Origin of the sequence: Pseudomonas sp. PHC1 (assembly GCF_046487845.1) — a bacterium.
Taxonomy (GTDB): domain Bacteria; phylum Pseudomonadota; class Gammaproteobacteria; order Pseudomonadales; family Pseudomonadaceae; genus Aquipseudomonas; species Aquipseudomonas sputi.
In genome coordinates this window covers 1-55,397 of sequence record NZ_JBJXHJ010000028.1, presented here as the reverse complement: position 1 = coordinate 55,397, position 55,397 = coordinate 1, and the positions used below count along the sequence as shown (strand labels likewise).

Below are 55,397 nucleotides of genomic sequence, written 5' to 3'. Positions count from 1 at the left end.
GATGCAGGCTTTCACCGGGGCGAAACCGCGGGAAGTCATGACGCTCGATCAATGCCACGCGCAGACCGCGTTGTGCGCAACCGATCGCCGCCGCCGACCCCGCCGGACCGCCGCCGACCACCACGACATCAAAGGGTTTCAAGGGCGAGTTGCCACGCAGCATGTTCGTATTTGACGAGTATCGTCTCGGCGCTGACGAACAGTCGTACCTGTTGCCTGACCTGCACATCGCGCCCTCTGAAGTCTTCGTCCGGGATGCTTTCGGTGCCGCGTTCGTACATCAGGAAGCGATAGACCCAGCCGCGCAATACTATGCCGACCTGCTGTTGCGCCGAGTCCAGTTCCGGATCGGGTCGCTGCACTCGGATGAAGGACAGCAACGGCCACGCATGGCGCAGGGACTTGTCGGTTCCCGCACCGAGTACGTTGTAGACGCGATACATCGAGAGCACCCGGTTCTGGTATTCCTGCTGGGTGATTGCGCCGGTCTGCTGCAGGGAAAATCTGTTTTCAAGGGCGACTTGGGTGTAATCGCTGTATTCGTAGGCGCGATAGCGGACGAACGTCCGGCGCTGATCCTGGATCAGTTGTGGGGGGCGCTGGTTGTCCCAGGCGACGGCGCCTGTTCCGGTTTCCGCATCGGTCAACGGGATAATGGTGTGCAGGCTTGAGCGGGGCTCGAATGTGCGAGCGGAATCGGGTGCCAGGCCGGGCCAGAAAGAGCCCAATGCTGCGCAGATTCTGGCGTCCTCGGGAAACGGACTGGCCATTTGGTAACCGACCAGATGGTTGATCCAGTGGCCATCCGGGATTGGCTTGCGAACCCAGCCCACCCCCCATCCCGGGGCGAAAATGCCGGTATCGCCGTCCGGCAATGAGGTGGGACGATCAATGTCGGCCAGATCGGTGCCGGCCGGCGGCGGTAGGCCGGGCTTGCGCGGTAAGCCGACAATCGCGGTGACTCCCCGATCCTCCGGGGAGAACGGTTGATCCGCGAGTGTCAGGTTGGCGCAATAACGCACGTTCGATAACGCCTGCAGGCGGGCATGCCAGATGTTCGGGTCGGTAAAGGCTGGCACTTGCCTTGCCCAGCGCATCAAGCGCCGTGGGTGGCAAAACGGAAAGAAATCCGGGGTGGCAATGATCGAATAGGCAGGAATCGACTGCAGATGCCCCAGCGACGTGCAGTGCGCGCGGATGTAACCGTCGGCCGTGCCGTCCCGATGGTGCAGGGCGCGATATCCGCCTTGCTTCACCAGTTCGGCGACACCCTCGCGGTGGTTCAGATCTTCGATAGTGCCATTGTCGTGCAGCATTGACCGACCATGGATCATGCCCCCCGAGTCCTTGGGCATCGTGAATGACAACAACTGGCCCCGGTAACGGGCCGGCTCGGCAAGCTGCGGTCTGGGCCTTGGCAACAGCAGGCCCGATCCCGATCCGGGTTCCACCTCCAGCATTGCCAGACCATCGGTGATGACAAAGGGCGACTGGGAAATATCCGGTTCTTGCCAGCCGGTGTCGCTGTGACGCAGATGGATGTGGCGAATTTTTTCATTGATATGAAAAGCTTTGAATTTCACCTCCAGATCCAGTCCCGCCAGGCATTCCTTGCCATCGAACAGCTTGTGCATCGGCACCCAGAATTTCAGTGCGGGATCGACGTCCGGCTGAGCATCCATCGGGCCGAACTGTTCGTGATTTCCTTGGCGTTGCACGGCGATATAGGCGCTGTAATGCACCGGCATTATGCGAATGCCGTAGGGGTCGTCCTGAACGAACGGCAAGAAACAGCGCAGCTCGGGGGCATACAGGGCGCTGGTATTGCCCACACGAGCAATTCCGGTGCGCGAGTAACACAGATCGGCGTGCTCACCATGAACCGTGTCGGGGGCGCAACGGTACTCGCTGGCAAACACTGCCACGGCCAGCGGTTCGCCCTGGGCCTTTCGCTGCAAATCCTTGAGCGAGGGCGGACGGACGCCGAAGACGTAGTTCAGAACAGCCCGGATCTCGACAGGGCTTGGATAGGTTTGCAGGGGCTGACCACTTGCATCGCGCGTGACCCTTGGCGACGCCAGCGCATGAAAGAGCAGGCTTTGGGCAGGCCGGGCAGGTTCGATCGCCCGATTGCCGGTCGGGCAAAAGTCTTCAAAACCGGGCAGCGACCGGTCGATACGCAAGGGTTTGAGCAGTTCGTCCTTGAGCGGTACGGCGAGAATGTCCAGACCATGGGCCAGCATCAGCGAGTGCCAGCCGCCGGGTGCCAGTCGTCGACAGGTTTGATTGACAATTTCGAGCAGAGACATGGAGCACCCCGCAACGGCTGAGCGAGGTGTCATCCCACAATAATTCTGCCTGGCCGGCTACTGTCAGATCTGACAGTCGCGACCGCTGGCGCTCAGCTCAATGGCAACTTCAGCTCCGCACACAACCCGCCACCTTCGCGATTGCTCAGCGTCAGCGACCCACCCAGCGCCAGCGCCAGTTGCTGGGCAATCGCCAGCCCCAGCCCGGTGCCGCCGGTGCTGCGGTTGCGCGAGTTTTCCACGCGGTAGAAAGGTTCCATCACCTGGGCCAGCTCTTCTTCGGCGATGCCCGGGCCGCGATCCATGACCTTGATCGAGAGGCCGCTCTTGTCGCGTTGAATCAGCAGCTCGGCCGCTCCCGCGAACTTCAGCGCGTTGTCGGTCAGGTTGACCAGCACCCGGCGCAAGGCATGGGGACGGGTGTCGATGACCGCGTCACTCTTGCCGCTCAACTGCACCTCTTTGCCCATGTCCTGATAGTCGAACACCAGGCTGTCGAGGAACGAATCCAGGTTGGTGCGCCGGCTTTCTTCGGTCGAGCCGTGGATGCTGCGGGCGTAGGCCACGCCTTCGCGCACCAGATGTTCCATCTCGCCGAGGTCGTTCCACAGTTTGTCTTTCTCGGCTGAATCGTCCATGAACTCCGCCCGCAGCTTCATGCGGGTGATCGGGGTTTGCAAGTCATGGGAGATCGCCGCCAGCAGCTGCATGCGTTCTTTCAGGTACGCCGCAATCCGCGCCTGCATCGAGTTGAAGGCGCGGGCAGCATAGGCCACTTCGTTCGGGCCTTTTTCGTCGAGGTTGATCGGGTGGGCGTTGGGGTCGAGGGTTTCCACCGCGTTGGCGAGGCGGGTGAGGGGGCGGATGGCGATGCGCACCGCCAGCCAGGTGCAGGCGAGCATCAGCGCCAGTTGCCCGAGCAACACCACCGGCAGCCACGGCGACAGCGGCACCATCGACGGACGCACATCGATGGTCACCGGGCTGCCGTCGCTCAGGCGCAGGTGACCCTGAAAGTGTTTTTTCGGGCCGGGAATATCGGTGAATGTCAGCGGATAGGCCTCGCCAATTGCGTCGGTAATCGAGGTGACGGCAATCGGCACGTCCTGCGGGTCCAGCGGTGTGCCCGGTTCGCCTTCGCTCAGCAAGTAACCGTAGTTCTTGCGCGCCAGGCGTTTGAGCCACATCGGGCGTTCTTCGGCGGGCAGACGATCAAGAATGGCAATCGAGGTCGAAACGTCGGTCTCGAGGTTGCCGAGCATGGTGTTTTTCGCACTTTCGTAGCGCTCGTAATATTGCGCGCCGAACGACAGCGCCTGAGCGAGGATCAGGCCGATCAGGAAAATCAGCGACAAGCGGGAGGCGAGGGTGCGCGGCCAGCGCAGGGCGACATTCATGCGGGGGCTCCGAGGACTTCGACCGGCAGCGAGAACACATAGCCTTCGCTGCGCACGGTCTTGATGTAGGCCGGTTCGCGGGCGTCATCCAGCAGGCGCTGGCGCAGACGGCTGACCAGCAGATCGATGGAGCGGTCGAACAGATCGGCGTCCCGGCCCTGGGTCAGGTTGAGCAATTGATCGCGGCTCAGCACCCGTTGCGGATGGTCGAGGAACACCCGCAGCAAACGGTATTCCGCGCCGCTCAGGGCGACCATGGTGCCGTCCTTGTCCAGCAGATGCCGAGCGGAGGTGTCGAGCTGCCAGCGACCGAACGCCAACAGCCGACCGCTTTCGGTGACCACCAGGTTGGGTGGCAGCATGCGCGTGCGACGCAGCACGGCGTTGATTCGCGCCAGCAGTTCGCGGGCGGCGAACGGTTTGGTCAGGTAGTCGTCGGCGCCCATTTCCAGACCGAGGATGCGGTCGGTTTCATCGTTGCGCGCGGTGAGCATCAGGATTGGCGTGGCCTTGTGTTTGCCCGAGCGCAACTCGCGGCACAGCAGCAGGCCATCGTCGCCGGGCATCATGATGTCGAGCACGATCAGGTCGACGGTGTTGGCTTCCAGAAAGCTGCGCATCTGCCGGCCATCGGCAACCACTGTGGTGCGCAGGCCGTTCTTCTTCAGGTAATTGCCGACCAGTTCGCGAATCTCGCGATCGTCGTCGACGATCAGGATGTGATCGACATGTTCCATGGGGCCAAACCTCAATCAAAGGGGATTGCCGGGCAGTCTATCGAGCCCGCGCGGACCCGCCTGCCTGCCTTTGTATTGCAGTGTATCCAGCGCTGTGACGGATACATGCCGACGCAAAAAGCGGATTTTTGCAGGGTTTTGTATCGCTGTGTATCCCGGACGCGCGCGGATACGTAGCGATTTATACACGGCATTTGCCGACACATGCGCGATACCTCGCGAGCTTTAAATGAGCTCCATCGAGGCACACACAGAACGCCTCGGCCCAATCAACGATTCAACCATTGAAGCCCCGAGGAAAACGCCATGAACGCCAAGACCCAATCGATTGCTGCCGCTTGCCTGTTTGCCGCTTTGAACATCTGCACTCTGTCGGCCCGCGCCGAAGCCGATGTCACCCCGCAAACCTACGCCTACGGCAGCCACCTGGACATCCAGAAAGTGGTGTCGCTGACACAGGACAACTCGATGACCTGCGGCGTCGTCGACGCCCGCCTGACGTACCTCGACTCGGCCGGCAAGACCCAGGTGCTCGACTACCGCAAATTCGCCGACGGCTGCAACCAGGACAACTGATTACCCATCGCTATTAAAGGAACCTCGCCATGAACAACGTATCGCGCTATCTGACCGCTGTTGCCTTCTCCCTCGCCGGCGTCGCGGCTCACGCCAACGCTGCCGTCGAACAGCACAGCTGTGGCAGCAGCACCTGCTTTCAACTGGCCCCGGTGGCCAAGCCGGGCAACGACGGCCTGATCGCCGCCGACGGTTCCAGCCGCACGCCGCAGGGGCAGAGGGTGGCCGCCGACGGTTCCAGCCGTACGCCGCAAGGCCAGACGCTGGCCGAGAACGGTGCCAGCCGTACGCCGCAAAGCCAATGGCTGGAAAACCAGACGGCTTGAGGATTGAAGGGGGCTGCCCGTAACGGCCGGCCCCCGATCCAGTCAACAGACCACCCCTTATTCAAAAGGTGAACCTCATGTTTCTCATCGCTTTCCTGGGCGGTCTGTTGACTGTCCTCAGTCCGTGCATCCTGCCGGTGGTGCCGTTTCTGTTCGTCGGAGCCGACCGCACCCGTTCTTCGATCCTGCTGACCCTCGGCGGCATGGCCCTGACCTTTGCCCTGATCTCCAGCCTGGCGGTGGTCAGCAGCGAGTGGGTGATCCAGGCCAGCAACACCGGTCGCCACATTGCGCTGGCGGTGATGGTGCTGTTTGCGCTGTCGCTGATTTCCGCGCGCATCGGTGACTGGCTGGCGCGGCCCTTCGTGCGGCTGGGCAATCGCCTCGACCCCGACGCCCGGAAAAAGACCGGCCCCATGGCCTCGATCATGATTGGCGTCGCTACCGGTCTGTTGTGGGCGCCGTGCGCCGGTCCGATCCTCGGCGTGATCCTCACCGGTGCCATGCTGCAAGGCGCCAACGCTCAGACCAGCCTGTTGCTGCTGGCCTACGGTGCGGGCAGTGCGCTGTCGCTGGGGACGCTGATCTTCGCTGGTCGCGGTCTGGTCAATCGGTTGAAACCGTCGATTCCGTTCACTGGCTGGTTCCGCCGGGGGGCGGGCGTTGCGGTGCTGGCGACGGCGGCGGTGATCGCCACCGGTGCCGACAACCTGCTGCTGGCCAATACCTCGTCCCAAGGCGTGGCATCGGTCGAGAAAAGCGTGCTGGAGAACGTGCCGAAAGTGCTGGACTACTTCGTCAGCAAAGTCCGTGCGGACTCGACCGAAGACGAGGCGAGCAAAGGCGCGATGCCGTCGTTGTCCGGCGCGGTGCAATGGCTGAACTCGCCGGAACTGACGGCTGAGTCCCTGCGCGGCAAAGTGGTGCTGGTGGACTTCTGGACGTATGACTGCATCAACTGCCAGCACACCCTGCCGTACGTGAAGGCGTGGGAGAAGAAGTACGGCAAGGACGGCCTGGTGGTGATCGGCGTGCACACCCCGGAATACGGCTACGAGCGGATCATCGACAACGTCAAGGATCAGGTGCACAAGCTCGGCATAACCTACCCGGTGGCCATCGACAACAACTACGCGATCTGGCGCAACTTCGATAACCAGTACTGGCCGGCGCATTACCTGATCGACGCCAAGGGCCAGGTGCGTTACACCCACTTCGGCGAAGGGCGTTACGAGGCTCAGGAGCAGATGATTCAACAGCTGCTCAAAGAGGCCAAGGCACCTGCGGCCTGATCAATAAGAGCGAACGGCCCGGAGTCAACCTTCCCGGGCCGTTTGGCTTTTCCAATATCTGTTTCGGGGCCTTTACAAAATCCCGCCATTCATCGGCCAACGCCCGGTTTTATGGGCTCTCCGGACGATTGGCAGGGACGCCGGACAACGCCCGCGCGATAGTGGGCGAGCGGGGCCAACAACGGCTCTGACATCCATAAAAAGAATGCGAGGTTGCCATGCCGAAGTTCGTGATTGAACGCGAGATTCCAGGAGCCGGAAAGCTATCGGAGCCAGAACTCAAGGCCGTATCGCAAACGTCCTGCAACGTGCTGCGTGAACTCGGGCCAGAGGTGCAGTGGCTGCAGAGTTATGTGACTGCCGACAAGATCTATTGCGTGTACATCGCACCCAACGAGGAGCTGGTACGCGAACACGCCAAGCGTGGGGGATTTCCGGCCAATAGCGTGTCCCGGGTGACGAGCATCATCGACCCGACGACCGCCGATTGACCCCTCTGCCGCGGAGCACCCATTCATGAGTACCCCCATTGATCTCACTGCCCTGAAGGAACGCCAGAAAGTCGCCTGGGCCAGTGGCGACTACGCCGTGATCGGCACCACGTTGCAGATCGTCGGCGAAACCCTCGCCGAAGCCTGCGACTTGCGCTGCGATGAAGAAGTGCTGGACGTTGCCGCCGGCAACGGCAATGCCACGCTGGCGGCGGCACGCCGTGGTTGTCGGGTGACGTCCACCGATTATGTCGCGGCGCTGCTGGAACGCGGCCAGGACCGGGCGCGCGCCGAGCATCTGGACGTGACCTTTCAGGTCGCCGATGCCGAGGCGCTGCCGTTTGCCGATTCCAGTTTCGATGCGGTGCTGTCGACCTTCGGCGTGATGTTCGCCCCGGATCAGGCCAAGGCGGCCAAGGAGTTGGCGCGGGTCTGTCGCCGTGGCGGACGGATCGGCCTGGCCAACTGGACGCCCGAAGGCTTCGTCGGCCAGATGTTCAAGACCCTCGGCCGCTACCTGCCACCGCCACCGGGTGCGCAACCGCCCTCGAACTGGGGCGCGGAAGCCTGGCTGCATTCGAACTTCGATGATCGCCAGTTCCAGGTCCAGGTGACTCGCCGCCACTTCAACTTTCGCTACCGCTCGGCGGCGCATTTCATTGATGTGTTTCGCCACTGGTACGGCCCGGTGCACAAGGCGTTCGCCGCGTTGCCGCCCGAGAGCGGGCAGGCGCTGGAGACAGATCTTGCTTTACTGATCGACGGGTTGAACCGGGCGGGAGTGGAATCGATGGTGGTGCCGAGTGAATATCTGGAGGTCGTCATCACCAAGCGCTGAAACCATTGTGGGAGCGAGCTTGCTCGCTCCCACAGGGATCCCTGCAGAGCTTCTATTTCAGATGCGCACTGTCAAACCACTCCAGCGCCGTGCGCCAGATGCAGATGCCGAGAAAGTACGCTGACGCCAGCAGCCACAAGCCCATCACCAGCGGGTTGATCACCGGGTGGTTCAGCACCAGCGACAGACTGCACAGCAGCCAGATCGCCGTCACGGCAATGTTGATCGGCATGAACCGGCGTACCCGGAACGGGTGCAGGAATTTCATCCGGGTCACGGTCAGCAGCGCCAGGCCAATCACCGTCAGGAAGGTGAGCCATGGCCCCGGATCGATGATGTACAGGCACAGTGCAACCACGTTCCAGGCGGCGGGGAAGCCGACGAAATAGTTGTCCTTGCTCTTCATGTTGACGTTGCAGAAGCAGAACAGCGACGACACCAGAATCAGCGACACGGTCAGCAGCAGGGTGTAGTCGGGCAGGGGAATGTAGCGATAGATGAACAGCGCCGGGATGAACACGTAGGTCAGGTAATCGATCACCAGATCGAGGATCGATCCGTCGAAACTCGGCAGCACCGACTGCACGTTGACCTTGCGCGCCAGCGCCCCGTCGAGGCCGTCGACGATCAGTGCCACGCCCAGCCACATCAGGCAGTGAATCGGCTGGTTTTCCAGCAGGGCCAGGGTGGCCAGGAAGGCGGTGACCACGCCGGTCGCGGTGAAACCATGGGCGCCCCAGGCCTTGAGCCTGGCGATGTGGACGGTCGATATCACGAAGGCGTTCTCCAGAAAGTGCAGCAAGCCGCGTAAACCCTTGGGCAGCAAGGGCGGCGACCAACCGGGTCGGGGTTGCAGCTATCGACCGGTCGGGCCGGGTCAAGGTTCACCCATTCGTGAAGATTAGCTGGCCGGGAAAAAAGTTCTCTGGAGAATCACTCGCCCATGGCCACGTCAGCCCAACGGTGCTGGCACATCGCATCAAGAGGACTATCGTTGCCTGACGCAGTCATACCCTTTGCCTGAGGACGACGTCATGAACACCAGTGATCTGCTCGAACAACTGCTGCGAGGCCAGGCCTCGGCGGGACAACCAGGTGGCGCGTCGGCCGGCGGGGGACTGGGCGGGCTTGGCGGGTTGCTCGGCGGTCTGCTGGGCGGTGGCGGTACCAGCGGCGGCGGTTCTCCTGCCGGAGGACTGGGTGGCCTGGGCGGGCTGCTTGGTGGATTGCTTGGCGGTGGCGGCGCGCTGGGTGGCGGCACGCAGCGTCGCTCCGGCGGCACCCATTACGCGGCGCTGGCCTCGCTGGGCATGATGGCTTTCCAGGCGTATCAGGCGTGGCAACGCAGCCAGGCCTCCACCGCGCCGCAGCAGACCCCGCAAACCGCGGACCTGCTGTCCGGCCCGCAAGTCGAAGAACACAGCCATGCCGTTCTGCGTGCGTTGATCGCCGCGGCCAAGGCGGACGGGCGGATCGACGACTCGGAAAAACACCTGATCAGCAGCGAAATCGGCAAGCACACCGATGACCCGAACCTGCAGCAATGGCTCGACGACGAAGTCGCCAAACCCCTGAATCCCACCGAAGTCGCCCAGGCGGCGCAGAACGATCCGGCCATGGCCGCCGAAATGTACCTGGCCAGCGTGATGCTGGTGGACGATCAGCAGGACGCCGAACGCAATTATCTGGATGAACTGGCGGCGGCGTTGCAGATCGACCCCGAATTGCAGGTTCACCTGGAGCAGCAGGCCAAGGGCACAGCCTGACAGCAAAACCTCACGATCTTCGCCCGCGCCTGTTCAAGTCAGGCGCGTGGCGAAGGCTCCGTCCGTCCGGGCACATTTAACGTCGATTGAATTTTCGGCAGGCGCCGCCTCTCTGCTGCATTAGAGGCGAGTGACTGAGCGTCCTGCCAATCGATCGAGAATATTGCCATGACTGTCCTGACTCACCTGCAAGCGACGCCTGCCCAATCGCACCCCCTCGACTCCCTGGGTGAGTGGCGGCGTATCCATGAAGCACTTTTTTTCGACGAAGATCCGCAGCCGCTGGCGCGGGCCTTCCTGGAACACCAACTGCTGCAAGCTGCGCAGTTGAAGGATGAACTGCCATCGGACCCCGCGCAGTGGCATGCCTGGGTGGCCGAACACTGCGCCGATGTCGCCCGGCAATACGCCGACTACCTGCAACAACGCAAGGCGGGAGGAGCGCGGCAGTTTTTCAGTTGCAAGGCTCATGCGCTGTATTTCCTGCAAGCGGTGGCGCCGACCAAACGGGTCGATGGCGCCTGGCTCTACGGCTTGCTGGGCCAATGGCGCGATCCGCGCTTCAGCAGTCTGATCAGCACTTATCTGGAAGAACTGGGCGAGGGCAACCCGGCGCAGAATCACGTGGTGATCTACCGGCAATTGCTCGCCGAACAGGGCCTCGAGCCCAGCAGTCCACTGCCCGACGAACGCTACCTGCAAGGCGCGCTGCAATTGGCCCTGGGGGCCTGCGGCATGGATTTTCTGCCGGAGGTGATCGGTTACAACCTTGGCTACGAACAGCTGCCCTTGCACCTGTTGATCAGCAGTTACGAGCTCAGTGAACTGGGGATCGATCCGTACTATTTCACCCTGCACGTGACCATCGACAATGCCAGTACCGGCCATGCGCAAAAAGCCGTTCAGGCCGTTCTGGATCTGCTGCCCCTGGAGGCCGACCGCAGCGATTTCCTGCGCCGGGTATCGCTGGGCTATCGGCTCAATGACCTGGGGCAGGGCAGCCGCGCAATCATCGAGGGGTTCGATCTGGAGCTCGAACTGTTGGCGATGCTTGAACGCAAGTGTCCGTTCGCTCAACACATGCACTCCGACTATTGCCGCTTTGAAGGCAAGACCGTCAATCAGTGGCTGGCCGATCCGCAGCAGTTGCCCGGGTTCCTGCAAGCCATGCAGGACAAGGGCTGGATCAAGCGCCACGAAGATCCACAGGGCAGCCGTTTCTGGCAATTGATCGATGGCGATGGTGCGGCGATGTTCGGCGTATTCAGCGCCTATGAAAAGCAACTGGTGCACGACTGGATTGCCGGTGACTGGATTTCGGCGGACAAACCCGTCGCGTTCCGTCGCCGCCCCTCAGGCCCTGCGCCGATCGAGGTGCCCGAACAAGACCCCGATGTGCAGCGCCTGAATGCTGCCCTGCAAGGGCAGGACGCTCACACCCAATTCGCAACATTGATTCCCTGGCTTGCGCCGGCCCGGCACGCGCATCCGGCCGGGCTGCTCGCCACTCGCCATTTCATCCAACTCAAATCCGGCCTGCGTTAAGGAAGTCATCAATGAATCAGGAAGAACAACTGTCCGCCAACGATCGGGTGCTGCTGCAACTGGGGCGGCGCCTGCAGGCCGATGGCTATCGTTTCATCACCCCGACGCCGCTGACCCACCAACGGGTCAACCAGCGCGACGAAGGGCAGGCCGCCGATGGCCTGCGGGAGGTGTTCGGGTGGTCGCGCCCGTTCGAACCGGGCCTTCTGTCTGCCGATGAACAGCGACAATTGCAGGACGCCCACGTGATTGATGCGTTCGACGGGCGCTTGAAGAGCCGGGTGCGCTGGTCGAGCCTGGATGATTTGCTGTTCGTGCATTCGGGGTTTCCCACCGATGCTGCCGATTCGGTGTTCTTCGGCCCGGACACCTATCGTTTCGCTCAACTGATCCACAGCCATTTGCAGCAGAACTTTGCGCCCATTCACCGGGCGGTGGACATCGGTTGTGGCGCCGGCGTCGGCGCGATTCTGATTGGCCGTGCCCGGCGAGACGCGCAAGTGCTGGCGGTGGATATCAACCCCGCTGCGCTGCGCCTGACCACGATCAACGCGGCGCTGGCTGAAGTGGCCAACGTCGAGGTGCGCACCAGTGATGTATTGCAAGGCGTGGACGGTGAGTTCGATCTGATCGTCGCCAACCCGCCTTACATGGCCGATCCGGCCGGGCGAGCTTACCGCCATGGCGGTGGGACGCTGGGGGCGGGGCTGTCGTTACGCATTGTCGAACAGGCGCTCAACCACCTGACGCCCGGCGGCTCGCTGCTGCTGTACACCGGCGTGGCGATGGTCGATGGCCGCGATCCTTTCCTCGACACGGTATTGCCACGGCTGGATGAAAAACGCTTCGGCTGGACCTACCGCGAACTCGATCCCGATGTGTTCGGCGAAGAGTTGTTGAACCCCGGCTATCAGCGCGTCGACCGGATTGCCGTGGTGGCGCTGACGGTGACTCGAACAGGCTGAAACAAGGCAGGTGCAGGATGAGCAGGAATCTCGACGACTACAACCGGATGCGCGACTTCTCGGCGACCTCGGAGCCGGCGGCCGACCACCGTCGGGGCCAGAAGCCCGGCGGTGAGCAGGCGTTGCAATTTTGCATCCAGAAGCATGACGCCTCGCACCTGCATTATGACTTTCGCCTGGAGCTCGACGGCGCGCTCAAGAGCTGGGCGGTGCCCAAGGGGCCGTCGCTGGATCCCAAGGTCAAGCGGCTGGCGGTGCACGTCGAGGATCACCCGCTGGACTACGCGACGTTCGAGGGCAGCATTCCCGAAGGGCACTACGGTGCCGGCGATGTGATCGTGTGGGATCGCGGCGTGTGGATTCCGCGGGAAGACCCAGAGAAAGCCTATGCCAAGGGCAAACTCAAATTCGAACTGCGCGGCGAGAAACTCGCCGGGGTGTGGAATCTGGTGCGCACCCACATGCCGGGCAAGAAAGAGCAATGGTTTCTGATCAAGCATCAGGACAGCGCCGCACGCCCGCAAAGCGATTACGACGTGCTGGTCGCCGAGCCTGACAGCGTGCTCAGCGAGCGCACCATCGTCGACAAACCCCGGCTCAGTGCGAAGCAGGTCAAACCCCTTCAAGGCCCGGCAAAAGCACCGCGCAAGCTGGCCTCGGGCAAACTCACCGGGGCGCACAAGGCCAATATTCCCGCGCAGCTCAAACCGCAACTGGCCACCCTGGTGGAGAGTGCTCCGGAGGGTGATTGGCAATACGAAATCAAGTTCGACGGCTATCGGATCATGGCGCGCATCGATCAGGATGAGGTGCAGTTGTTCACCCGCAATGGCCATGACTGGACGCACAAGTTGCCGAAACAGGCTCAGGCCCTGGCGGCGCTGGGCCTGGAATCGGCGTGGCTGGATGGTGAGATGGTCGTCGCCGATGCGGACGGCGTGCCGGATTTTCAGGCCCTGCAAAACGCGTTCGATTCGGGACGCAGCGAAAACATCGTCTATTACCTGTTCGATCTGCCGTATCTGAACGGTGTCGATCTGCGCGAGGTGCCCGTGGAGGAGCGGCGTGCAGCGCTGGCCACGGTGCTGAAAACCCATCAAGACTCGCTGCTGCGTTTTTCCGAGGCGTTTGATGCAACCCCGCAGGCGTTGCTCAACAGCGCCTGCCAGATGCGCATGGAAGGCCTGATCGGTAAACGCCTTGGCTCGCCTTACGTGTCGCGCCGCAGCAGCGACTGGATCAAGCTCAAGTGCAAGCATCGCCAGGAGTTCGTGATCGTCGGCTATACCGATCCGAAAGGTGCGCGCAGTGCGTTCGGCGCGTTGCTGTTGGGGCTGCATGATCGTGACCGCGGCGAGTTGCGGTACGCGGGCAAGGTCGGCACCGGATTCAATGAATCCACCCTCAAGAGCCTCCTTGCACAGCTCAAGCCGTTGCGGGTCAAGAAGCCGGCGGTGGTCAATCCGCCCACGGGGTTCGAGGCCAAGGGTGTGCACTGGCTCAAACCGAGTCTGCTGGCGGAAGTGGCGTTCGCCGAAATGACCCAGGACGGCTCGGTGCGTCACGCCGTGTTCCATGGCTTGCGCGAGGACAAACCGGCCAAGGACATCACCGAGGAGCGCGCCAAACCCATGAAGACTTCAAAGGCTGAATCGACCGCGCCGTCCCAATCCGGCCTGGCCGACGGCAAAGTGCGGATCACCCATCCCGACCGGGTGATCGACGCCGGCAGTGGCACCACCAAAATGCAGCTGGCCGAGTATTACGCCGGTGTCGCCGAGTGGATTCTGCCGCAACTCAAGGATCGCCCGGTGGCCTTGGTGCGCGCACCCGAGGGTATCGCTGGTGAGCTGTTCTTCCAGAAGAACGCCGAGCACTTGGCGATCCCCGGCATCCGCACGCTCGACAAAGACCTGACCGGCCAGCCGGTGATGCTGATCAACAACGCCGAAGCCTTGATCGGCGCGGTGCAGATGAGCACGGTCGAACTGCACACCTGGAACGCCACCATCACCGATCTGGACAAGCCTGATCGCTTCGTCCTCGATCTCGACCCGGACCCGGCGCTGCCGTGGAAAAGCATGGTCGAAGCCACGGCGCTGACCCTGACCGTGCTCGATGAGCTGGGCCTCAAGGCGTTCCTCAAGACCAGCGGCGGCAAGGGCATTCATCTGGTGGTGCCCCTGATCCGCAAGCATGGCTGGGACGAGGTCAAGGATTTCAGCCACGCCATCGTCACGCACATGGCGAAATTGTTGCCGGAGCGTTTTTCTGCGGTGTCCGGGCCGAAAAACCGTGTGGGGCGGATCTTCATCGATTACCTGCGCAACGGGCTGGGCGCCACTACCATTTGTGCCTACGCGGCGCGTACCCGCGAAGGGTTGCCGGTGTCGGTGCCGCTGTTTCGGGAAGAGGTCGGCGAGATCAAAGGCGCCGATCAATGGAACGTGCGCAACGTTCACGAACGGCTGGCGGAAGTGGGGGATGAACCGTGGGCGGCCATGAGGAAAACCCGGCAGAGCATTACGGCCGAGATGCGCAAGCGGGTGGGCATGAAGAAATGATCAGGTGCCGCGCAGCAAGTCGTGGGCGTTGAGCAGGTCGAAGGCGACTTGCGGATTGTTTTCCAGACCCCGGCGGATGGCGGCCGGGATGGTCTTGCGGGTTTTGCGGCAAAGCCCTGGACGCTCTTCGACTTCGATCTCGATGCCGCCGCGCACGGTCCGCACTTCACCGAACTTCGGTGCGATCAGCACACGAATGCCTAGCTGATCGAACATCTTGCCTTGCAGCCGCTCGAGGTCGGCGAGGTCTTTGAGGTTTTCCAGACGCTCGAGCAGACGCTTTTCCTCCTCGCGGGTCAGCAGCAGGATGCGCACATCCGCGCCGGGCGTATCCAGCAGCGGATCACGCCCGCAGATGCACAGACCCGGCGGGCAAGGGGAGCGAAGCGAGGCGGAAATCGTCATGGCCTCCATCATAGAGGCCGTTCGACGGTTTTGCCCATGGTCATTCGCCAGCCGTCCATCGGCAGGGCGTAACGGTGGCAAATCCGTCAGCCACCATCATCGAACGTGCCGTGGTTACTGCGACAAGCCTTCGTAGTGAACCAGGATGGCATTGGCCAGCTCTTCATCGCTGGCGTTGAGGCCAGGATTGTCCTGACGCACCTGCTGCAGTACCGATTCCAGGTACACACCACGGATTGTTCCGCCACTGGCGACGAATGCCGACAGGTCGTCACGGGCCGGAATCACCATTTTGTGATCCTTGAACGTGGAATACAGCGAGGCGGAAACGCCGGCCGAAGTGGCGACATCCCCCGCATCCACGCGGGCGAGAGCCGAACCGAAAGGCAGGCACAGCACAAGAGACGAAACCAGTAATAAACGACGCATGACGGTGTTCCTCCAGCAGCGTAAAGCGAAAAGGAAGTACCACATAATGTGAGAGGTGTCGGCGGGCACGGGAGTTCCATAAGTCGGGTCAGGCGGTAGGGGATGGAATGAGAACCGTCGCACAGTGCCGCATTTTTACCGGATGTAACGACACACTCTGCGACGCTCTAACGCGGCGAATTCACGCAAATAGGCTTAACTGAAGCGTTGAAAGGCGCCGTGTGGCGCGACCAGGGAGGAAATCACGGTGTCGATCAAACTGCGTTTGGTGTTGCTGATTGCGACCAGCCTGCTGACGGCGCTGATCGTGAGCCTGGTCAGTTATGTGGGCAATCAGCGGATGGCTTCGGCGGTCAGTGACAACGCGGTGAGCATGAGCGCGCTGCGCAATCACATGGAAGCCGACATGATGCACGACGCCCTGCGCGCCGACGTGTATTCGGCGATGCTGGTCGGGCCGGGCAAGAGCACCAGTTCAGCCGACGAGGTGCGCAGTTCGGTTGACGAGCATGCGGCGCATTTTCGCGAGGTGCTGGGTGAAAACCTCAAGTTGCCGGTAAATCCGACGATCAAGTCCGCGCTCGAGCAGATCAAGCCAAGCCTCGACACCTACATCAGCGCCGGCGAGCAGATCGTCGGTCTTGCACTGGAAGATCCGGACAGCGCCCAGCAGCATCTCGGGACGTTCGGCACGGCGTTCAGCCAGCTCGAAGAACAGATGGCCGCCCTCAGCGAGCTGATCGAAACCAATACCCGGCAGACCAGCGAAGGCACCGAAGCGGCGATCCACAATGCCAATATCGCGCTCGGTATCGTATTGATCGCCAGTCTGTTGTTGCTGTTGGCTCAAGGTCGCTGGGTGATCCTGAGCATCATGGGGCCGCTGAAGTCCGCCAGCCGCATTGCCGAAAGCATCGCCCACGGCAACCTCAGCGAGCCGATCGTCGAACCGTCCGGCAAGGACGAAGCCAGTGCGCTGATCCGCACGCTGGCGACCATGCAACGCGACCTGCGAAACATGATCGGTGTGGTGCGAAGCAACGCCCACGGCGTCAGTGGCATGAGTGAACAATTGAGCCACGGCTGCCATCAGGTGGCTGACAGCAGCCAGCAGCAAAGCACCGCCGCCGGGACCATGGCCGCTGCCGCGAGTCAGATGACCGCCAGCATCGAGGAAATCACCCGTCACGCCGAGCGGGCGTTGAACATGGCCAGCCAGGCCGAGTCACTGGCGAAAAACGGTGGGCAGGTGATCCATCAGGTGGTCAGCGACATGGACGACATTGCCCGATCCGCCCAGCAATCGGCGCAAGTGATCCGTACCCTGGATCAGGAATCCGAAGGCATCTTCAATATCATTCAGGTGATCAAAGGCATCGCCGACCAGACCAACCTGCTGGCGCTCAACGCGGCCATCGAGGCGGCCCGGGCGGGCGAGCAGGGCAGGGGCTTCGCGGTGGTGGCCGATGAGGTGCGCAGCCTGGCAGCACGTACCAGTGCGTCAACTCAGGAAATCGCCGCGATGGTCGCGCGCATCCAGAACAGCACCCGCGAGGCCGTCACCAGCATGGAGGCGGGCGTCGCCCAGGTTGACAAAGGCATGGCGGTCACCGCTGACGTCGAACGCGCCATCCGCGAAATCCTCGACGCCACCCTGAGCACCACGCAACTGGTCAACGACATCACCCGCACCATTGGCGAACAGAGTCAGGCGAGCAACGAGATTGCCCATCAGGTGGAGATGATCGCGGGCATGTCGGAGGGCAACAGCAAGGTGATCGGCGAGACGGCCAACACCACGGACGAGCTGTCGAGCCTGGCGGGGCGGCTGGCGCAGTCGGTGGATCGGTTCAGGTTGTGAGGGTTGTTGGATCGTGCAGTTGATGGGTGCCGGAACCCTATTTGTAACAAGTGAAAGACCGATTTCTGGATTGGCAGCGCTGGTCAAACGGCTGAAAGGCATAAGCCAGAGCCGCTGACGGGGGTCATGTTCGGCCGCTGGCAGCCGATAAGTCCTTGAACGGATAAAGACTATCGAGTCGGGAACAGACGCGCGGGTTTGCCATGACGTGATATTCTTCGCGCCACTTGGTTTGACCTAATTCAGTCTGGCGCGCTTTTCGGCGGGCCGGACAGAACCCCTGTCGCTCAAGTAGCTGAAGCCAATAATGATAAGAAGTCAGTTCAGAAGGGACATATAACTGAGGTCGACACTGCCTGTCGGCCTTGTGTGCCCACCCGTCAAAATTGAAGTGTGCCGGAACCCGCGACGCTGGCCTGAGTGTCGCGAAAAAGGGGACCTCATACGTACAACAGCGGCGGGCGGAAGGCGTTTTATCATAGGTGCAACAGATGTTTAAGAAAGTGAACACAGCCTTGCTGGGGCTGGCTTTGGCGATGGGGATGTCTTCCGCCAATGCCGAGGAAGCAAAGAAAGTCGACGTCCTGCTGATCGGCGGCGGCATCATGAGCACCACCCTGGGTGTGTGGATCAATGAGCTGGAACCGACCTGGTCGATGGAAATGGTCGAGCGCCTTGATGGCGTGGCGCTGGAAAGCTCCAACGGCTGGAATAACGCCGGTACCGGTCACTCCGCACTCGCCGAGTTGAACTACACCCCGGAAGACGACAAGGGCAATGTCACCATCCCTAAAGCCGTCGAGATCAACGAAGCGTTCCAGGTTTCCCGTCAGTTCTGGGCCTGGCAGGTTCGTCAAGGCGTCCTGAAGGACCCTCGTTCGTTCATCAACACCACTCCGCACATGAGCTTCGTGTGGGGCGATGACAACATCAAGTTCCTGAAAAAGCGCTACGAAGCCCTGCAAGCGAGCCCGCTGTTCGCCGGCATGCAGTACTCCGAAGACCCGGCTGTGATCAAGAAGTGGGTCCCGCTGATGATGGAAGGGCGTGACCCGAACCAGAAAATCGCGGCCACCTGGAGCCCGCTGGGCACCGACATGAACTTCGGCGAAATCACCCGCCAGTTCGCCGGTTACCTGCAGACCAAGCCTAACTTCAACTTGAAGCTGTCGAGCGAAGTGCAAGACATCACCAAGAATGCAGATGGCACCTGGCGCGTCAGCTACAAGAACCTGAAAGACGGCACCAAGACTGAAACCGACGCCAAGTTCGTGTTCATCGGCGCCGGCGGCGGTGCCCTGCACCTGCTGCAGAAGTCCGGTATCGAAGAAGCCAGGGAATACGCTGGCTTCCCGGTAGGCGGCTCGTTCCTGGTGACCGATAACCCGGCCATCACCGAACAGCACCTGGCCAAGGCCTACGGCAAAGCTTCGGTTGGCGCGCCTCCGATGTCCGTTCCGCACCTGGACACCCGTGTCCTGGACGGCAAGCGCGTCATCCTGTTTGGCCCGTTCGCGACGTTCAGCACCAAGTTCCTGAAAGAAGGTTCGTACCTGGACCTGCTGACCAGCACCACCACTCACAACATCTGGCCTATGACCAAGGTCGGCATCAAGGAATACCCGCTGGTCGAGTACCTGGCCGGTCAACTGATGCTGTCGGATGAAGACCGTCTGAACGCGCTGAAGGAATACTTCCCGAACGCCAAGGCCGAAGACTGGCGCCTGTGGCAAGCCGGCCAGCGCGTGCAAATCATCAAGCGTGATGAAGCCGCTGGCGGCGTGCTGAAACTGGGCACCGAAATCGTTGCTTCCAAAGACGGCTCCATCGCCGGTCTGCTGGGCGCATCCCCAGGCGCGTCGACCGCTGCACCGATCATGCTGAGCGTGCTGCAGAAAGTCTTCAAAGACAAAGTCGCCAGCCCTGAGTGGCAAGCCAAGCTGCACCAGATCGTTCCAAGCTACGGCACCCAGCTGAACAACGATCCAGCCAAAGTGGCTGAAGAGTGGGCTTACACCGCCAAGATCCTGCAACTGCCAACCCCTCCGGTCATTGGCCAGGTTGCAGCTCCAGCGGCGGACGCCTCGGCTGAAAAAGCCCCGGCGCCGAAAGAAAGCGCTGCACGTGACATGGCTCTGTAATCCAGACGCCTGACACACAAAGCCCACTGAACCGGTGACGGTCAGTGGGCTTTTTTGTGTCCGGAATTCAGGCCTTGGCGGCCGCCAGATAGGCGCCAAGCCGCCGTCCCATCTCTTCACCCAACGCCTGCAACCCGCTGAGCGGCCGCACCATCACCTCGAACTCGACGATCTTGCCCTGTTCATCGAACCGGATCATGTCGATGCCCTTGAGCTCTTTCGCCCCCACTTTGGCGCTGAACTCCAGCACCACATTCAGGCCATCGGCCGTCACCAGTTCACGGTGGTATTTGAAGTCTTCAAACACCTCGAACACGGTATTGAGGATCATCGCGACCACCGGTGCGCCGGGGTAGGGGGTGTGGGCCATGGGCGAGCGGAACACCGCCTTGGGATCGAGCAGCTCGGGCAGAGCCTTGAGGTTGCCGGTGCGGATCATCTCGTGCCAGCGGTTCAGGGATACGGCGGCGTTGGGGTGCAGGTTCAAGTCGGACATGGTTTCACTCCTGTAATTTTTGTTGTTCTTTGCGCGGCGCCCATGACTCTAGATCAAAGCGGCGCAATGGGAACCCTCTGTACCGATCTGAATGTCGACCCATGCGCCAGCCCAATTCATCTGATCCGCTTTTTCCTGTCGAATCTGCATCTGTAACCATCTCAGCCAAGCGCCCAAAATAGCCCTGCCGTTCGGCCATACGCGACGCGCTTCATTCCGGAGCGCCCGGTGCGCCGGACATTCAGTATTCAGGAGGCCTTCATGGCTAAGATGGCGATTTTCCTCGGCGGCTTTCTTGTGTTGACCATCATGATCGGCGTCCTTGCCACGATTTCTCCGGTCTGACGATCCGACATCGAGTTGCGGCATACAGCGCTTTTCGACGTTTTCGGAAGGAACCGGATCAAGGCGCCCCGAACAGCATCGTCCAGTAAACCCCTTCATCACTGCGCGCCTCGCTCGCAAACCCCGCGCCGACCTGGGTGAACATCGGGTTCATCAGGTTGGCGCAGTGTCCGGGGCTGGCCAGCCAGCCGGCCATGGCCTTGCCCGGTGAGCTTTGCCCGGCGGCGATGTTTTCGCCGATCTGCCGGCCACGGTAGCCGGCCGCCCGGGCGCGATCTGCCGGGCCGTCGCCGTCCGGGTCGCGGTGGGCGAAATAGTTGCCGTAGGCCATGGCCTTACTGTGGCCCTGAGCGGCGGCGCCGAGTGCCGGGTTCCAGCGCAGGGGCCGGGCGGCGGCGAAGCGCTGGCGGCCGCACATGCGCGGACGGGCGCGGGCGGCGTTGACCTCGGCGAGCAAGGCCTTGCCGACGCTGCGGTTGTCGCCGATGCGGCTGTCGAGCACCGGCCGGGCCAGCACCACTTGCCATTCATTGCGGGCGCGGCTGATGCCGATGTCGGCGTATTGACCGTCGAGCAATGCGCCGCAGTAATCGTCTTGCAGCCTATCGAACGCCTCTTCGGCATCCTGCGCGCCGACGATCCGGATGCTGCGCACCGCCACGGCGGCATAGCCGGAATCTTTCAAGCGTTCGCGCAATCCACCGCCGTAGCCGTAGCCATAGCCGACCGGCAACGCCAGGTTCGACTTCAGCGTCAGCGGCGCCAGCCGTTGGGCCGGGCGTCGGTCACACCGTTGCGGATGGGCGCGGTAGTCGTTGATGGCGGCCACCAGTTGCCGCTCGGCGCCGGCGTGGGCAGAGGGGGCGAGCAGGGGAGAAAGGATCAACAGGCACAGCGAAACGAAGCGAGACGAACGAACGGCGTGGCGCATGGGACGCAAAGCTCTGAACAAAGACATGGCTGAAGGAAAGTGAACCGCAGAACGCGGCGCGGGTAGGACTGGCCTTTTTGCACTTGGTTCACGAGGCGGCGCCGGGTTTCTACGGCTGCCGACGAAGTGCTCAGCGATTCAATACGTCCTGCATCCATTGCAGATATTGCGGCCGTTCGGAAATCGAATTGTGTGCCGAATCCGCCACCACTCTGAGCGTGGCCACACCGTCGGGAAAACGGTGCAGCAAGCGCTCGGTGCTGGCCCGTGGAATCACCTCGTCATCGCTCGCCGCCAGCAACAGCGTCGGCACACGGATGTGCGTCGCGTACTGGCCGGACTGGAAACGATCCTTGAGCAACCACTGCACCGGCACCCACGGGTACTGCCGGGCGGCGATTTCTTCGAGGCTGTTGTAGGGCGTGACCAGAATCAGCCGTTCCACCGGCCGTTGACTGGCCAGCCGCACCGCAACTCCGGAACCGAGGCTACGCCCCAGCAGCGCAATCTGCGGATGGCTGGCATACACCTGATCGAACAGCGCCAGCGCATCCTCGGCAATCGCCGCTTCGGAGGGCGAGCCGCCGCTGCCGCCAAATCCCCGGTAGTGCAGCAAATACAACGAATAGTCAGGAAACGCCGCGGAAAACTCCGGCAGATTGCGCGAAACGTCCTCGGCATTGCCGCCGAAATAGATCAGCGCTCGGGGCCCGGCGCGCTCGCGCACCGTCACGCGGATCTCGGCGTCGGGCATGGCCAGCGTCATCCGTGTGTCCGGAGAATCCAGACTGGCGGGCTGAGGAAAATAGATCAGCGCCCGCTGAAACACGAACAGCGCCGCGCATAGGATCAGGTACACGGCAACAATCGATGCGACGACTGACAACAGGGTTCTGGACATTCGACTAACGTTAACCGGGCGCGCAGGTTGGCTGTCGCAGTGTAGACCAACGGTTTCGTTGGGCGGCATCAAAACACAAGGTGCAACAGATCCACAGGGCAAGGGCGCCAGCATGAACCACACTGAGGGATATTCCCGCCGCCGGTTGCTGACACTGGCAGCCGGGGTGTCAGCGGTTTTCACCTTTGACCGGGCGCTGGCCGCCATTACGTCGCCGAACGCCACAGGAGCCCAGACCATGCAGACCCGCGCCATCCCTTCGAGCTCCGAGCCACTGCCGCTGGTGGGGTTGGGCACTTACCGCGGTTTCGACGTCGCCCCTGGCGATCCGGTCTACAAGCAATTGCCGGCGGTGCTCGGCGAGTTGTTCAAAAAGGGCGGCACGGTGATCGACAGCTCGCCCATGTACGGCCGCGCCGAGCAAACCACCGGTGAATTGCTGTCGATCCACGAGCCACGCTCACCGGCGTTCCTGGCAACCAAGGTCTGGACCCGAGGCCGCGAGGAGGGCATCGCGCAGATGGAGCAGTCGTTCAGCCTGCTGCGCACCGAACGTATCGACCTGATGCAGATCCACAACCTTCTGGACTGGCAAACCCACCTGCCGACCCTGCGCGACTGGAAAGAGCAGGGCCGCATCCGCTACATCGGCATCACCCACTACACGCCATCGGCCTATGACGAAGTCGAAGCGGTGCTCAAGGCCGAGCCGCTGGATTTCCTGCAAATCAACTACGCCCTGGATGATCGCAGGGTCGAGAAGCGCATCCTGCCGCTGTGCCGCGAACGCGGGGTGGCGGTGATCTGCAACCGGCCGTTCGGCGGCGGCGACCTGCTCGCACGGCTCAAGGGCAAACCGCTGCCGGGCTGGGCGGCGCAAGTCGGGGCCAGAAGCTGGCCGCAACTGGCACTGAAGTTTCTGCTGGCGCATCCGGCGGTGACTTGTGTGATTCCCGGCACCAGCAACCCGTTGTACATGGCCGACAATGCCGGCGCCGGGTTCGGGCTAATGCTGACCGATGCGCAGCGTCAGCAGTTGGTTGCGTTGGTGGGTTAGTCATCGCCCGGGAGTGAGTCGCGCACTCGCCCCCCATGCTAGTGCGCGACCGGTATCAGATCATCGGCGGCAGTGCATCCAGAATCTTGTCCAGGGTAATCGGATACTCCCGCACCCGTGCGCCCGTGGCGTTATAGATCGCATTCGCCACTGCCGCACTCACTCCGCAAATCCCCAGTTCACCGACCCCCTTGGCTTTCATCGGCGATGAGATCGGGTCGGTTTCATCGAGGAAAATCACCTCCTGATGCGGGATGTCGGCATGCACCGGCACTTCGTAGCCGGCCAGGTCATGGTTGACGAAAAAGCCCTGGCGTTTGTCCACCGCGAGCTCTTCCATCAAGGCCGCGCCTACACCCATGGTCATCGCGCCGATCACCTGGCTGCGGGCTGATTTCGGATTGAGAATCCGCCCGGCGGCGCACACCGCGAGCATGCGCCGCACGCGGACTTCGCCGGTGGCGGCATCGACGGCGACTTCGACGAAGTGCGCGCCGAAGGTCGATTGCTGGTACTGCTTGGCGAGGTCGGCGAATTCGATGCTGTCCTCGACTTCGATCGCGGCGTGTTGCGCGGCGTCACGCAGCGGCACGTTCTGGCTGCCCAGCCGCACGTGGCCGTCGACAAACTGCGCTTCACCCGCGTTCATGCCCAGTTTGGTCACGACCGCTTCGCGCAGTTTCATGCACGCCGCGTAGACCCCGGCGGTTGAGCAGTTGGCGCCGAACTGGCCGCCGGAGCCGGCTGACACCGGGAAATTCGAATCGCCGAGTCGCACCACCACATCGTCCAGGCTGACCCCCATCATTTCCGCTGCAGTCTGGCCAATGATGGTGTAGCTGCCGGTGCCAATGTCGGTCATGTCGGTTTCAACGGTGATCTTGCCGTCGCGCTCCAGTCGTACCCGTGCGCCGGACTTCACCAGCAGGTTGTTGCGAATCGCCGCCGCGACGCCCATGCCGATCAGCCAGCGACCTTCGCGACGGCTGCCGGGCGTCGCATTGCGCTTATCCCAGCCAAAACGCTCGGCGCCGGTTTGCAGGCATTCGATCAGACGCCGCTGGGAGAACGGTCGTTCGGTTTTCACCGGATCGACCTGGGTGTCGTTGAGGATGCGGAACTGGATCGGATCGAGTTTGAGTTGTTCGGCCATCTCGTCCATGGCGATTTCCAGTGCCATCAGCCCCGGCGTTTCACCGGGGGCGCGCATGGCGTTGCCCTCCGGCAGATCCAGCGGTGCCAGGCGCATGGTCACCAAACGATTTTCTGCGGCGTAGAGCAACTGACTCGGCTGCGCAGCAACCTCGACCTTGCCGTCGGCGAGGTTGCCCGACCAGCCTTCATGGGCGATGGCGGTAAGTTTGCCGTCAACCGTGGCGCCCATGCGAATCCGCTGAATGGTGGCGGGACGGTGGGTGGTGTTGTTGGCGATCTGCGGACGGGCGAGGGCGACCTTCACTGGACGGTTCGCCAGCCGTGCACCCAGAGCGGCGAGGATCGCGTCGGCGCGAATGAACAGCTTGCCGCCGAAACCGCCGCCAATGTACGGCGAGATCAGCCGCACGTTTTCCTTGGGCAGGCCGAGGGTGGCGGCGATGTCGCCGACGCTCCAGGCGATCATCTGGTTGGAGGTCCAGAGCGTCACGTGATCGCCTTTCCACGCGGCGAGTGTCGCGTGGGGCTCCATCATCGCGTGGGACTGATCCGGCGTGGTGTAGGTCTGGTCGAACTGCACGGGCGCGGCGGCGAAGGCGGTGGCGAAATCGCCGTGCTTGACGTCCGGCAGATCGTCTTTTGGCTCCACGCCCTGGTCGCGCACGCTGGCCAGATCAAATTGACCTGTGTCTTGCGCGTATTCGACGTTGACCAATTGCGCAGCGGCCCGTGCCTGTTCGAACGTCTCGGCGACCACCAGCGCCACGGCCTGGTGATAGTGCTGCACTTGCGGCCCGGCCAGCAGGTGCGCAGCGTTGTATTGGCCTTTGCCGAGCTTGCCGACATTGGCGGCGGTGACGATGGTCAGCACGCCCGGCGCGGCGCGGGCGGCCTCCAGATCGATGCGGGTGATGCGCCCCTTGGCAATGGCCGAACCGACCATCACGCCATAGGCCTGATTCTTCACCGCTTCATGTTGCTCGTAGGCATAAGGCGCCTGGCCGCTGGTTTTCAGCGGGCCTTCGATGCGGTCGGTGGGCTTGCCGATGACGTTCAACTGGTCAATCGGGTTGGTCGTGGCGGGCGTGTCGAATTTCATGCTTCGTCCCTCGCTTGGGCCAGCACCGAGGCAATCGTGCGCTCGACCAATGTCACTTTGAACTGGTTGTCAGCAGTGGGCGTGGCGCCGTCGAGCAGGCGCGCGCTGACGGCCTTCGCGCCTTGCGGCAGCAGCGCTTCCGCCGCTTCGACCCGCCAGGGTTTCGGCGCGATGCCACCGACGGCGATGCGGCCGCTGCCATCCTTCTGCAGGATCAGGCCGACGGAGACCAGCGCGAAGGCGTAAGACGAGCGGTCGCGCACCTTGTGATAGACATGGGTGCCGCCCACCGGTGCCGGCAGGGTGACGGCGGTCATCAGCTCGCCCGGCGTCAGACAGGTTTCGACATTCGGCGTGGTGCCGGGCAATTGATGGAAATCCGCCATGGCGATGCGTCGAGTGCTGCCGTCGGCCTTGATCGTTTCGACCTGGGCATCCAGCGCCCGCATCGCAATTGCCATGTCACTCGGATGGGTCGCAATGCAGGCGTCGCTGACGCCGATGATGCCGAGTTGCCGACTGACACCGCCAATCGCCGCGCAACCACTGCCGGGATTGCGTTTATTGCAAGCCTGATTCGTGTCGTAGAAATACGGGCAGCGCGTGCGCTGGAGCAGATTGCCGGCGGTGGTTGCCATGTTGCGCAACTGGCCCGAGGCACCGGCGAGCAAGGCGCGGGACAGTAGCGCGTAGTCTTTGCGGACGCGGTTGTCAGCGGCCAGGTCGGTGTTGCGCACCCGTGCGCCGATGCGCAGGCCGCCATCGTCGGTCGCTTCGATCTGGTCGAGGCCCAAGTGATTGATGTCAATCAGGTGCTGCGGCGTTTCGATGTCGAGCTTCATCAAGTCCAGCAGGTTGGTACCGCCAGCGATGAAGCGCGCACCTTCGAGTTGTGCGGCTTGAGCGGCGGCTGCGGCAGGGGAGTCGGCGCGGCTGTAATTGAACGCTCTCATGCTGGCACCTGCGCGACTTCGCTGATGGCTTCGATGATGTTCGAGTAGGCCCCGCAGCGGCAGATGTTGCCGCTCATGCGTTCCTGCAATTCGCTGGCGATCAGTTGCGGCGCTTCGGTAAGGCTGGCGCTGGCGTGGCTGGGGATGCCGTCGCGGATTTCCTGAAGCACCGCCACCGCCGAGCAGATCTGCCCCGGCGTGCAGTAGCCGCATTGATAGCCGTCATGCTTGATGAACGCGGCCTGCATCGGGTGCAGGTGGTCTGGCATGCCGAGGCCTTCGATGGTGGTGACGTTGGCGCCGTCCTGCATCACCGCCAGGGTCAGGCATGAATTGATTCGCCGACCGTCGACAATCACCGTGCAGGCGCCGCACTGGCCGTGGTCACAGCCCTTTTTGCTGCCGGTCAGGTGCAGGTGTTCGCGCAGCGCATCGAGCAGGGTGGTGCGGGTGTCCATCTCCAGCGTCTGCGGTTTGCCGTTGACTTCAATGGTCACTTTGGCCATGGCCGGTTGCTCCAGGCTGGCCGCGTAGGCCTTGAGGCTGATGAAAGGGGGCATCGCGAACGCGGTTGCGGTCACGGCACCGAGAATCAGGAAACGGCGTCGGGATATCGCCAACGGCGGATGGTCGTTCATGGCTGGGCTTCCTCTTGTCAGGTCGGCAGGTCGCAAATGACTCGCTCGGGCACGCCGGCGTGGTCGCCAGTCTCGTACTGTTCTAGGAGTGACCGCAGGGGGGAGGAAAAGGTTTTGTCGGATTTCGCCCTGTTGTCGTCCCGGACAGAGCCATCAGTCGGCCACTGGAGGGACGGGCCGAACGCGAAAGAAAGGGCGATGAACGGTCATTGGTGGCCAGTGAATCAAAGCCTGTTTCCCCGGTCGTATCTGCGGCAGCGCGCACCGTGCCTCTTCGCTGCGGGCTGCGCTGACCATTTCCGTCGTCAAGACCTTGGTTTTAGGGAAATTCTGAATGATGCGTGCAACAAGCCTGCTGCTGACCGTTTCCGCCGCTGTACTGCTGGGCGGCTGTGTGGCGGATTTCGATGATGACCATCGCCATGGCCGGCATTATGACCGCGACCATGGCCGTTACTACGATCATGACCGACGCTGGGACGACCGCGACTACGACCGCCGCGACGGGCGTCGTTATCATCGCGACCGGGATGATGACTGATTGAAACGAAGAGGGCGTTCCCTTGCGGGAACGCCCTCTGGCATTAAAAATGAGCGCTCGCCCGGACGCTGGATCGCGCAGGCACGGAGGCCTCGATGTCCAGCAAATGGGTGGCGAGAATGTCGCTCAGAAAACGGAACTGATCGTTGAGGCCGACCACTTCATTGCTGAAATGATTGCTGGCGGCAGGCATCAACAGCGCTTCGAAGGCTTCGTCGAACACCAGCGCCCGGGTCTTGCGCGACACGGGATGCTGATCGTAGTAGTTGCTGCCGAAGACCGGGAAACTCACGGCGAGGGTGACAGTACTGATCATGATGTGAACTCCTCGTGGTGTGTGTTTCGGATGGGTCAATCGTGCCTTTGGCGAGCGGTCGGCGGAAGGCAATCGTCGCAATGGTGAATATCGACGGGATTGATGGTTGGACCGGCGCAGCCCTGACCAGCGGATAGACGGTGCACTGCGCGCACCGTTACCTCATGCGCGACCAGCGCTGCGCTTTTTGGCTCAGGGTGTGCCGTTTCTGCCGAATGCACGGAAGCCCGGACGCGAGTTCAAGCGGTCGTAGTACGCACTGACTGCCGGCAAGTCCGGGTGCGGCAGGGGGGTCTCGAACCAACGGTTCACTGACAGCCCGATCGGTATGTCCGCCAGCGAAAACGCGTCGCCGCTGACGTAGGCGCCTGTCCTCTGGAGCTGTTGCTCAAGGATTGCCATGTGCGCTGCCCATTGATGAACACCTTGCTGTAAAGCATCGGTGTCTTGATGGGCTGCACTCTTGCGCACCAGTGACATGAATGCATAACCCCAGGACTTGTTAAGGTCGGTAGCCTGCCAGTCGATCCATTGGTCGATTCGCGCCCGATGTCGGGGGGACGAGGGGTAAAGGTGCAACGCGTTGTCGCGGTTTGCCAGGTAGCGAATGATCGTATTCGACTCCCACAGTACAAAACCCTCATCGTTGATCACCGGCACCATTGCGTTGGGATTCAATGCGATGAATTCGGGGGTGTGCGTATCCCGGAAACCTGATCCCCAGTCTTCACGTTCAATGGCAATCTTTAGCTCTGCGCAGGTCCAGAGTACCTTGCGGACATTGATCGATGACGCCTTGCCCAATACCTTTAGCATTTTATCTCCCTGTCGTGAGCGATCTGGCTGAGGCCGTATGATGCCACTGGCCATAAGGTTAAACGAGTGCGGCGGTTAAAATCCGGATTGTTTAAATATATCGGTTGTCGGGATTGCACGGTGTGCTTATAACGTTAACCAGCGTCTGACCGTGATAGCGGGTTTCCTTGAGGAAGTTAGTGTTGAGGCCAGGAGTGGTGGCTGTTTTTTGATGTTTGTTTAATGTTTTGTTCCCTGCCCGAATGGGCGGGTGTACATCATTGAGGCAAACGGTTTAAATTTTGGTTTCGTGTATTCGTTAAAGTTGCAAGTGAGGCGGTACTTATTATTGCCGTCAATGGTGTTTATTGCAGGAGTGGTATTGATGCAGATCCCTATTTTTCAAGTGGATGCCTTTGCTTCTCGACCTTTTGATGGAAACCCCGCAGCGGTTTGCCCATTGAACGAATGGTTGCCGGACGAAAAGTTATATGCGATCGCTGCTGAAAATAACCTGTCGGAAACAGCATTCTTCGTTAAACAGGGTGATCTCTATGAGTTGAGGTGGTTCACGCCTCAGGTAGAAGTTGACTTGTGCGGTCATGCCACATTGGCGGCGGCGTGGGTCATCTTTAACAGGCTTGGAGACGACGCCAGAGTGTTACGGTTTTCGACGCGCAGCGGCGAACTTCGAGTGCGGCGTGACGGTGCGGGATTGACGATGGATTTTCCGGCGAAGGTGCCGGTGAGTTGCGAGCCTCCGCCCGCGTTATTGCCAGCGCTTGGCTTGACCACGGCGGACGTTCTGGCCACTGACGACTATATTGTCGTGGTTTCAGATGAGGCAGTTGTCGAGCGGCTGTCCCCGGACTTCGCCGCACTCAAGGGGCTGCCCAAGCGGGGTGTCGTGGTGACCGCCGCAAGTCAGTCGTTTGATTTTGTTTCGCGTTGGTTCGGTCCGAATGTAGGAGTAAACGAAGACCCTGTCACCGGTTCGGCTCACACCTCTCTCGCGCCTTACTGGGCGCACGCGCTGGATAAACAGGTGCTGAGCGCGCAACAGGGGGGAACTCGCAAGGGGCAGTTGCGCTGCGAGTTGGCTGGAGATCGGGTGTTGATCAGCGGTGAGTCAGTGCTCTACATGGTCGGAGAAATAACCGTTTAGCGCTGATGCGCGATATGCCGCCGGAAAGTGCCGTGGGCGCAGATGCCGGCGGCCTGACGATTTCTCTGCGCTGTATTCGATATCGAGTGGACAGACTCAATGGAGCATTCCCAAGGCATAAGCTTTCATGGCGGCCTCCACCTTATTGCTGGAATGCAGCTTGCGCATGGCGTTGACCAGATGAAACTTCACGGTCCGTTCGTCTATGGACAATATCAGCCCGGTCTCGCAATAGGTTTTACCCGTCGCCGACCATTTCAACGTTTCTACCTCCCTGGCTGTCAATGAAGCACCCACTTCCGGAATGTATTCACTCGCAATGAAATTGAGCATGGTGGAATGCGCCAGATGCGTGATCCAGGTGAGCTTGCCTTCTTTTTCATTCAGCTCCAGCAGTGATACAGGAGTCGCGGACCTGACCATCGAGAGCATGCCGATGGTGTCATGTTTGGCGCGTGAAGGCGTACACCAGCCATGGGAAAGTTGATAGTGCCTGGCGTCCTCCCAGAAATGTGGATCGTCCTTGAAGGTGTCAGCCGACCAGCACAGGGGGCGATTCTGAGTCAGACCATGCTTGACGGTGGGGTCTACGCTGAAATAGTTTTCCCTCTTGTATGCGTCTTCCCATTGGGGAGAGTAGTTGGAAGATAAGTGAAATTTCGGGCTGGAAATGGGTAGGGGGAAGCGTATGCCGAAAGAAAATTGATCAAACTCGAAGGAGCGAACAACGGAATCAAGCAGCGTGAGCAATCCTTCCTTGGATGTAACGTTCATGAACAGAGATAAATAGTGCTCGCGCCAATCAGTCATCTTGCGTGCCAGAGTTTTAAGTGTGAAGGGGAGTGTCCAGGTGTTGGGTTGTTGATGCCGTGATGCGGATAAATCCATCAAGGCAATAAAAAAACTATAAGTAATCAGGGTGATTCACATGCAGTCGTTAGCGCCCGATCAATTGATACGTCTGTCCTATGCCGAATTGAGTAGTGTGACTTTTCAGCCCTCGCTTACCTGGGTCGACACCTGTTTGACCGCCGAACTAAAAGAAATCGGACTGCCAGTGGCATGTGCCGGCTACAGTGAATGGGAATCTCACGACTTTGCACCAAAACTGAGCATTGGTTGGGCTTGGTTTAAAGCCAGTTTTTCCGGAAAAGTTTTTATAGCACCTGGCGGGATCAGCTGCAACATTATGTTACGTTCGACACGCGGTTATGATCTCGGTGCACACACCACTCAAGAAATGATTCTTCTATGGTTATCCGGCCAACCTCTGGAGCGAACTTTGCCCGAGAGTTTGACCCGCGAATACAGTGTGTGACCGGTAAAGGTGCAACCATGAATTTATTGGTGCAACCTATTGGATTAAGTTAATTCAGCGACCTATTCATGAAGTGAAATAAGAGGGCTGTCCCTAATTGGGATGAAAAGGTGCAACCCGCTGGCTCTGCGGTGCTCGCTGACTGCTCTATCCCGGCGCGCCTGGCATGCTGGCCGTGGCGGGTTAGATGTGCTCGCCAGTCCGGTCTTCAATGACCCGCATCAATATTCCTTTTCGAACTCGGTTTAAGATGGCGACTGTCATGCCCGCCCCAATCGATAGCGAACGCGGGCGCTGGCTGGGACGGCGGATCGGCTGTCTCGCCGTAAAGGTCGTTGTCGATTCCATGTCAGGCCCAGGCTGAACCCGTACGCCGGGAAGCTGCCCTTTTGGGCAGCTATTTTGTTCCGCACCCATGACTTCTAATTCAGGTAACTGGATTGGAAGCTGGTGCGGAATGTTAAATATAATAAATGGCAAATCTCAGCAACTTACTCCTGAGCTTATTTCTGGGCTCGGTCTCTTCCGCTATAAAATCTTTGTCGAAAAAATGGCGTGGCCTCTGCAATGCGAGCCCGGTCTTGAATATGACGAATTTGATCGTGAAGACACTCACTATGTAATTGCGCAGGACGGCAAGGGCCAAGTCTTTGGTTGCGCAAGATTGTTGTCGACCATGAGCGATTATTTGCTTGAGCAAGTTTTCCCGGAGTTGATGGGCGATATCCCACTTCCCAAATCACCCGATATCTGGGAACTTTCCCGTTTTGCCGTCGAGTCAGAAAGTTCCGAAACTTCGAGCGCAGGCCATTGGCTGGATACGTGCCGGCTGATGAAGCAGATTGTCGTGCTCGCCCATAAGCATAACGTCAAACGTCTGATCGCCTTTTCTGCGCTGGGTAACGAACGCTTGCTCAGGCGGATGGGAGTGGATGTTCATCGCGTATCTTCTGCGCAACTGATCGACGGCAAACCAGTATTGGCCTTCTGGATCGAAGTTAACGAAAAAACGATCAGCGCCTTGTCGGTTTATTAGGGCGTGAGCAGAGTGGTTACAAAACAAATGCTGAGGAATTCACCATGATTGTTTATCTGATAGGTGTGGCGTTGGCGGTGCTTGTGCTGGAACAAATTATTCCAGGATGGAAGTTGCCGAAAGTCAGCACCTGGTTTTTTCGATCCGTGACACTCAATGTTGTGCAGGTCGCCGTGGCGTTACTTGCTGGTGTTTCGTGGAACAAGTGGATGCAGGGCCATAGCCTGTTTCATCTTTCTGAAAGTTACAGCCCGTTGCTGGCAGGGTTTATTGCCTACTTTATCAATACATTCGTAACTTACTGGTGGCATCGTTGGCGTCACGCGAATAATTTCCTGTGGCGCCTTTTTCATCAAATGCATCACGCCCCACAGCGCATTGAAGTGTTTACCTCATTTTATAAGCATCCTACCGAGATGGTATTCAACTCGATGCTGGGTAGCGCTGTAGCCTACGTGTTGCTGGGCATTAGCGTGGAAGCCGGTGCGTTCTATGTGATGTTTGCTGCGTTGGGCGAAATGTTCTATCACTCCAACCTTCGTACACCGTACTGGCTGGGGTACTTTTTCCAGAGGCCCGAGATGCATCATGTTCATCACCAGCGTGATCGTCATGAATGCAACTATAGTGACTTCCCAATTTGGGACATGTTGTTCGGGACTTTTGAAAACCCCAAAGAAAATCTCCATCCCCAAGGATTTTCCGATAATAAAGAAAACCGGTTTGTCGACATTTTGCTATTCAAGGACGTCCACGAAGTACCTGTGAGTATGCGTGAGTCTATTCCTCAAACTATCGAGTCCGTTGCAAAGCGTGGGTGAGCGATATGTTTCTTGATATTGATTCGAGATTGAGTCGAGATCTGCTCAAGTGCATCAACTCGGGCATTCCGCATGACGCGCTGAATGTGCCGAAAGACCCGGAGTCGCTGATCGGAAAAATCGAAGATCTGCGCAGTCAGTATGTCGCGTTGCGCAAATCATTTGGTAACAAGACGCTTCCGGTCAGTAATTATCTGTTTTACATGATGCTCAAGGATAAGTATTCCGAGTTTGATTTCGAGTTGCGTAACAGCAGGGCGCGGGTCGTGACCAATATTCATGTGTTCAAATCCAAAGGGCGTATCCCTTCGATTGCCTCTTTGTTGCTTTCGGATAGTCACGTGGCGAAATCCACGCTTGAACTTAAATATGCGGCGGTGGAACACATTGGGTTATATGGCGCTGCACTGTCCCGGTTTGTGGTCGATGGCGGGTTGATGACACCGACAAGGCCGGCGGTTGAAGGGGCGGTTGCGCAGATCCATCGCTGTAAAACGACCGGCGAGCCTTTGACTGTCGTCAGTGCGGTATGCCCCGATTATTCGTATGACCTCACAGCTGACGGCAAACCTCGATACACCTTTACGCATGTGGGTGATCAGCCAGGTTTGGCGGGCACCAAATTGATCAACACCGATGAAGCCTTGACTGCCTTTTCGGCGGCGGCAGGCGTAACGGTGGAGCATCAGTTATTCGGTGGTGAGTTCGAATATATATCGTTCAACAGGAATGCCGGTTCATCCAGTGCGCGAGAGGTGTTTCTCGATAAGGTCAATCGGCAGTTGCAGACCATTGGCAATCAGTTGACGGCCCCTGCATCCGTTGGTTCTTTCTTCGAACTGTGTGGCACCGAGCAGGGCTGGCATGACCAGCATGCAGACATTCTGCAGCGGTTGCGCGCAGGCGACTATGGTCAGAGCGGTCTGAACCATGAACAGATGAAAGAGATATTCGAAGCCAGGCGCCCGCTGTATTCCAAGTGGTTTACGGGTCAGAGCGACGAATCAATCTGGAATAACTTCCTGTCGCAAGCTGCCGAGTATGCGCTGATGGGGAAAATATTTATCGACAGTTACAACAACTTTGTGGTCCTGGCTGTTGATCATTACAAGATGGAGCCGTTTTATTCCTTCTTTGGGCCGGTCGCTGTTTTGTATGTGAAAACGGATTATCTGTAGGCGATAGGAAACTGCCAATATGAAACAGGAACTTTTCAAGACGCGCTATACAAAATACGGTCATGGCTTTGATGTCAGGGCCACTTATGAGCAACTGCCCTTGCAAGGCTTCTGGACGTGGGTGACCGGAAAGTCGAGTAATAAAAATGCTCCGAAAGCCGCCAAGGAAACACTGTTGAAACCGTGGCAGTTGTTTCTTCAGATCAGCTGGGGTTATGCGGTGTTCTTTGCCGCCGTGCTATTGGGTAATGAAATTCTGCAATCGGAGCTCAACTGGGCGGCCAAGGTTGCGTTATCCGTTCCACTCATGTGCATGGTCGTCAACCGTCAGCGTGGGCTGTTGCATACGTTTCACTACACAATTCACGGTGCGGGTATTGCTAACAAGAAGTTGGCAAAGTTTGTCTGCAAGTGGGTGCTGTCAATGCCGATCCTGCACACCCCGTGGAACAATTACATGAAATTGCATGTGGGCGAACACCACAGTGTCAATACGTTTTGCACCGACAAGGATGTTGATCTGCAGTTCATGACCAGCCATGGTTTTTACAAAGGCATGAGCGAAACCGAGTACTGGACAAAGTTGGTGCTCGCGCCATTTCATCCAATGCGCATATATGAGCACATCAAATTTCGACTTGAAGTGTGTTTTGTCAACACTGACAGGCACGAAAAAATCAGTCGTGCGATCTATTGGGCGCTGTTGCTGACGGCTGTTTATCTGTCTGGATATTTCACTTCGTTCGCTCTGTATTACCTGCTGCCGATTTTGTTGATCACGCAGTTTTCTTCGTGGATCCAGCATGTCACTGAACACCTGTGGTTTGCCGAGAATACAGACGGATTACCAAAGTACGTTTTTTACGGGTCGCTGAGTTGGGGGCGCTTCTTTGGTCGTCCATACCCGATCGGCTACACCGGTTGGGCCTTTGCCTGGCGTGTAGTGAAGTGGGGGTTGGGTACGTTGTTTATCGATATACCGCTGCGGGTTTTTTCCTTCATGCAGGACTTGCCCAGCCATGATTTTCATCACCGCAGTCCAGGGGTGAATTTCTGGAGTATCGCGCCCGAGCGAGCGGCAAATGAGGGCCTGGTTTCTCGATTCGGCCCAATGACTGAAACCTGGAGCATGACCGAGAGCTTCCTGATCCTGCGTGATCACTTGTGCCGCAATGAAAGTGATCCGTTCGGGATTGTCACCTGGTACCAGAGCAATAAACAACAACTTGAAACCAGGCCGGCGCGTGAAACCGCCGCCGTCGAAGCCGCTGCCTGATAATCGATTGATAACGAAGGAACGTGAAATGAATATTGTTGAAGTTGCAAAGCGGGAGTTGGCGCAGAAAGGTTCGTTTTATTCGCCTGTCAGCGAGTTTGTTTACAGTCAGCGCGACTGGGACACCATCAATAAAATCCTCGCCAGCCAGGCGCTGCCGTGGGAACGGGTGTTCATTGGTGATGCCGACGAACTCAACGACCTCACGGTCGCTCGATTCATGACTGACGTTGAACGACCCAAACGTGTCAACCAGCCGCTCGCCGATCAAATGATCTCGGTGGTGTGCAACGACAAGCTGATGCAGTTTGTCTCGAACCTGCTCGACGGTGAAGAGTTTTATATCCGGCGGATGCAAGTCAACAAAATGAAAGACGGCTCTTTCATTGGCAAACATCTGGATGTCGACAGTAATCCCGATTATCTGTATTCGATCGTTTTGCAGCTCGGCCAGGGTTTTTCCGGTGGTGAATTCCTTATCTTTAACGAGCAAGGCGAGCAGGTGAATACGATTCACCCCGCGCTGCAATCCATCGTCATCACTGATTGCAAATTTCCGCATCAGGTGGAGTCGGTCACTCAAGGCGAACGGGTTTCACTGGTGTTCTTTGTCAGCAAGTACGCAGAAAAGAATCGCCGGGTTGCGTGAGTCTTCAGGATCGGAATTTTGTCATGAAAACCATAAGTAAAACGTTACTGTTCGGTACGTTGGGTGTCTGCGGAATCGGGCTGGTCGGAGTGATGTATGTGTTGCATAACATCACCCTGTCCAATGTGTTTGCGACCGGCATTCTTAAAGTCAGCCAGGGACTTTCTGAAAAAGGCACCATTGCCTGGGATGCCAACGCCGTTCCCCACATCAAGGCGGCGAATGACCGGGATGCATATTTTTTGCTGGGCTATAGCCACGCCAGGGACCGGCTGTGGCAGATGCAATTCAGCAGAAACTACGCCAATGGCACGCTCTCGGAAACCTTCGGTTCGAAAACCCTGGAGATGGACAAGTTTTCCAGAACGCTGGGCTTCAGCAAGACCGCGGATTCGATCTACAAACAGTTGAATCCGGATACGCGGGATGTGCTGCAGAGCTACAGCGACGGGGTGAATTACTTCATCGATAAGTTCTCTGACCGGCTCCCGGTGGAATTTGCCCTGACCCGTTCTGCACCGCCGAAACACTGGCAACCTTCTGACTCGGTTGCGCTGCACTTGTTGTTTTCATGGACGTTGAGTTCAAACCTGGGCATGCAGTTGCAGCGCCTGTCATTGTCGAAGGATCTGACGGTCGCGCAAATCAACGAAGTGTTCGCTCCTTATCCGGGAAGTGCCGCCGTGAAAACCCGGGACTACGCGGCCCTGTACAGAACGCTTGATGTCACCGATACCGCAATGGCGCTGCTGGACAAGTTACCGCCCTCGAATGTCGAGGGCGTGGGGTCCAACAATTGGGTCATCAGCGGTGAACATACGGCTTCAGGCAAACCGATTCTGGCGAACGACCCGCACCTGCGCCTGACCAATCCTGCGCTGTTTTACCTGGCCTCTATCGAAACGGCGCAATCTTCGTTGGTGGGCGCCACGTATGCCGGCGCGCCGCTGTTTGTGATCGGGCACAACAAGAAAATCGCGTGGGGCTATACCAACACCGGTTCGTCCGTTCAGGACGCCTATCTGGAGAAGGTGAACCCCGACGATACCCGTCTGTACCTCGCTTCCGATTCGACCTGGCAGCCATTTCAAATCGCTGAGGAGACGATCAATGTCAAGGGCGAGGAACCGGTCAGGCTTGCTGTTCGTGCCACCCGACACGGTCCGGTCATCAGTGACATCTACCCGGCTGCGCAACAGGCGCTCAAAGGTAAAAAATCAGTGGTCATCGCGCTGGCCTGGACGGGGCTGGACGCCCGTGACAAAACCTTCGACAGCATTCTGGGGATCAATCGTGCGCAGAACTGGCAGCAGTTTTTAAGCGCTTCTGCGGACTTCGGCTTGCCTCCGCAGAACATGGTCTACGGCGATACCGAAGGCAACATTGGCTATGTTTCGGCGGGGCGGGTGCCGGTGAAGGGGCAGGACAATGACCTCTTGGGGCAGGGCCCCGCGCCAGGTTGGGAAGGCAAATATGACTGGACAGGCTATGTTCCGGAATCGGCGAAGCCCAAACAGTTCAATCCGTCGAGCGGCTATATTGCAACCGCCAACAATCGTATTGTCCCGGATGATTACGCATTCAATTTCGGTCACGACTGGGTGCTGCCTTATCGTTATGATCGAATCATGCAATTGTTGAAGGCGCATGCGCCGCACACGGTGCAAACGTCTGCCGATATTCAGCTGGATCGTTATTCGACCTCGATGTCCGATCTCCTGCCGAAAATGATGGCGCCGCTCGAAAACCTTCCGGCGATCAGCAACGAATTGAATATTCTCAAGGCGTGGAAGTTTGATTCCGACCCCGACTCCGCAGCGCCATTGATTGCAGCGTATTGGGTGAAGAACTTCACGCAGGCGTTGCTGGAACCGAAAATTGGCAAGGAGCTGCTGGCCGCTGGCTGGAATCAGCGTAACTATGACGCGTTTCTCAATCTGCTGTTGAGCAAACAGGCTGACCAGGCATTCTGGTGCGGCGCGGCGGATTGCCAGCGCGTGCTGGAGGCGTCCCTGGTCACTTCGCTGCGTCAGATCAAGGAAAAATACGGTGATCAGGTCAGCCGCTGGCATTGGGGGCAGGCGCATCAGGCGGTATCCGAACACGTCCCTTTGCACAAGAGCCCTGCGGCATGGTTTTTCGACAATCATAATGTCGTGGGCGGTGACAATTTCACGGTCAATGTCGGTCGATACAACTACAGCGACCCGGTGAATCCGTTCAATACAAACATTGCCGCGACGTTCAGAATGGTCGCTGACCTTTCTGATCTTGATAATTCAAGTTACATCCTCTCGTCCTCCAATACCGGCATCAAGTTCAATGGCTATGTCGATATGAACAGGCTTTGGGGGCGGGGTGACTATGTGAAGATTCCGCTATCCCGACAGATGTCTGAAAGTCACGCGCTCAGGTTTTATCCAGATAACAAATTTTAATAAGAGGGTTGATATATGTCGGATGTGAAAAGTAGTGCGGATTGGGATCTGGATTATTCGATGACTGGCCGTAACTTTCCTGAGAGTTTCAAAACCAGGATCGTCGCCGATCTGCAGCAGGGTATGCCGGATTATGATGTGAATCAGTACTTCGGCAACCAGCCCGGAATTTTCGACAATTATGAGCATTTGGCGCTGGCGATTGACTCGACGACGGAGAAAGTCGTCGGAATCATTGGAGCAAAGAGTATTCCCTTTGGCGCTTCATCGTTTCTGTACCTGTGGACGGCGATGATTGCCGATGAATGTCGCGGTTCCTCGCTGTTCAAAAAGCTCAACCAGTTTTTTCTGAAGAACGTCATACAGCAGATCGGCTTACCTGAACTGATAGTGGCCAAGACTTATAATCCGGTGGTCTACAACATGTTCCGGGTCATGTCTTCGAGGGTGCCGTCGGCACGGCTTTATCCGGACTTGCGACAGGATACTCAGCCATCGGATATGTCGGCGCTGGCGGTCGAGATTGTTCAGGCCCTGTCCAAGGACCTGGTGCTGGACATCAATACGGGGGTTATTCCTGGTGGGCAGAGTTCAGTCGCGCCAAACTTTTTTCCGAAAATGGACATGTCCAGTGATGACGTGACGAATGCCCACTTCATCAAGCATGTCGGGTACTCGGATCAGGTGTTGTGCCTGGTTCTGCTACAGCCGAACTCCGAAGTCTTCATCCAAGACAAAATCATTCGCTGACATGCGCGTCACTCACCTTTCACTCTTGCTCTCGGCACTGCCAGCCGCCATTTTTTATGGCGCGCTGGCGGCAGTTGCCAATTACGGGCACGGTATCCGGGTCGTCACGCAGGCTGCGATTGTCCAGGCGCTGGTCAGTTACGCCTCGACGCTTGTTGCCCTGTCGCTGATGTTCAGGCTGGCGAGTCTGCTGAGTGGCTACAGTGCTGTGATCCGTCGCAGTATCGCGCCGTTAACGATTGTCAGTGTGTTCAGTTTGGTCTCGATCATCATCCACCTGACGGCAGACACGCCCAATGTGCTGTTGACGGTTGCGCCTTCATTCTTCATCGGTTGGGTGTATTTCACGGTCGTCTATTGGCGCACGGACTCCTGCCGGACGTTAACCGACATCGGTGATCCGCTGTAGGCACCTATACTGCACATTGCACGTCGGAGAACACCCGGCCCAGTGTTCGGCAGTGTTATGGGACATCGTTATCGTGAGCCCGCGCTCGTTGATTGTCGTCGCGCTTCTTGCGTTGGCGGGGTGCGCCAGTCAGGTTCCTGCCCCGCCAACACCGATCGCGGTTCCTGTTTCCGCCACGACCTGGCGCCAGGTGGACCGGGAGCTGATCAGCGCCTCGCAGCAAGCTACCGAACAGGTCAAGGTGTTCGCCCGCGGTTCAATGGAACATTGGCGCACTCGCGTTTATCAGCAAACCGAAGAGAATTTCATCCCGTGGTTCAGCAGCTACTGGACCCAGGAATGGCTGTCGATGAAGGTCAGTTGGTACACGATCAGCGCGGGGGGCGAGCAGGACGCCTCGGCCAAACGGCTGGCGACGTACCTGCTTGAGCAATATCAGGAAAAGGTCCTGGCGCCGGTTGCAGTGGAAATCGACCCGGATGCGATCCTCGGCCAGTCCACCGCGTTCTACGCGCAACTGATGGCGCAGCAGATGCCGGTCATCGCCCAGCGCCACGGTGTGCCTATCGCCCAACTCAACGGACGGTTGCAGAAAATCCCCGCCATTGCCCTCGGCCCGCCGCCAGCCCGGGACGCGTCGCTCTACCAGATTGTCAGCACTGAACCGTTGAACACGCTACCGGCCTACGCCGCGCTGATTGACAAGATCCACTCCGACGGTGGCTCGAAAGGCGTGGCCTCGACCGATACGGCCATGGCGCCAGTGGCCAGGCGCGCCAGTCAGCGCATGGAGGCGGAGATGGCCCCGCGTGGCGCCGCCAGCGCGGTGGCGGCCGCGGCGGGCAAGCTGGCCGGGGCGCTGATTTCGGTCGGTGTGGCGGGCATCCGCGCGATCATTCAGGCCAACGATCGCCCCGACAGCGAAGCCTTGATCCGCAGCAGCCTGGGCAACACCTTCGACAAGGCCTGGCTGAAACTGCTGCAAAACCCGACCACCGGCGTGATGGCCGGTACCCTGCACATGGCGGCGCAGGTCGAGGGCAATCTGGGTGGGCGGGACGAGCCGTCGGTCGGGTTGGGCGTCAACCGTGTCGAATGGCGGCCGCACGAGTCGACTACTCAGCAGACCGAACCCATCCTGCAAGGAGAATGACCATGGCTTACATCGATGTGTTCGTGGCGCCCGTGCCGAAGGCCAACCGCGAACAGTACAAAAAACACTGCGAAATCGCCGCGAAGCTGTTCAAGGAATATGGCGCGCTGGAGGTGATTCAGGGCTGGGGCGATGACGTGCCGGACGGCAAGCTCACCTCATTCCCGATGGCCGTGAAACTCAAGGAAGGCGAAACCGTATCGGCCGGTTGGCTGGTCTGGCCAGACAAGGCCACCCGCGACGCCGGCATGGCGAAAATGATGGAAGACCCGCGCATGCAGCCGGACGTCAATCCGATGCCGTTCGATGGGCAGCGGATGATCTTTGGTGGCTTCAAAGACATTCTCGAGCCCTGATGCAGCGCTGCCGGATCACTCCGTCGACGGGGTGATCCGGCAGCCTTTGCGGTTGCGGATCTGCTCGTCCGTCGGCCGCTCGCGCACGAATTCGAAACGCGGCTCTCCTTCGCTGTAGTGCACCAGCCAGCCCCATTCCAGTTCACTCTCATCCTGTCCGGGATTCGGTGGCCGGGCCCACCAGGGTTCTTTGCTGAGGATCTCGCGCATGACGTCCTCCGGTTGATGGCAATCGTTGAACTATAAACCCCACACCGAGAGTCGCCAGAAACGGGCGTGTAGAATCCAGGGATCTCGACGAACGAAGGAGCGTGGCCATGACGGACGAAACGCGCGGGGATCAACCGGTCAAGCGGCTGTTCTTCGCCCTGGACTGCCCGCCGACGCAGCGCAAGGCGATTGCCCAGTGGCGCAGCGAACTGGGTTTGCGTACCGGCAAACCGGTGCCGGCGGACAACTTTCACCTGACGCTGCTGTTTCTCGGCGCGGTGCCGTTGGCGCAGATTGGCGAGGTCTGCGAGGCGGCGGCGAAGGTGCGAACACCGGGGGAGGCGCTGAGGATTTCGCTGGATCGCTTGCAAGTCTGGCGCCGTGCCGGGGTGTTGTCGCTGGCGCCGGAGCAGGCACCGCAGGCATTGCTGCGATTGGTGTATGCGCTGGAGCAGGCGATGTTGCCGTTCGGGTTTGAAGAGGCGACGCGGGAGTATCGTCCGCACCTGACGCTGGCCCGCGACTATCGCGCGCCGGAACCGGAATCCGCCACGCCGCCGGCATTCTTCCTGCGGGCCGAACGTTTTGCGCTGTTCGAGTCCCACAAGGGCCGCTACCGCTCGCTGGCCGAATGGCCGCTGATCTGAGCCCACAAAAAAAGGCGCCCGAGGGCGCCTGAATTCACCTGAACCGAGGAAGCCAGGTGAGGCCGTTCAGAGCAGGGGGCAGCGGTGGTAAGGCGCTGCGTGAACGGAAACTTGTAACTCTGATCGTTCCCACGTCGAACCGTCCGCGTGGGAACGATCACACAGAGTTTCAATTATTTGCCGAGTTTTACGCGGGTCCAGCCCCGGGTCATGATCCGTTGCGTGGCAATCGGTTGATCCGGCACCGCATACAGCGTGGCCATCACCGCTTGCGGCGGGTACGAGCCCGGGTCGTTGCGGATCGCTTCGTCCACCAGCGGCGTCGCCGCTTCGTTGGCGTTGCTGTAGCCGATGCTGTTGGTGACTTCGGCGATGATGTCCGGGCGCATCAGGAAGTTCATGAACAGATAGGCGTTCTCGACGTTGGCGGCATCGCGAGGGATGGCAACCATGTCGTAGAAACTGCCGGCACCTTCCTTGGGAATGCTGTAGTCGATCTCGACCTTGTTGCCCGATTCCACCGCGCGGGCCTTGGCCTGCAACACGTCACCCGAATAGCCTACGGCCACGCAAATGTTGCCGTTGGCCAGATCGGAGATGTACTTGGACGAATGGAAGTACGCCACCGACGGCCGGATCTTCATGAACAGCGCTTCGGCTTCGGCGATGTGCTTCACGTCCTTGTCGTTCACCGGATAGCCCAGGTAGTGCAGGGCGGCCGGGAGCATTTCGGTCGGCGAGTCGAGGAAGCTGATGCCGCAGGCCTTGAGCTTCTCGGCGTTCTCCGGTTTGAACAGCAGATCCCAGGAGTTGGTCGGCGCGTTCTTGCCGAGGACTTCTTTGACCTTGTCCGGGTTGAAGCCGATGCCGATCGAGCCCCACATGTACGGGAACGCGTGGGCGTTGTCCGGATCACTGGCGGAGGCGTTTTTCAGCAGCACCGGGTTGAGATTCTTCCAGTTCGGCAGCTTCGATTTGTCCAGGGGCTGATAGACCCCGGCCTTGATCTGCTTGGCCAGGAAACTGTTGGACGGCACCACGATGTCGTAGCCGGATTTACCCGCGAGCAAACGCGCCTCGAGGGTTTCATTGCTGTCGAACACATCGTAGGTCACGCGGATGCCGGTCTCGTCCTCGAACTTCTTGACGGTGTCCGGGCCGATGTAATCCGACCAGTTGTAAACACGCAGCACCTTGTCGTTGGCCTGGGCGCCTGTGGCGATTGCGCCCAATAAGGACAGTGTCAGCAGAGTCCTGCCAAACATTTTCATCGGTGAAACTCCATTCTTTTTATTCAAAAGCGTTTAAGCCAAAGCGCAAAGCCGTAAAACGCGACGGCCCTAGGCCGTCGCTGCTGCTCGTTGAGGTCGCGGTTGCTGCCACGATTCGTTGGCGGTCTGATCCATCGCTTCCTGAATCGCCCGCTTGCGGTTGGCTTCTGCCTTGCGGCCGAAGTACCAGACCAGGAAGGTCACCAGCGACACCGCCAGCAGAATCAGACTGGCCACGGCGTTGATCTCGGGCTTAACGCCCAGACGCACCGCCGAGAACACTTCCATCGGCAGGGTGGTGGAACCCGGCCCGGACACGAAACTCGCCAGCACCAGGTCATCCAGCGACAGCGCGAACGACATCATGCCGCCCGCCGCCAACGACGGCGCGATCATCGGGATGGTGATCAGGAAAAACACCTTGAACGGTTTTGCGCCCAGATCCATCGCCGCTTCTTCGATCGACAGATCCAGTTCGCGCAGGCGCGCCGACACCACCACCGCCACATACGCCGCACAGAACGTAGTGTGGGCGATCCAGATCGTGACGATGCCACGCTCTTGCGGCCAGCCGATCAGTTGCGCCATCGCCACGAACAGCAGCAACAGCGACAGGCCGGTAATCACCTCAGGCATCACCAGCGGCGCGGTCACCAGACCACCGAACAGCGTGCGACCCTTGAAGCGCGTCACACGGGTCAGCACGAAGGCTGCCAGCGTCCCCAGCGCCACCGCGGCAATCGCGGTGTAGCAGGCGATTTCCAGCGAACGCACCACCGAGCTCATCAGTTGGGTGTTGTCGAGGAGGCCGACGTACCACTTCACCGACCAGCCACCCCAGACCGTCACCAGTTTGGAGGCGTTGAACGAGTAGATCACCAGGATCAGCATCGGCAGATAGATGAACATCAGGCCGAAGATCAGCATGAACTTTGAAAATCCGAAGCGTTTCATCCCCGTCCCTCCATCTCTTTGGCCTGGCTGCGGTTGAACAGCAGGATCGGCACAATCAGGATCAACAGCATCACCACCGCCAGGGCAGACGCCACCGGCCAGTCGCGGTTATTGAAGAACTCTTGCCACAGCACGCGACCGATCATCAGGGTCTCCGGGCCGCCCAGCAGTTCCGGGATCACGAACTCGCCCACCACCGGAATGAACACCAGCATGCAGCCGGCGATGATCCCGTTCTTGGCCAGCGGCACGGTGATTTTCCAGAAGTTGTTGAAGTTGCTCGAACCCAGATCCTGCGCGGCTTCCAGCAGACTGGCGTCGTGCTTCACCAGGTTGGCGTAGAGCGGCAGCACCATGAACGGCAGATAGGCATACACGACACCTATATAGACGGCGGTGTTGGTGTTGAGGATCTCGATCGGGTGATCGGTGAGCCCGGTCCACATCAGGAACGCGTTGAGCAGACCGTTGTTGCTGAGTATGCCCATCCACGCATACACGCGGATCAGGATCGCGGTCCAGGTCGGCATCATGATCAACAGCAGCAGGACGTTTTGCGTTTCCTTGCTCGCTTTGGTGATCGCGTAGGCCATCGGGAAGCCGATCACCAGGCACATCATCGTGCTCAGCGCTGCGACCTTCAGCGAGCCGAGGTAGGCCGACAGGTACAGCTCGTCTTCGCCGAGCAGGGTGTAGTTGCCGATGTTCAGCAGCAGCTGGAATTTCTGTTCGGCGTAGGTGTAGATCTCCGAGTACGGCGGGATCGACAGCGCGGCTTCCGAGAAGCTGATCTTCATCACCAGAAAGAACGGCAGCATGAAGAACAGGAACAGCCAGATGAATGGAATGCCGATGACGAACTTTCGCCCGCTGGGCACCAGGCGCAGGAATTGCTGATTGAAGGTTCTCATGAGCGCAGTACCACGCCGCTGTCGTCTTCCCACCAGACGTAAACCTTGTCGTCCCAGGTCGGCCGCGCGCCACGGCGTTCGGCGTTGGCCATGAACGACTGGACGATCTTGCCGCTCGGCAACTCGACGTAGAACACCGAGTGGCCGCCGAGGTAGGCGATGTCATGCACCTTGCCTTCGGACCAGTTGTAGCGGGTCTCGGGCTTGATCGTGCTGACCAGCATTTTTTCCGGGCGGATCGCGTAGGTGATCGACTTGTCCTGCACCGAGGTGCTGACGCCATGACCGACGTAGATCTTTTGCTGCAAGTCCGGGCTGTGAATGATTGCGTGACCTTCAAGGTCCTCGACCACGGTGCCGTCGAAGGCGTTCACGTTGCCGATGAATTCGCAGACCATGCGGCTGACCGGCGCTTCATAGATGTCGACCGGGCTGCCGATCTGGGCGATCCAGCCCAGGTGCATGATCGCGATGCGCTCGGCCATGGTCATGGCCTCTTCCTGGTCGTGGGTCACCATCACGCAGGTCACACCGACGCGCTCAATGATTTCCACCAGTTCCAGCTGCATTTGCGAACGCAGCTTTTTATCCAGTGCGCCCATCGGTTCGTCGAGCAGCAACAGCTTCGGACGCTTGGCCAGGGAGCGAGCGAGGGCCACGCGCTGACGCTGACCGCCGGAGAGTTGATGCGGGCGGCGCTTGGCGTATTGGGTCATGTGGACGAGGCGCAGCATTTCTTCGACGCGGGCGTCGATTTCGCTGGCCGGCAAACGGTCCTGCTTGAGGCCGAAGGCGATGTTCTGCGCGACAGTCATGTGCGGGAACAGGGCGTAGGACTGGAACATCATGTTGATCGGCCGCTCGTACGGCGGCATGTCGGTGATATCGACACCGTCGAGCAGAATGCGTCCTTCAGTCGGCCGTTCGAAACCGGCGAGCATGCGCAACAGGGTCGATTTGCCCGAGCCGGAGCCACCGAGCAGGGCGAAGATTTCGCCCTGGTGGATCTCCAGGGACACATCGTCCACCGCAGTGGTTTCGTCGAACTTCTTGGTGACTCGATCGACCTTCACCAGAACCTTTTTCGGTTGCTGATGACCTTCAAGAGCCTTCCTGTAAGTGCTGGAGGCGTTTGCCATGTGAAACTCCCAACAGGTTTCAGTCGCCGGGCCAACGCGGCCAGGCTTAAGAGTGGATTGCAGACCCGCACCGTGCGGGTTGTTCGGCGCCGCCGTCCTGGCTGCCGGGTGGTGCTTTTTGTTTTCGCGGTGTGTTGCTGATCGCGGATGACGGATGCGCAAACGCGCAACCGCCGACCCCGCGGGGGCAGTAAATGGTTTTGCAATCGTTGGGTAGCGTCAGCGCTGGTTGCGTCGCGCCGCACGCTGGCGGCAGGCCTCGCCGAACGCCTGGAAAATCCGCAGGTAGTTCGGGTTGTCCAGCACCTGCCATTCCGGGTGCCATTGCACGCCGAGGGCGAAGGTCGGGCTGTGCTCCACCGAGACCGCCTCGATCAGGCCGTCCGGCGCTACGGCCTCGGCGCGCAGGCCGGGAGCGAGGCGGTCGATGCCCTGACTGTGAATCGAGTTGACCTGGAATTCACCCGGCAGCTCCAGGGTTTCGAACACGCCGCCCGGCAATACCTTCACGGCGTGGGCCGGGGCGTATTGCACGGCGACGTCCGGGCTGTCGGCTTCGCGGTGATCGAGCATGCCCGGCAGTTCATGCACTTTCTGGTGCAGGCTGCCGCCGAACGCCACGTTCATTTCCTGGAAACCGCGGCAGATGCCGAGTACCGGAACGCCCGCCGCGATGGCTGCACGCAATAGAGGAAGGGTAGTGGCGTCCCGCGCCGGATCGTGATCCGTGCCGGGGGCGCTGTCCGGGCCTTGATAGTGGAAGGGTTCCACGTTGGACGGCGAGCCGGTCAGCAACAGACCGTCGAGCTGACCCAGCAGGTCTTCGATTTCAGTCAGTTTGCCAAGGGAAGGAATGACGACGGGCAACCCCAGCGCCGCAACGCTGACAGCGCGAACGTATTTGTCGCCGCTGATGTGATAGGGGTGCAGGCCAATCTGTTTGACGCACGCAGTAACGCCGATCAATGGCTTGAATGCCATTTTTATTCACCTCGAAGTTTGACACTTGAACGAGCTTTTCCGGAGCTTAGCCTCGTTGATTTTAATTAACAACTCCCATGTAAAAAATTCTAAACGCCGTTCATCAAATCTTCATCAAGACCGGCGCTCTGGCGCCTGAATTGGCACGCGAGTGTTAAAAAAAGCCCGAAAAATAAACGCTGAGCGGCCCTGTGTTCGCTATTGACTTCACTTTGCCGTTCGGGTTGACTGGCTCCGCGAAACAGCAGTGAACATAATAATTAACAGCTAAATAGGTGCATCATGTCGGTCCCTCTGCGTGCCGTTCAACTCAACGAAGCAAACGCATTCCTTAAGAAACATCCTGAGGTTTTGTACGTCGACCTTCTGATTGCAGACATGAACGGTGTGGTGCGCGGCAAGCGCATCGAGCGCACCAGTCTTCACAAGGTTTACGAGAAAGGCATCAACTTGCCGGCCTCGCTCTTCGCCCTCGACATCAATGGCTCCACGGTGGAAAGCACCGGCCTGGGCCTGGACATCGGCGACGCCGACCGCATCTGCTACCCGATTCCTGGCACCCTGAGCATCGAGCCCTGGCAGAAGCGCCCGACCGCACAACTGCTGATGACCATGCACGAACTGGAAGGCGAGCCGTTCTTCGCCGACCCGCGTGAAGTGTTGGCCAACGTGGTGCGCAAGTTCGACGCGCTGGGCCTGACCATCTGCGCCGCGTTCGAACTCGAGTTCTACCTGATCGACCAGGACAACGTGAACGGCCGTCCGCAATCGCCGCGTTCGCCGGTGTCGGGCAAGCGTCCGGTGTCGACCCAGGTCTACCTGATCGACGACCTCGACGAGTACGTCGATTGCCTGCAAGACATCCTCGAAGGCGCGAAAGAGCAGGGCATTCCGGCCGACGCCATCGTCAAGGAAAGCGCCCCGGCGCAGTTCGAAGTCAACCTGCACCACGTGTCCGACCCGATCAAGGCGTGCGACTACGCGGTCCTGCTCAAGCGTCTGGTGAAGAACATCGCCTATGACCACGAAATGGACACCACCTTCATGGCCAAGCCGTATCCGGGTCAGGCGGGCAACGGTCTGCACGTACACATTTCGATTCTGGACAAGGAAGGCAACAACATCTTCGCCAGCGAGGATCCCGAGCAGAACGCCGCGCTGCGCCACGCGATCGGCGGTGTGCTGGAGACCCTGCCTGCGCAAATGGCTTTCCTGTGCCCGAACGTCAACTCGTACCGCCGCTTTGGCGCACAGTTCTACGTGCCGAACTCGCCGAGCTGGGGCATCGACAACCGCACCGTGGCCGTCCGCGTGCCGACCGGTTCGCCGGATGCCGTGCGCATCGAGCACCGTGTTGCCGGTGCCGATGCCAACCCGTACCTGCTGATGGCTTCCGTGCTGGCCGGTATTCACCACGGCCTGACCAACGAAATCGAACCGGGTGCCCCGGTCGAAGGCAACAGCTACGAGCAGAACGAACAGAGCCTGCCGAACAACCTGCGCGACGCTCTGCGTGAGCTGGACGACAGCGAAGTCATGGCCCGCTACATCGATCCGATGTACATCGACGTGTTCGTCGCGTGCAAGGAAAGCGAGCTGGCCGAGTTCGAAAACTCGATCTCTGACCTTGAGTACAACTGGTATCTGCATACCGTCTGACGCTCAAGCACGATCTCGCTAACACCGCAAAACCCCGTGGGAGCGGGCAAGCCCGCTCCCACGGGGTTATCGGTCACTAATTCTTATGTGTGAGTCACCCCCCATGACCATGACCCGCAACGACTGGGAACAACGTTTCCAGTCCCTGAATATCGAATCCCGCGCCTTCATCAACGGCGAATACCGCCCGGCCATCAGCGGCGAAACCTTCGAATGCCTGAGCCCCGTCGACGGCCGTTTCCTGGCCTCCGTGGCCAGCACCGATGAAGCCGACGCCAACCTCGCCGTCGAAGCCGCGCGCCAATCCTTCAACGCCGGCGTATGGGCGAACAAGGCCCCGGCCGAGCGCAAGCGCATCCTGATCCGCTTCGCCGACCTGATCCTGCAACACCAGCAAGAGCTGGCGCTGCTCGAAACCCTCGACATGGGCAAACCGATCAGCGACTCGATGAGCATCGACATCCCGGCGACCGCCAACGCGATCCGCTGGAGCGCCGAGGCCATCGACAAGATCTACGACGAAGTCGCCGCCACCCCGCACGACCAACTCGGCCTGGTCACCCGCGAGCCATCGGGCGTGGTTGCTGCGATCGTGCCGTGGAACTTCCCGCTGATCATGGCCAGCTGGAAATTCGCCCCGGCGCTGGCGGCGGGTAACTCGTTCATCCTCAAGCCTTCGGAAAAATCCCCGCTGACCGCGATCCGCATCGCCCAACTGGCGCTGGATGCCGGCATCCCCAAAGGCGTGTTCAACGTCCTGCCAGGCTTCGGCCACACCGTCGGCAAGGCGCTGGCGCTGCACATGGACGTCGACGTGCTGGCCTTCACCGGCTCCACGGCGATTGCCAAGCAACTGATGATTTATGCCGGCCAAAGCAACATGAAACGCGTCTGGCTCGAAGCCGGGGGCAAGAGCCCGAACGTGGTGTTTGCCGACGCACCGGACTTGCGCGCGGCAGCACAAGCGGCGGCCGGCGCCATTGCGTTCAACCAGGGCGAAGTCTGCACCGCCGGTTCGCGCCTGCTGGTGGAGCGTTCGATCCGCGAGCAATTCATCCCGCTGCTGGTCGAAGCGCTGCAAGCGTGGAAACCGGGTCACGCCCTCGATCCGGCCACCACCGTCGGCGCCGTTGTCGATCAGCGTCAACTGGACAACGTGCTGCGTTACATCAGCATCGGCCGCGAGCAGGGCGCCGAGCTGATTGCCGGCGGTCAGCGCACCCTCGAAGAAACCGGTGGCACCTACATCGAGCCGACGATTTTCGACGGCGTGACCAACGCCATGACCATCGCCAAGGAAGAAATCTTCGGCCCGGTGCTGTCGCTGATCACCTTCGACACCGTTGAAGAAGCGCTGCACATCGCCAACGACAGCATCTTCGGCCTCGCCGCCGGGGTCTGGACCAGCAACCTGAGCAAGGCCCACACCTTCGCCCGTGGCCTGCGCGCCGGCAGCGTGTGGGTCAACCAGTACGACGGCGGCGACATGACCGCGCCGTTCGGTGGCTTCAAACAGTCGGGCAACGGTCGCGACAAATCGCTGCACGCGTTCGACAAGTACACCGAGCTGAAAGCGACCTGGATCAAGCTCTGACTCTTTTACAGCGGTGGTCGCCTGCAACCGGCGGCCCTCGGAGAACAAAAAAATGAAACAACAACACGTCAACAGTTATTACGCCGCCACCCGCAACGAAGTCATCGACTTCCCGACGCTTGAAGAGTCGGTGGAGTGTGATGTCTGCATCATCGGCGCAGGCTACACCGGCCTATCCTCGGCGCTGTTCCTGAGCGAAGCCGGCTACAAGGTGGCGGTGCTGGAAGCGGCAAAAGTCGGCTACGGCGCCAGCGGTCGCAACGGCGGTCAACTGGTCAACTCCTACAGCCGCGACGTCGACGTGATCGAAGAGCGCTACGGCGACAAGACCGCCGAAATCCTCGGTAGCATGATCTTCGAAGGCGCCGACATCATCCGTTCGCGCATCAAGGAATACGACATCAAATGCGACTACCGCCCGGGCGGTATCTTCGCGGCGATGAACAACAAACAGCTCAAAGGACTCGCCGAACAGAAACGTAGCTGGGAACGTTACGGCAATAAAAACCTGAAGATGCTCGACGCTGCGGACATCCGCCGCGAAGTCGGCTCCGACGCCTACGTCGGCGGTCTGCTGGACATGCAGGGCGGCCACATCCACCCGCTGAACCTGGCCCTCGGTGAAGCCGCGGCCATCGTGCGTCTAGGCGGCAAGATCTACGAGCAGTCCGCTGCCGTGGAAATCAAATACGGCGAACCCAACGTCGTGCGCACCGCCAAAGGCCAGGTCCGCGCCAAGTACCTGCTGATCGCCGGCAACGCCTACCTGCCGCAAGGCCTCGACAACCGCGTGACCGCCAAAAGCATGCCGTGCGGCTCGCAGATCTGCGTCACCGAACCGCTGACCGAGAAACAGGCCCGCAGCCTGATCACCAACAACTATTGCGTCGAAGACTGCAACTACCTGCTCGACTACTACCGCCTCACCGCCGACAACCGTCTGCTCTACGGTGGCGGCGTGGTCTACGGCGCCCGTGAGCCGGACGACATCGAAACCCTGATCCGCCCGAAGATCCTCAAGACCTTCCCGCAACTCAAGGACGTGAAAATCGACTACCGCTGGACCGGCAACTTCCTGCTGACCATGTCCCGCATGCCGCAATTCGGCCGCATCGAGAAAAACGCCTACTACATGCAGGGCTACAGCGGCCACGGCGTCACCTGCTCGCACCTGGCCGGCAAACTGATCTCGGAAATGATCCGCGGCGACGCCGAACGCTTCGACGCCTTCGCCTCCCTGCCACACATGCCAATGCTCGGCGGCCGCACCTTCTCGGCCCCACTGACCGCCCTCGGCGCCGTGTACTACTCGCTGCGCGACCGTTTCGGCATCTGATTTACCTCCCCGGCGGTGGCCCCACAAAGGGCGCCGCCGGCTTTTTCTTGTGCCGTCCATCGAACCTGCTGAGCAACACCGACAAACGTGATTTAATAGCCGCCTTTCACGGTTCCGGGACACGGGAGCAACGTGATCCGCGCGCCTTGCGCGGCACCCGCCACCCACCCCCATTGCCCTTAAGTCGTTCTCACATAAGGCTGTCATGGATACGGGTTCTCGACTCAAACTAGTACGCGAAAGCTACAAACTCTCCCAGCGCGAGCTGGCCCGGCGTAGCGGCGTGACCAATGCCACCATCTCCCTGATCGAACAGAATCGTGTCAGTCCCTCCGTCAGCTCACTGAAAAAGCTGCTCGAAGGCATCCCGATGTCCCTGGCCGACTTCTTCACCTTCGACCAGCCCCCCCGCGAACACCAATACGTCTTCCGCGCCAACGAACAACCCGACCTCGGCCGCCACGGCCTGCGCCTGCTGCTGATCGGCGCCTCGGTGCCCAGCCGCCAGATGCGCTTGCTGCGCGAGCAATACGCACCGGGCGCCAGTTCCGGGGAAGAGCCGATTGTTCACGCGGAAGGCGAGGAGTGTGGGTTGGTGACGCGCGGCACCGTGGAGTTGACGGTGGATGGGCAGGTGAGCGTGTTGAGTGCGGGGGATGGGTATTACTTTCCGACGACGCTGCCACACAAATTTCGGAATATCGGGGCGGATGAGGCGGAGATTATTAGTGCGAATACGCCGGCGAATTTTTGAGAAAAACGCCGTTTTCCTCGCATGAACCGCAAACTGAAAACCGCAGAGATGCGGTTTTTTTACGACTGAAATTCTGTTCCCTCTCTCGTTTTTGAATGCTTAAAGTGATGTTTATGTGCCATCATATGGATCCAAAAAATGGAGGTGGATCATGGCAGAAAAAAAAGACGAGAATTTAGGTGGAGCCGTTGCCGCAGGCGTTAGCGCTGCAACAGGAGCAGGCCTCGGTGCAGCCTACGGTGTAACCGCTATCGGAGTAGCCGCAGCTGAAACGGCCGCAGCGGCTGCTCTTGCGACTGCTGGATCGGCGGCAGCAACTACTGCAACGTTGGCTGCAGCGGGTGGTGGTAGCTTGGCGGTGGGTGGAACTGGGATGGTTGGTGGGGTAACGGCGATTGCGGGAAGTGCTGCTGGCGCTGCCGTCTTGCCTATTGTTGGATGCGCTGTTGCCGGAGCTGCGGTGTTAGGGTTGGTAGGCTGGGGGGCTTATAAAGTTGGTCGTAGGTTTCTTGATGATTGAACAAAATTAGTCGCAAGATATTTAAAAAATTTGTTTTTTCGATGATTCATTGCGCTCGGTAATTCGATTGTATAGATCGTAGCGAGCCAAGCTTTTTGGTCTCAACAGATAAGGATGTTGCAGATGTGGTTTTTTAAAAAGGAAGGTCGTGCTACATATCTAGAGTTTTTGAGGAATTTAACTCCGCAGATTCTTCTATTCGCCGCCATCATGATTATTGGCGAAAAAATGATGAGGCAACCTCCTGAGTCTTGTGCGTGGTATGGCATTGGGGTCTTTGTGCTAGTGCTGTTCGCAATTATGTGGATTCTTGCATTCGCTGCCAATGGATCTCTTTTATATGACAAGGCATTGGCCAGTCGCTCTGACATTGAAGAGCATAAGAGCATGCTGAAAGAGGGCGGGCTCAAGGGTGGTAAGTTGGCATGGGCGTCCTTTAAATATACTGCTGGTAATCATCGGCTTTTGGTTGCTGAAGTCGTGATCATCATTTTTGTGATCTATGGTAGTACAATTTTGGCGATGATGTCCGGTGTTATAACTGCACTTGGTTTTCTCAAAAATGTAAAATAAAAAGTAGCTTAAAGGTGGCAGATTTATTTGTGCAAGTCCGTCACCTTCAATTTTCCTAGCCAAAAACACCAAGTTCCCGTTGCTCTATAACTCGAAACACGTCACTCACGTCCTGAATTATAGTTCTGGCGATGATGGTGACTGTGTTGATGTCATGTTCCATGAAAAGGTGACGGATTTATTTATGTGGCAGGATGCCGAAGAGCTGAAACAACGTGTTGCCGATTTCCAGAATGAATACTTCTCCGTCTGCCTGGCCCGTGCGACACAATAGTTTTTTATTATTTTCTATCGATTGCGGTGGTGCAGTAGATGTTTTCTTGTGAGCAGTACTCAACATTGACGGAAGTTAAATCCGTCTTTCTAGTTGTAGGTGGTTTGACGACAGTGGCTTACGTAATTTATTTAGGCGCTATGGTAGTTCTGAAGGCGCTGGGACGTGATCTAAATCGTCTTGTAAGTAATGGGTTTTTTGTGTCTCTGGTGAATTTGGCCGCTCGTCGATGCATTTGGTTCGCTGTTTGCGTATCTGTCGGAATGGCTATCTGTGGTTGGATGATATTGGCACTGGATTACCTTTTATCATTGAGATTCGGCCCCTTTGAAGAATGTACAACAGTGTACTTTCTCTATGGGTGGAAAATGTGCCTCACTGGAATGATGCTTGGATTTTTGCTTTATTTTGCGACAAAAGCTCAGCGTTTTCACATTCCGCTTGGTAAATTCACATCGCTGACCACCAGTACCCCTCGAGAATATCACCTGCATCTAAATGGCAAGATTGAGCCGGTGTCAATGGCATACGTTTATGCGCGAAACTCCATTAATAAACTTATAAAAGAACACTCTGGATTCGTGTTGGTCATGGAATCTTGGCTTTTGGCCCAAGATGCTATTCCGCCAATAGGAATAGAGGCAGTCAAGGGAACGTACTCTTTTGTTGTTTCGTGGCGTAGTCGAAGCGGGGGGAAGTTTGTTAGAGGTTTTTTGCTGGTCTGTAGACTTGTTGCAATGTTTGTCTTGGCTCCAGTGATATATAAAAAATATCGTGATCTTCGGCTGAGTCCGATGACTCCATCGAGGGGTATGCAGTTGCTGTTGACAAAGTATTCTTCCCTTAATGTCAGTTGGAGTTATAAAATGACACCATTTTTTCAGCTCTTGGTTTTAACTGCTCTGTACCCGGAAAGAATGGAAGCGGCAACAGGGTGTAGCGGAGTAATAGTTATAGAGATTTAAGCTAGAATTGCTTTTTTTTTGGAATTAAGAAGGTGGCAGATTTTCTTGTGTAAGTCCGCCATCTTCCAGTGCTCTAACCAAGGAAAACGAAAGAAAAGGTGACAAAGAAAAGATGACGGCGGGCTCAACCGGTCAACGCAACGAGTCGCTGCAACCTATCAGCGGGTGTTTCAAAATCCAAGGTTTCACGT

At 59.2% G+C, this 55,397-nt stretch carries 54 protein-coding genes and 2 pseudogenes (1 of these 56 running past the window's edge); 33 read left to right on the top strand and 23 right to left on the bottom strand.

What is annotated here, in order from left to right:
- The 4 genes from ACKJSM_RS26000 to ACKJSM_RS25985 all read right to left on the bottom strand — a co-directional run.
- Positions 1-142, bottom strand: partial view of an NAD(P)/FAD-dependent oxidoreductase gene (locus ACKJSM_RS26000; protein ID WP_410239257.1) — the start only. 893 nt of this gene lie to the left of the window's left edge; 142 of the gene's 1,035 nt are visible here — the first part of the coding sequence; its start codon is at positions 140-142; its stop codon lies beyond the left edge, outside the window.
- Positions 129-2,309, bottom strand: coding sequence for a hypothetical protein (locus tag ACKJSM_RS25995; RefSeq protein WP_410239256.1), 2,181 nt, complete (start codon positions 2,307-2,309; stop codon positions 129-131). The genes ACKJSM_RS26000 and ACKJSM_RS25995 overlap by 14 nt, the downstream gene beginning before the upstream one ends.
- 92 nt (positions 2,310-2,401) lie before the next feature.
- Positions 2,402-3,706 (bottom strand): ATP-binding protein, encoded by a 1,305-nt coding sequence (locus ACKJSM_RS25990; RefSeq protein WP_236181733.1) that lies wholly within the window; start codon positions 3,704-3,706, stop codon positions 2,402-2,404.
- A complete protein-coding gene (locus tag ACKJSM_RS25985; protein ID WP_011333526.1) occupies positions 3,703-4,443 on the bottom strand; it encodes a response regulator in 741 nt (246 codons plus the stop codon). Before ACKJSM_RS25985 ends, ACKJSM_RS25990 begins: the two co-directional genes overlap by 4 nt.
- Positions 4,444-4,749: 306 nt before the next feature.
- On the opposite strand from ACKJSM_RS25985, the gene ACKJSM_RS25980 reads away from it, so the two are divergent.
- From ACKJSM_RS25980 to ACKJSM_RS25960, 5 genes are all read left to right on the top strand, one after another.
- The gene (locus tag ACKJSM_RS25980) at positions 4,750-5,019 is read left to right on the top strand and encodes a DUF2790 domain-containing protein (protein WP_236181732.1); all 270 of its coding nucleotides are present in this window, start codon (positions 4,750-4,752) and stop codon (positions 5,017-5,019) included.
- 29 nt (positions 5,020-5,048) lie between these two features.
- Positions 5,049-5,345, top strand: coding sequence for a hypothetical protein (locus ACKJSM_RS25975; RefSeq protein ID WP_236181731.1), 297 nt, complete (start codon positions 5,049-5,051; stop codon positions 5,343-5,345).
- A gap of 77 nt (positions 5,346-5,422) precedes the next feature.
- On the top strand, positions 5,423-6,637 hold the full coding sequence (locus tag ACKJSM_RS25970; RefSeq protein WP_410239255.1) for a cytochrome c biogenesis protein DipZ: 1,215 nt from the start codon (positions 5,423-5,425) through the stop codon (positions 6,635-6,637).
- A gap of 218 nt (positions 6,638-6,855) precedes the next feature.
- Positions 6,856-7,128, top strand: coding sequence for a DUF4242 domain-containing protein (locus tag ACKJSM_RS25965; protein ID WP_236181729.1), 273 nt, complete (start codon positions 6,856-6,858; stop codon positions 7,126-7,128).
- A gap of 25 nt (positions 7,129-7,153) precedes the next feature.
- Positions 7,154-7,966 carry a class I SAM-dependent methyltransferase gene (locus ACKJSM_RS25960; protein WP_410239254.1) on the top strand — a complete coding sequence of 271 codons (813 nt, stop codon included), beginning with the start codon at positions 7,154-7,156 and terminating at the stop codon, positions 7,964-7,966.
- Positions 7,967-8,018: 52 nt separating this feature from the next.
- Here the strand turns inward: ACKJSM_RS25960 and pcsA are convergent, their stop codons facing one another.
- Positions 8,019-8,741, bottom strand: coding sequence for a phosphatidylcholine synthase (gene pcsA / locus ACKJSM_RS25955; RefSeq protein WP_039767868.1), 723 nt, complete (start codon positions 8,739-8,741; stop codon positions 8,019-8,021).
- Positions 8,742-9,000: 259 nt separating this feature from the next.
- Here pcsA and ACKJSM_RS25950 point away from each other — a divergent pair, with 259 nt between their 5' ends.
- The 4 genes from ACKJSM_RS25950 to ligD all read left to right on the top strand — a co-directional run bounded on the left by ACKJSM_RS25950 (position 9,001) and on the right by ligD (position 14,806).
- Entirely contained in the window at positions 9,001-9,732 is a 732-nt protein-coding gene (locus ACKJSM_RS25950; RefSeq protein ID WP_236181727.1) for a tellurite resistance TerB family protein, read from the top strand.
- A gap of 168 nt (positions 9,733-9,900) precedes the next feature.
- Entirely contained in the window at positions 9,901-11,277 is a 1,377-nt protein-coding gene (locus ACKJSM_RS25945; RefSeq protein ID WP_410239253.1) for an iron-containing redox enzyme family protein, read from the top strand.
- A gap of 11 nt (positions 11,278-11,288) precedes the next feature.
- On the top strand, positions 11,289-12,242 hold the full coding sequence (locus ACKJSM_RS25940) for a methyltransferase (RefSeq protein WP_236181725.1): 954 nt from the start codon (positions 11,289-11,291) through the stop codon (positions 12,240-12,242).
- A 17-nt stretch (positions 12,243-12,259) separates the two neighbouring features.
- Positions 12,260-14,806: a DNA ligase D gene (gene ligD, locus ACKJSM_RS25935; RefSeq protein WP_410239252.1), complete on the top strand. Its 2,547-nt coding sequence runs from the start codon at positions 12,260-12,262 to the stop codon at positions 14,804-14,806.
- Here the strand turns inward: ligD and ACKJSM_RS25930 are convergent, their stop codons facing one another.
- Both ACKJSM_RS25930 and ACKJSM_RS25925 read right to left on the bottom strand, forming a co-directional pair.
- Positions 14,807-15,211: a hypothetical protein gene (locus ACKJSM_RS25930; RefSeq protein ID WP_410239251.1), complete on the bottom strand. Its 405-nt coding sequence runs from the start codon at positions 15,209-15,211 to the stop codon at positions 14,807-14,809.
- Between the two features lie 114 nt (positions 15,212-15,325).
- A complete protein-coding gene (locus ACKJSM_RS25925; protein WP_236181723.1) occupies positions 15,326-15,640 on the bottom strand; it encodes a DUF2388 domain-containing protein in 315 nt (104 codons plus the stop codon).
- A gap of 247 nt (positions 15,641-15,887) precedes the next feature.
- Here ACKJSM_RS25925 and ACKJSM_RS25920 point away from each other — a divergent pair.
- The 3 genes and pseudogenes from ACKJSM_RS25920 to mqo all read left to right on the top strand — a co-directional run.
- Positions 15,888-16,643: pseudogene (locus ACKJSM_RS25920) on the top strand (MCP four helix bundle domain-containing protein); the annotation flags it as partial.
- On the top strand, positions 16,638-17,501 hold the full coding sequence (locus ACKJSM_RS25915; RefSeq protein WP_410239262.1) for a methyl-accepting chemotaxis protein: 864 nt from the start codon (positions 16,638-16,640) through the stop codon (positions 17,499-17,501). The pseudogene ACKJSM_RS25920 and the gene ACKJSM_RS25915, both read left to right, overlap by 6 nt.
- A 491-nt stretch (positions 17,502-17,992) precedes the next feature.
- Positions 17,993-19,642: a malate dehydrogenase (quinone) gene (gene mqo / locus ACKJSM_RS25910; RefSeq protein WP_236181721.1), complete on the top strand. Its 1,650-nt coding sequence runs from the start codon at positions 17,993-17,995 to the stop codon at positions 19,640-19,642.
- Positions 19,643-19,709: 67 nt separating this feature from the next.
- On the opposite strand, the gene ACKJSM_RS25905 is transcribed toward mqo, so the two are convergent.
- The 3 genes from ACKJSM_RS25905 to ACKJSM_RS25895 all read right to left on the bottom strand — a co-directional run bounded on the left by ACKJSM_RS25905 (position 19,710) and on the right by ACKJSM_RS25895 (position 22,315).
- On the bottom strand, positions 19,710-20,138 hold the full coding sequence (locus ACKJSM_RS25905) for a nuclear transport factor 2 family protein (RefSeq protein WP_236181720.1): 429 nt from the start codon (positions 20,136-20,138) through the stop codon (positions 19,710-19,712).
- A gap of 403 nt (positions 20,139-20,541) precedes the next feature.
- A complete protein-coding gene (locus tag ACKJSM_RS25900) occupies positions 20,542-21,414 on the bottom strand; it encodes a CAP domain-containing protein (protein ID WP_410239250.1) in 873 nt (290 codons plus the stop codon).
- 130 nt (positions 21,415-21,544) lie between these two features.
- Positions 21,545-22,315: an alpha/beta hydrolase gene (locus ACKJSM_RS25895; RefSeq protein ID WP_236181718.1), complete on the bottom strand. Its 771-nt coding sequence runs from the start codon at positions 22,313-22,315 to the stop codon at positions 21,545-21,547.
- 112 nt (positions 22,316-22,427) lie between these two features.
- Here ACKJSM_RS25895 and ACKJSM_RS25890 point away from each other — a divergent pair, with 112 nt between their 5' ends.
- The gene (locus ACKJSM_RS25890) at positions 22,428-23,372 is read left to right on the top strand and encodes an aldo/keto reductase (RefSeq protein WP_410239249.1); all 945 of its coding nucleotides are present in this window, start codon (positions 22,428-22,430) and stop codon (positions 23,370-23,372) included.
- Between the two features lie 55 nt (positions 23,373-23,427).
- Here the strand turns inward: ACKJSM_RS25890 and paoC are convergent, their stop codons facing one another.
- Genes paoC through paoA form a run of 3 tightly spaced genes read right to left on the bottom strand, consistent with a single transcriptional unit; the run spans position 23,428 to position 27,217 of the window.
- Positions 23,428-25,626: an aldehyde oxidoreductase molybdenum-binding subunit PaoC gene (gene paoC / locus ACKJSM_RS25885; protein ID WP_410239248.1), complete on the bottom strand. Its 2,199-nt coding sequence runs from the start codon at positions 25,624-25,626 to the stop codon at positions 23,428-23,430.
- A complete protein-coding gene (locus ACKJSM_RS25880) occupies positions 25,623-26,579 on the bottom strand; it encodes an FAD binding domain-containing protein (RefSeq protein WP_236181715.1) in 957 nt (318 codons plus the stop codon). Before ACKJSM_RS25880 ends, paoC begins: the two co-directional genes overlap by 4 nt.
- On the bottom strand, positions 26,576-27,217 hold the full coding sequence (paoA, locus tag ACKJSM_RS25875; RefSeq protein ID WP_410239247.1) for an aldehyde dehydrogenase iron-sulfur subunit PaoA: 642 nt from the start codon (positions 27,215-27,217) through the stop codon (positions 26,576-26,578). Before paoA ends, ACKJSM_RS25880 begins: the two co-directional genes overlap by 4 nt.
- A 334-nt stretch (positions 27,218-27,551) precedes the next feature.
- Between paoA and ACKJSM_RS25870 the strand changes: the two genes are divergently transcribed.
- Positions 27,552-27,758: a hypothetical protein gene (locus ACKJSM_RS25870; RefSeq protein ID WP_236181713.1), complete on the top strand. Its 207-nt coding sequence runs from the start codon at positions 27,552-27,554 to the stop codon at positions 27,756-27,758.
- A 43-nt stretch (positions 27,759-27,801) separates the two neighbouring features.
- Here the strand turns inward: ACKJSM_RS25870 and ACKJSM_RS25865 are convergent, their stop codons facing one another.
- The gene (locus ACKJSM_RS25865) at positions 27,802-28,074 is read right to left on the bottom strand and encodes a hypothetical protein (RefSeq protein ID WP_410239246.1); all 273 of its coding nucleotides are present in this window, start codon (positions 28,072-28,074) and stop codon (positions 27,802-27,804) included.
- A gap of 192 nt (positions 28,075-28,266) precedes the next feature.
- Positions 28,267-28,890, bottom strand: coding sequence for a glutathione S-transferase family protein (locus ACKJSM_RS25860; RefSeq protein ID WP_236181711.1), 624 nt, complete (start codon positions 28,888-28,890; stop codon positions 28,267-28,269).
- A 364-nt stretch (positions 28,891-29,254) separates the two neighbouring features.
- On the opposite strand from ACKJSM_RS25860, the gene ACKJSM_RS25855 reads away from it, so the two are divergent.
- Positions 29,255-30,034 carry a PhzF family phenazine biosynthesis protein gene (locus tag ACKJSM_RS25855; RefSeq protein WP_236181771.1) on the top strand — a complete coding sequence of 260 codons (780 nt, stop codon included), beginning with the start codon at positions 29,255-29,257 and terminating at the stop codon, positions 30,032-30,034.
- 96 nt (positions 30,035-30,130) lie between these two features.
- On the opposite strand, the gene ACKJSM_RS25850 is transcribed toward ACKJSM_RS25855, so the two are convergent.
- Positions 30,131-30,844: an autoinducer binding domain-containing protein gene (locus ACKJSM_RS25850; RefSeq protein ID WP_236181710.1), complete on the bottom strand. Its 714-nt coding sequence runs from the start codon at positions 30,842-30,844 to the stop codon at positions 30,131-30,133.
- A gap of 118 nt (positions 30,845-30,962) precedes the next feature.
- Between ACKJSM_RS25850 and ACKJSM_RS25845 the strand changes: the two genes are divergently transcribed.
- From ACKJSM_RS25845 to ACKJSM_RS25795, 11 genes are all read left to right on the top strand, one after another.
- Positions 30,963-31,352, top strand: coding sequence for a DUF4902 domain-containing protein (locus ACKJSM_RS25845; RefSeq protein ID WP_410239245.1), 390 nt, complete (start codon positions 30,963-30,965; stop codon positions 31,350-31,352).
- A 415-nt stretch (positions 31,353-31,767) separates the two neighbouring features.
- Positions 31,768-32,388 carry an acyl-homoserine-lactone synthase gene (locus tag ACKJSM_RS25840; protein ID WP_410239244.1) on the top strand — a complete coding sequence of 207 codons (621 nt, stop codon included), beginning with the start codon at positions 31,768-31,770 and terminating at the stop codon, positions 32,386-32,388.
- Positions 32,389-32,432: 44 nt separating this feature from the next.
- Entirely contained in the window at positions 32,433-33,209 is a 777-nt protein-coding gene (locus ACKJSM_RS25835; RefSeq protein ID WP_410239243.1) for a sterol desaturase family protein, read from the top strand.
- Between the two features lie 5 nt (positions 33,210-33,214).
- Positions 33,215-34,387: a hypothetical protein gene (locus ACKJSM_RS25830; RefSeq protein ID WP_410239242.1), complete on the top strand. Its 1,173-nt coding sequence runs from the start codon at positions 33,215-33,217 to the stop codon at positions 34,385-34,387.
- A gap of 19 nt (positions 34,388-34,406) precedes the next feature.
- Complete coding sequence (locus ACKJSM_RS25825; RefSeq protein WP_410239241.1) at positions 34,407-35,663, top strand: hypothetical protein; 1,257 nt, start codon at positions 34,407-34,409, stop codon at positions 35,661-35,663.
- Between the two features lie 28 nt (positions 35,664-35,691).
- The gene (locus tag ACKJSM_RS25820) at positions 35,692-36,312 is read left to right on the top strand and encodes a 2OG-Fe(II) oxygenase (RefSeq protein ID WP_410239240.1); all 621 of its coding nucleotides are present in this window, start codon (positions 35,692-35,694) and stop codon (positions 36,310-36,312) included.
- A gap of 23 nt (positions 36,313-36,335) precedes the next feature.
- Complete coding sequence (locus tag ACKJSM_RS25815) at positions 36,336-38,750, top strand: penicillin acylase family protein (RefSeq protein ID WP_236181703.1); 2,415 nt, start codon at positions 36,336-36,338, stop codon at positions 38,748-38,750.
- A gap of 15 nt (positions 38,751-38,765) precedes the next feature.
- Positions 38,766-39,500 carry a hypothetical protein gene (locus ACKJSM_RS25810; protein WP_410239239.1) on the top strand — a complete coding sequence of 245 codons (735 nt, stop codon included), beginning with the start codon at positions 38,766-38,768 and terminating at the stop codon, positions 39,498-39,500.
- A gap of 1 nt (position 39,501) precedes the next feature.
- The gene (locus ACKJSM_RS25805; RefSeq protein ID WP_236181701.1) at positions 39,502-39,909 is read left to right on the top strand and encodes a hypothetical protein; all 408 of its coding nucleotides are present in this window, start codon (positions 39,502-39,504) and stop codon (positions 39,907-39,909) included.
- 73 nt (positions 39,910-39,982) lie between these two features.
- A complete protein-coding gene (locus ACKJSM_RS25800; protein WP_410239238.1) occupies positions 39,983-41,062 on the top strand; it encodes a hypothetical protein in 1,080 nt (359 codons plus the stop codon).
- A 2-nt stretch (positions 41,063-41,064) separates the two neighbouring features.
- On the top strand, positions 41,065-41,418 hold the full coding sequence (locus ACKJSM_RS25795; protein WP_236181699.1) for a DUF1428 domain-containing protein: 354 nt from the start codon (positions 41,065-41,067) through the stop codon (positions 41,416-41,418).
- A gap of 15 nt (positions 41,419-41,433) precedes the next feature.
- Here ACKJSM_RS25795 and ACKJSM_RS25790 read toward each other — a convergent pair whose 3' ends face one another.
- Positions 41,434-41,628: a hypothetical protein gene (locus tag ACKJSM_RS25790; protein ID WP_236181698.1), complete on the bottom strand. Its 195-nt coding sequence runs from the start codon at positions 41,626-41,628 to the stop codon at positions 41,434-41,436.
- A 107-nt stretch (positions 41,629-41,735) separates the two neighbouring features.
- Between ACKJSM_RS25790 and thpR the strand changes: the two genes are divergently transcribed.
- Entirely contained in the window at positions 41,736-42,275 is a 540-nt protein-coding gene (thpR, locus tag ACKJSM_RS25785) for an RNA 2',3'-cyclic phosphodiesterase (protein ID WP_410239237.1), read from the top strand.
- A gap of 173 nt (positions 42,276-42,448) precedes the next feature.
- Here thpR and ACKJSM_RS25780 read toward each other — a convergent pair whose 3' ends face one another.
- The 5 genes from ACKJSM_RS25780 to ACKJSM_RS25760 all read right to left on the bottom strand — a co-directional run bounded on the left by ACKJSM_RS25780 (position 42,449) and on the right by ACKJSM_RS25760 (position 47,531).
- A complete protein-coding gene (locus tag ACKJSM_RS25780) occupies positions 42,449-43,546 on the bottom strand; it encodes a polyamine ABC transporter substrate-binding protein (RefSeq protein ID WP_410239236.1) in 1,098 nt (365 codons plus the stop codon).
- A gap of 69 nt (positions 43,547-43,615) precedes the next feature.
- Entirely contained in the window at positions 43,616-44,500 is an 885-nt protein-coding gene (locus tag ACKJSM_RS25775; RefSeq protein WP_410239235.1) for an ABC transporter permease subunit, read from the bottom strand.
- Positions 44,497-45,378 (bottom strand): ABC transporter permease subunit, encoded by an 882-nt coding sequence (locus ACKJSM_RS25770; protein ID WP_373874323.1) that lies wholly within the window; start codon positions 45,376-45,378, stop codon positions 44,497-44,499. Before ACKJSM_RS25770 ends, ACKJSM_RS25775 begins: the two co-directional genes overlap by 4 nt.
- Positions 45,379-45,407: 29 nt before the next feature.
- On the bottom strand, positions 45,408-46,550 hold the full coding sequence (gene potA / locus ACKJSM_RS25765; protein WP_007957110.1) for a polyamine ABC transporter ATP-binding protein: 1,143 nt from the start codon (positions 46,548-46,550) through the stop codon (positions 45,408-45,410).
- A 219-nt stretch (positions 46,551-46,769) separates the two neighbouring features.
- Entirely contained in the window at positions 46,770-47,531 is a 762-nt protein-coding gene (locus ACKJSM_RS25760; protein WP_236181693.1) for a gamma-glutamyl-gamma-aminobutyrate hydrolase family protein, read from the bottom strand.
- Positions 47,532-47,813: 282 nt separating this feature from the next.
- On the opposite strand from ACKJSM_RS25760, the gene ACKJSM_RS25755 reads away from it, so the two are divergent.
- From ACKJSM_RS25755 to ACKJSM_RS25735, 5 genes are all read left to right on the top strand, one after another.
- On the top strand, positions 47,814-49,190 hold the full coding sequence (locus ACKJSM_RS25755) for a glutamine synthetase family protein (protein ID WP_011333558.1): 1,377 nt from the start codon (positions 47,814-47,816) through the stop codon (positions 49,188-49,190).
- Positions 49,191-49,293: 103 nt separating this feature from the next.
- The gene (locus ACKJSM_RS25750) at positions 49,294-50,784 is read left to right on the top strand and encodes an aldehyde dehydrogenase (RefSeq protein WP_410239234.1); all 1,491 of its coding nucleotides are present in this window, start codon (positions 49,294-49,296) and stop codon (positions 50,782-50,784) included.
- Between the two features lie 52 nt (positions 50,785-50,836).
- Positions 50,837-52,120 carry an NAD(P)/FAD-dependent oxidoreductase gene (locus ACKJSM_RS25745; protein ID WP_410239233.1) on the top strand — a complete coding sequence of 428 codons (1,284 nt, stop codon included), beginning with the start codon at positions 50,837-50,839 and terminating at the stop codon, positions 52,118-52,120.
- A gap of 205 nt (positions 52,121-52,325) precedes the next feature.
- A complete protein-coding gene (locus ACKJSM_RS25740; RefSeq protein ID WP_011333561.1) occupies positions 52,326-52,874 on the top strand; it encodes a cupin domain-containing protein in 549 nt (182 codons plus the stop codon).
- A gap of 643 nt (positions 52,875-53,517) precedes the next feature.
- A complete protein-coding gene (locus ACKJSM_RS25735) occupies positions 53,518-53,967 on the top strand; it encodes a hypothetical protein (protein ID WP_041073447.1) in 450 nt (149 codons plus the stop codon).
- A 55-nt stretch (positions 53,968-54,022) separates the two neighbouring features.
- On the opposite strand, the pseudogene ACKJSM_RS25730 reads toward ACKJSM_RS25735, so the two are convergent.
- Positions 54,023-54,133 (bottom strand): annotated as a pseudogene (locus ACKJSM_RS25730) (fructose-bisphosphate aldolase); the annotation flags it as partial.
- A gap of 146 nt (positions 54,134-54,279) precedes the next feature.
- On the opposite strand from ACKJSM_RS25730, the gene ACKJSM_RS25725 reads away from it, so the two are divergent.
- Positions 54,280-55,206: a hypothetical protein gene (locus ACKJSM_RS25725; protein ID WP_410239232.1), complete on the top strand. Its 927-nt coding sequence runs from the start codon at positions 54,280-54,282 to the stop codon at positions 55,204-55,206.
- The last annotated feature ends 191 nt before the right edge of the window (positions 55,207-55,397 follow it).

What these genes read in the sequence shown, in the direction of transcription:
- ACKJSM_RS25945 (WP_410239253.1), top strand. Translation starts at nt 9,901, where the DNA reads ATGACTGTCCTGACTCACCTGCAAGCGACGCCTGCCCAATCGCACCCC.
- ACKJSM_RS25805 (WP_236181701.1), top strand. Translation starts at nt 39,502, where the DNA reads ATGCGCGTCACTCACCTTTCACTCTTGCTCTCGGCACTGCCAGCCGCC.
- ACKJSM_RS25965 (WP_236181729.1), top strand. Translation starts at nt 6,856, where the DNA reads ATGCCGAAGTTCGTGATTGAACGCGAGATTCCAGGAGCCGGAAAGCTA.
- ACKJSM_RS25995 (WP_410239256.1), bottom strand. Translation starts at nt 2,309, where the DNA reads ATGTCTCTGCTCGAAATTGTCAATCAAACCTGTCGACGACTGGCACCC.
- ACKJSM_RS25960 (WP_410239254.1), top strand. Translation starts at nt 7,154, where the DNA reads ATGAGTACCCCCATTGATCTCACTGCCCTGAAGGAACGCCAGAAAGTC.
- ACKJSM_RS25780 (WP_410239236.1), bottom strand. Translation starts at nt 43,546, where the DNA reads ATGAAAATGTTTGGCAGGACTCTGCTGACACTGTCCTTATTGGGCGCA.
- ACKJSM_RS25950 (WP_236181727.1), top strand. Translation starts at nt 9,001, where the DNA reads ATGAACACCAGTGATCTGCTCGAACAACTGCTGCGAGGCCAGGCCTCG.
- ACKJSM_RS25825 (WP_410239241.1), top strand. Translation starts at nt 34,407, where the DNA reads ATGAAACAGGAACTTTTCAAGACGCGCTATACAAAATACGGTCATGGC.
- ACKJSM_RS25740 (WP_011333561.1), top strand. Translation starts at nt 52,326, where the DNA reads ATGGATACGGGTTCTCGACTCAAACTAGTACGCGAAAGCTACAAACTC.
- ACKJSM_RS25915 (WP_410239262.1), top strand. Translation starts at nt 16,638, where the DNA reads ATGCAACGCGACCTGCGAAACATGATCGGTGTGGTGCGAAGCAACGCC.
- ACKJSM_RS25930 (WP_410239251.1), bottom strand. Translation starts at nt 15,211, where the DNA reads ATGACGATTTCCGCCTCGCTTCGCTCCCCTTGCCCGCCGGGTCTGTGC.
- ACKJSM_RS25760 (WP_236181693.1), bottom strand. Translation starts at nt 47,531, where the DNA reads ATGGCATTCAAGCCATTGATCGGCGTTACTGCGTGCGTCAAACAGATT.
- ACKJSM_RS25820 (WP_410239240.1), top strand. Translation starts at nt 35,692, where the DNA reads ATGAATATTGTTGAAGTTGCAAAGCGGGAGTTGGCGCAGAAAGGTTCG.
- ACKJSM_RS25905 (WP_236181720.1), bottom strand. Translation starts at nt 20,138, where the DNA reads ATGTCCGACTTGAACCTGCACCCCAACGCCGCCGTATCCCTGAACCGC.
- ACKJSM_RS25970 (WP_410239255.1), top strand. Translation starts at nt 5,423, where the DNA reads ATGTTTCTCATCGCTTTCCTGGGCGGTCTGTTGACTGTCCTCAGTCCG.
- ACKJSM_RS25855 (WP_236181771.1), top strand. Translation starts at nt 29,255, where the DNA reads ATGCAGATCCCTATTTTTCAAGTGGATGCCTTTGCTTCTCGACCTTTT.
- ACKJSM_RS25980 (WP_236181732.1), top strand. Translation starts at nt 4,750, where the DNA reads ATGAACGCCAAGACCCAATCGATTGCTGCCGCTTGCCTGTTTGCCGCT.
- ACKJSM_RS25890 (WP_410239249.1), top strand. Translation starts at nt 22,428, where the DNA reads ATGAACCACACTGAGGGATATTCCCGCCGCCGGTTGCTGACACTGGCA.
- ACKJSM_RS25895 (WP_236181718.1), bottom strand. Translation starts at nt 22,315, where the DNA reads ATGTCCAGAACCCTGTTGTCAGTCGTCGCATCGATTGTTGCCGTGTAC.
- ACKJSM_RS25725 (WP_410239232.1), top strand. Translation starts at nt 54,280, where the DNA reads ATGTTTTCTTGTGAGCAGTACTCAACATTGACGGAAGTTAAATCCGTC.
- ACKJSM_RS25865 (WP_410239246.1), bottom strand. Translation starts at nt 28,074, where the DNA reads ATGATCAGTACTGTCACCCTCGCCGTGAGTTTCCCGGTCTTCGGCAGC.
- ligD (WP_410239252.1), top strand. Translation starts at nt 12,260, where the DNA reads ATGAGCAGGAATCTCGACGACTACAACCGGATGCGCGACTTCTCGGCG.
- ACKJSM_RS25835 (WP_410239243.1), top strand. Translation starts at nt 32,433, where the DNA reads ATGATTGTTTATCTGATAGGTGTGGCGTTGGCGGTGCTTGTGCTGGAA.
- ACKJSM_RS25750 (WP_410239234.1), top strand. Translation starts at nt 49,294, where the DNA reads ATGACCATGACCCGCAACGACTGGGAACAACGTTTCCAGTCCCTGAAT.
- ACKJSM_RS25830 (WP_410239242.1), top strand. Translation starts at nt 33,215, where the DNA reads ATGTTTCTTGATATTGATTCGAGATTGAGTCGAGATCTGCTCAAGTGC.
- ACKJSM_RS25840 (WP_410239244.1), top strand. Translation starts at nt 31,768, where the DNA reads ATGACTTCTAATTCAGGTAACTGGATTGGAAGCTGGTGCGGAATGTTA.
- ACKJSM_RS25790 (WP_236181698.1), bottom strand. Translation starts at nt 41,628, where the DNA reads ATGCGCGAGATCCTCAGCAAAGAACCCTGGTGGGCCCGGCCACCGAAT.
- ACKJSM_RS25975 (WP_236181731.1), top strand. Translation starts at nt 5,049, where the DNA reads ATGAACAACGTATCGCGCTATCTGACCGCTGTTGCCTTCTCCCTCGCC.
- paoC (WP_410239248.1), bottom strand. Translation starts at nt 25,626, where the DNA reads ATGAAATTCGACACGCCCGCCACGACCAACCCGATTGACCAGTTGAAC.
- ACKJSM_RS25870 (WP_236181713.1), top strand. Translation starts at nt 27,552, where the DNA reads ATGATGCGTGCAACAAGCCTGCTGCTGACCGTTTCCGCCGCTGTACTG.
- ACKJSM_RS25755 (WP_011333558.1), top strand. Translation starts at nt 47,814, where the DNA reads ATGTCGGTCCCTCTGCGTGCCGTTCAACTCAACGAAGCAAACGCATTC.
- ACKJSM_RS25745 (WP_410239233.1), top strand. Translation starts at nt 50,837, where the DNA reads ATGAAACAACAACACGTCAACAGTTATTACGCCGCCACCCGCAACGAA.
- ACKJSM_RS25860 (WP_236181711.1), bottom strand. Translation starts at nt 28,890, where the DNA reads ATGCTAAAGGTATTGGGCAAGGCGTCATCGATCAATGTCCGCAAGGTA.
- ACKJSM_RS25925 (WP_236181723.1), bottom strand. Translation starts at nt 15,640, where the DNA reads ATGCGTCGTTTATTACTGGTTTCGTCTCTTGTGCTGTGCCTGCCTTTC.
- ACKJSM_RS25775 (WP_410239235.1), bottom strand. Translation starts at nt 44,500, where the DNA reads ATGAAACGCTTCGGATTTTCAAAGTTCATGCTGATCTTCGGCCTGATG.
- mqo (WP_236181721.1), top strand. Translation starts at nt 17,993, where the DNA reads ATGTTTAAGAAAGTGAACACAGCCTTGCTGGGGCTGGCTTTGGCGATG.
- ACKJSM_RS25845 (WP_410239245.1), top strand. Translation starts at nt 30,963, where the DNA reads ATGCAGTCGTTAGCGCCCGATCAATTGATACGTCTGTCCTATGCCGAA.
- thpR (WP_410239237.1), top strand. Translation starts at nt 41,736, where the DNA reads ATGACGGACGAAACGCGCGGGGATCAACCGGTCAAGCGGCTGTTCTTC.
- ACKJSM_RS25990 (WP_236181733.1), bottom strand. Translation starts at nt 3,706, where the DNA reads ATGAATGTCGCCCTGCGCTGGCCGCGCACCCTCGCCTCCCGCTTGTCG.
- ACKJSM_RS25735 (WP_041073447.1), top strand. Translation starts at nt 53,518, where the DNA reads ATGTGGTTTTTTAAAAAGGAAGGTCGTGCTACATATCTAGAGTTTTTG.
- ACKJSM_RS25850 (WP_236181710.1), bottom strand. Translation starts at nt 30,844, where the DNA reads ATGACTGATTGGCGCGAGCACTATTTATCTCTGTTCATGAACGTTACA.
- ACKJSM_RS25900 (WP_410239250.1), bottom strand. Translation starts at nt 21,414, where the DNA reads ATGCGCCACGCCGTTCGTTCGTCTCGCTTCGTTTCGCTGTGCCTGTTG.
- ACKJSM_RS25810 (WP_410239239.1), top strand. Translation starts at nt 38,766, where the DNA reads ATGTCGGATGTGAAAAGTAGTGCGGATTGGGATCTGGATTATTCGATG.
- ACKJSM_RS25985 (WP_011333526.1), bottom strand. Translation starts at nt 4,443, where the DNA reads ATGGAACATGTCGATCACATCCTGATCGTCGACGACGATCGCGAGATT.
- potA (WP_007957110.1), bottom strand. Translation starts at nt 46,550, where the DNA reads ATGGCAAACGCCTCCAGCACTTACAGGAAGGCTCTTGAAGGTCATCAG.
- ACKJSM_RS25815 (WP_236181703.1), top strand. Translation starts at nt 36,336, where the DNA reads ATGAAAACCATAAGTAAAACGTTACTGTTCGGTACGTTGGGTGTCTGC.
- ACKJSM_RS25940 (WP_236181725.1), top strand. Translation starts at nt 11,289, where the DNA reads ATGAATCAGGAAGAACAACTGTCCGCCAACGATCGGGTGCTGCTGCAA.
- ACKJSM_RS25880 (WP_236181715.1), bottom strand. Translation starts at nt 26,579, where the DNA reads ATGAGAGCGTTCAATTACAGCCGCGCCGACTCCCCTGCCGCAGCCGCC.
- ACKJSM_RS25795 (WP_236181699.1), top strand. Translation starts at nt 41,065, where the DNA reads ATGGCTTACATCGATGTGTTCGTGGCGCCCGTGCCGAAGGCCAACCGC.
- paoA (WP_410239247.1), bottom strand. Translation starts at nt 27,217, where the DNA reads ATGAACGACCATCCGCCGTTGGCGATATCCCGACGCCGTTTCCTGATT.